Origin of the sequence: Candidatus Bathycorpusculum sp., assembly GCF_009778815.1 — an archaeon.
Taxonomy (GTDB): domain Archaea; phylum Thermoproteota; class Bathyarchaeia; order Bathyarchaeales; family Bathycorpusculaceae; genus Bathycorpusculum; species Bathycorpusculum hydrogenotrophicum.
Window position 1 is genome coordinate 1 of the sequence record NZ_WRFL01000006.1, and the last position, 57671, is coordinate 57671.

Here is a 57671-nt window from a genome sequence, read left to right on the forward strand (position 1 = left end):
AATGTTGGTTGATATTGCTAAAAACGCTAAATATTCTATTGTGTGTTTGGCGGCGGTTGAAAAGATCGATGATCAACAAGCGTTAGCTGATATTGCAAAAAATTCCAAATACACTGACGTACGTGAGGCGGCGAATAAAAAATTACAATGCGTATAATGAGCAGATGACTTTCATTTTCCTAACTATTTTTCTATCAATCTACCGATAAACCGTTAACTTGGTGATTTAGTTTTTCTCCGGATTTTTACCTTTAAATAATGGAATACGCTAAAGCTGAGTGACCTTAACTTGGTTGAATTTAATCACAAGCTCTGAATGGATATTTTATCATTTTTGCTTGTAAAAACTGGGTATTTCGGTTTATGTTTTTATGGTTTACTTATATGTCACTGTTGCGCAGAGTTCTTCTGCAGTGAGATTTAGTGTGAGTTCAGATAGGTTTCTAGCGTAATCCATGATGCGTTTAGCGTTGTCAAAGATTAGACGCAGAATCGCTGAAACATTGGGGTCCAGTTTTTTGCTTGAAATCAGCATCATCAGGTCCTTTTCTAGATTCACAAATGTTTCTCGTTTTGAGATAAGCTTCTCTGCATCTTTGTAATCCCGTTTAAACATCGCTTTTACTGCATCTTCATAGAGTTGTTGGGCTTGTGCATAGTAGTTTGTTAATGGTTCATGGATTTCTTCGTCTACGGGCTCTTTTATGAACAGGGTTTGGTTGTCAAGGAGTTTTTGGAAGGCGTTTATGTTGTTGATGATGTTGAGGGCGTTTTCTGCAATGTTTTCGATGTCATTGACGGCTATGCGGTAGAGTAAAAACTCTTTGGGGGTTTGGAGGCCGAGTTCTCGGTGGAGGTTATGTTCGATGCCGTGTTTGAGTTGGCGTATGATGTAGAGTCCGAGTCGGTTCACTTCGTTTCGGGTTTGGATTACGCTTTCTGATAGTGAGGGGTTGGGGTCTGTGAGGGTGGTTATGGCGTTGCGGTTGGCGGATAGTGCCACGATGGACATGCGGCGGACGGCTTTTTCTATGCCAAACTCTGTGTGTTTGATGAAGATCTGGAGGGTGATTTGGTTTGGGGTTTCGTCGATGATTTCTGCGCCTAGGAAGGTGTCGCGGACAAAATTTTTGGTTTCAGTTTTGTATTTTTGGGTGTTTTCTTGGTTTTTGAAGCGGATGTGGATGATGTCGGCACCTATGGTGTAGAGGGCTCGGGTCATACGAAGGGCAGATTTTATATCTTCTTTTTGATCGATGTTTATACTGTATTCTTTGGGTTTGATGGTGGTGTTTTGGGCTTGTTTTTCGGCGATTTTGCGCGGGGTCAATAGGAGAGTGTTGTCGGGTTGAATGTTGAAAGCTATTTCACTGCCCCGTTCCAAGTTTATGTCTTCAACCCAGCCTTTGGGGAGGCTGATGATGTAGGCACCTCTGCCAGTGCATTGGATGCGACGATATCCCAGGTCTTTTTCTGTCATCAACATCACGATATATGTTTCATTTATCTGCCTGATATGATCTTATGCCTTCATATAACTGCTTACCCAAATATATTCATCCTCGGCTACAGCTCTGGTGCCTTTTGTCTAATTTGACGGCAGGTTGTTCAACGGTAGCAACAATAATAGTTGATGCTGTTAGCTGTGGTTGTGGAGGTATAGTAGTCCAAAGTATGCGAGTGCGGCTATCATGGCGGGTTTTGTTGCAACGTTTAGTAGCATTTTGCCTTGGTAGTCGATTTCTGTGACACCGCGCAGGGCTTTGTCGACGCCAAGTTTACTGCATACTCGCAACATCGCATCTAATTTTTCATCGGAGAGTGAATCTAAAAAGTGCCTCAGCTGTAGCATTGTTTTGAAATCAAAACTAAACAACTCTGTACATCGCCTCTGATAGCTCATCAGCGTTTTTACAGAAACATCACCCCTAGTTAGGGCTTGGTTTGCTGTGTTTGCGGCTTCTTTGGCCGCGGTTAAACTAAAGATGACTCCGCCGCCTGTTGTAGGTTTTATTTGTGATGCGCAATCTCCAACTGCTAAAAAGCCGTTGCTGCAGGCCTGTGGTATTGGGCCTCCCAAACTAATTGCGTGATAGTTGGCGTTTAGGATTTTGGCTTTTGAGAGTTGTTTTGAGGCCACGGGGTGTTTGGTCATGAGGCGTTTGAGATAGTTGCGTGGGTCGCCTTGGTTTGTGGCTAGACCTACTTTGGCGGTGCCATCGGGCTTTGGAATAACCCAGCCATAGAATCCTGGTGCATACCCTTTGCCAAAATAAACCTCCACTGCGTGTTTCTCTATGTTTTCTATGTTGTCCATCTCGGTTTCTATGGCATAGACAAGGCCGCTGGGTTTTAGCGGTGTTAGACCGGTTTGGCGCAGAAGTCGTGATGAAATTCCCTCCGCATCTATAACAATGGGTGTACTTAGGTGTGTGTCGGTGTTGTTTGTTTTTACTTTGAGGCCGGTTACGGTGCCTTTTTGTATGAGCAGTGTTTGTACTCGAGAATTTAGTATAAACTCGGCGCCTGCTTTTTGGGCTTGTTTTGCTATGTATTGATCAAGGTATGTTCGGTTTAGGGCTGCGGTGACTGGGCAGTCGAGATGTAAAGTAAATTTGGTGCCGTGTGGCGAATAAAAGTTGGCTGCACAAAACGTATTCTCAACGATGCCCTCTAGGGGATAGAGTCCCAAGGTTTTGAGACTTCGAATGCTGATATGTCCGGCACAGTGAGCAGGTTGCCCGATTTGGGGATGTTCTTCAAAAACTACTGTTTTTATGCCGTGCTTTGCTAGTTGGAGTGCTGTATAGGAACCGGCAGGTCCAGCGCCAATAACTGCTACCTGCGGGGAGTTTTGTGTATTCATCACATTTACTTTGTCCGCTTCTTATATAACCGTAGACTGCTTGTCTGTTTTTTTGTGCCGGATCATTTGTGGTGAATTGTTGTTGTTATCTTGGTTATTTCTGACAGTGGTTGGTGTTTTGATTGTTGGTGTTGTTATTGGTGGGTTATTTTGGTTTGATTGTGTTTTGTTGGGTTGCGTGTGTGTTTGGTTGTTGGTTTCAAAAGAATTATTAGTTAGTATTGAGTCTTTATAGTCGGCAATTTGGACAGTGCGGCATCATAATTCACCATATCACCTGACGATTTATAATAATCCGCTCTGTCCAAATTTCCAATATCTGTATTAATTTGCTATGTGGGTTAATATATTTTTGCAAATAGGTGTACTTACTATAGTATATTGTACTAATTATGATGTATTATACTGACTTAGTATATTTGCGCTAATTCTTGTTATTCTGTGCTTGTTCTGTATTTTGTAGGGTCAGCGGTACCTGTTGCGGTGAAGGCTTTTCTGCGATTAACGCAAGCTTCACATTTGCCGCAATGTATGGCCCCATCAAGATAGCATGACCACGTAAACTCAAACGGAACACCTAACTTGCGGCCTTCCTCTATGACCTCAGATTTGAGTTTATTACTAAAAGGGGCCTCTATGCTAATTTTCCGCTCAGTTCCCAGTTGAGCGGCTTTCTCAAAAGCTTCATAGAACTCACGCCTGCAGTCAGCATAACAAGCCTCATCAGAACCCTGCGCACCATAGAAAACCTGATCTGCACCCACCGTTATAGCATATGCAACAGCCGCAGAGAGAAAAATCGCATTACGAAAAGGCACGATGATAGAATCGCTAAACTCTGAGGTAAGGGGAATATCACGGCTCACCAAAGACGACGCACCCCCATAGATATCTCTGAGCGCAGAGAGATCAATGACTTTGGTGGTGGTATTGAGCGCCTGCGCAATTTTTTGCGCGGCTAGAGTTTCTTTGAGTGCAATTTGACCATAATTAAAGGTCAACGGATAGATTTGATAACCCTGAGCTTTAGCCCAATACGCAACAACCGCCGAATCCAAACCCCCACTTAACACAACCACACACTTTTTACTATCACGCATATTTTTCGCCTCTGTTAAACCATTGTTCAAACACGCCAATTCGCTTAAGAACCATAAACACCGGCCATCCAAGAGCTACACTTGCTATGATGTTTCCCAGCATAACATATGCCATCGTGGCTAGCAATGGTGCGTTCCACACATAGTTGAGCATCCACCCAACTGTCACTCCCAAGACCACCGAATAGGCAATGCAGGTTCCAATGACTGTGTAATCATTTTTTGTGCGTTTATAGACATAGAAAACTATGAAAGACATAGCCAAAGATGGTATAGTGTTCAGCAGGTCGATAGGGCCAAGTTGTGAGTACAAATTGGCAACAAAAACGCCCATGGCCTGTCCAAAAACCCCTGCTATGCCCAAAAGCGGCACTGACGCAAGCATCACATTAGCCACGCGAACTTGAATGGCTCCATAAGATATAGGCTCAAAAAAAACGGCCAGCGCCACATAGAGGGCACCATATACTGCTATTACTGCTAAATCTTTAGTTTGTATCTTCAATTATATTTGCCTCCCTGATCCGGGTTTTATTTTTATTGGCGGAACGGATGGGAGACTTCACTCACCCGCCAATTGGCTGACTCAAAGATTGGGCATCTTAAAAACATTTAGGATAGCGCGATTCTAAAAAGGTGGTTAGTTGTTCTGATGGTGCAAAAAACCCAGATAGGGTCTCTGGTCTCAAAAGCTTTCTCTGTTTTTCTTTGGCGAAATATTAATTAGGTTCACAGAAAGATTACATGGTGCATCTTCCTTGAGTGGATGGCATTCCGCAAAACGGAGTTTTAGGGAGCACAAAACTATGTCACAAAATAATCCAGCTAATGAATTAGTCCTTAAGGGAACAACTACTATAGGCGTAGTCTGTACAGACGGGGTGATCTTGGCCTCTGATACCCGTGTAACTATGGGTTACTATATTGCTCATACGGCAGGCAAAAAAGTCTACAAAATCGACGATCATATCGGCATGACTATTGCTGGCACAGTTGCTGATGCCCAACGCGTAGTAGACATCCTAACTGCTAATGCGCATCTATACAAAATCAACATGAACCGCCCCATCCCTGTGGCTTCAGCTGCACGATTAGTAGCCAATCTACTCTTCTCCGCACGCTACATCCCCCTCTCAACTCAAGTTCTTGTTGGCGGCATTGACGATACCGGCTCCCATGTCTTCAACTTAGACCCCTATGGTAGCCTACATGAGGAAAAAATGATATCCACCGGTAGCGGCTCACCTGTTGCACTTGGTGTATTGGAAGACAAATTCAAAGAAAACAGCACCATAGCTGAAACTCTGCCAATTATCGCTCGAGCTGTTAACGCCGCTATGAAACGCGACGTAGCCTCAGGCAACAACTACAACATCATAGTTATCAACCAACACGGTTATACAGAGTTAACCACCGAAGAGAAAGCTAAACTGTTGCATGCAGGAAGTTAAAACTGTGGCACGAACCCAAGAAAAAGAAAAAGACAAAATCGAAATAAGCCAATACATCCTTCAAAAAGTTCCCCGCGAAGCAGAAGTTACCCGTATAGAATACGAAGGTCCTATGCTCGCGGTCTACACTAAACGCCCCGAAATTTTAGTCGACCAAAGCAGCATCGTAGCTGAAATCGTCGGCGTCATCCGCAAAAGAATCGTCATACGGCCAGACCCCTCTGTTCGCATACCCGAGGTAGAAGCCGAAAAAATAACCCGCGAACTCATCGCACCCGAAGCTGAAATAACCGACATAAACTTTGACCCCAGCCTCGGCGAAATCATAATCGAAACCAAAAAACCCGGCCTAGTTATCGGCCGAAACGGCGCCGTTCTCCAAGAAATCATAAAAAAAACCAAATGGCGCCCCCACATACTACGCAGTCCTCCCATTAAATCCAAAATCGTTACCCATATGCGTCACTACCTCCACTCGGAGAGTAAAGAACGCGAACGCATCCTGCGCACCGTGGGCGAACGCATTTTCCGACCCAAAACCTACGACGTAGGAGACATACGCCTCACAGTATTGGGCGGTGCCCAAGAAGTCGGACGATCATGCTTTCTGCTAAAAACCCGCGAAAGTAGCGTACTTCTAGACTGCGGCATTCACCCCGGCAGTAACCGTCCCTTTGAATCCTTCCCAAGATTTGACTCCCCCGAATTCCAAATGGACTCCCTTGACGCGGTAGTCATCAGCCACGCCCACCTCGACCACTGCGGTCTAGTTCCGTTTCTCTACAAATACGGCTATGACGGGCCCGTCTACTGTTCTGCCCCAACCTCCAATCTGATGACCATGCTCCAACTCGACTACCTCGATGTCGCCAACAAACAAGGCGTCGCCCAACTCTACGACCAAAAAGACGTCCGCGAATGCGTCCTACATACTATCCCCCTAAGATTTGGCGTCGTTACCGACATCGCACCTGATATCCGACTAACTCTTCATAACAGCGGCCACATTCTAGGCGGCGCCATGGTACACCTCCACATAGGCGAAGGTTTACACAACATCGTCTACACCGGAGACTACAAATTCGGACGCACCATGCTCCTAGAAGCTGCCGCAACAGAATTCCCACGCATCGAAACCGTCATAACCGAATCTACCTACAGCGGACCCGATGACATTGTACCTTCCAGAGTTGAAGCAGAAGAAGCTATAACCAAAGTCATTAATCAAACCCTTGAACGCAAAGGCAAAGTCCTCATACCAGTCCCTGCGGTCGGACGCGCACAAGAAATCATGCTAGTCATTGATGGCTATATGAAACGTGGTATGATGAAAGAAGCACCTGTATTTATCGAGGGTATGATAAGCGAAGCCACAGCCATCCACACAGCCTATCCCGAGTATTTGGGCCGAGAAGTTCGCCACAGCATCCTTCACGAAGAAGTCAATCCCTTCCAATCCGACTACTTTACCATTGTTGATCACCCCCGCCAACGCTCAAGCATAATGGACGGCGACCCATGCATCGTCTTGGCAACAAGCGGTATGCTCGAAGGTGGTCCAGTCATTGAGTACTTCAAGACCTGGGCCTCAGATGAGCGCAACTCGATCATCTTTGTCAGCTACCAGATCGAAGGAACCATGGGCCGACGCGTACAGAAAGGCATAGGTGAGGTTACCATGATGGACAACGAAGGCAAAATGGTTGCCCTAAGCGTCAAGATGGGCGTAAACACCATAGAGGGCTTCTCAGGTCACAGCGACCGCCGACAGCTAGTCAACTACCTCACACATCTCTCACCTAAACCTGAACGTATCTTTGTTGTTCACGGCGAAAAACAAAAAACCATAAACTTTGCCGGTTTTCTGGACAATAAAGCAGGCATAAACACAGTGGTTCCCGCACCGTTAGAAACCTTTAGACTTCTATAGTGTGGTTCATTGCTACTGCCAACTGGCGCAGGAGTTTTCTCCCGCCCCTTCTAATATTTTTAGACTACCCTTAGACATCTTAGGCTACTGTGGGCAGTGGTTCATTGCTACTGCCAACTGGCGCAGGAGTTTTCTCCCGCCAAATTCTAATATTTTTAGGGCAAACAACTACTCGTTCTTCCCCTAGGCGTGCAATGTCTCCGCCGCTGGTTTCTGCAAACTCAAAAAGATCATTTACGGCTTTTTTTACATCTTCTATATTTTTGCCGGCCAGAGGTGTAACACGTAAAATAATTATATTTCCTTCACTGACTTCTGCTTTGACTTTTTCGGTATCTGAGAGATCCTTTAGCGGCATAGCCTTTAGATAGGCCTTACTTGGTGCTTCTACTGGAGCTAGAACTTCTGGCTTCTCAGCAGTCGGTTCAACAATTGGAGCCTCCGCAACAGGGGGCTCTTGTGGTTGGTCTTCTTGGGCAGGCAGTGCCTCTTCGGGTTCTTGTGACTTTTGTGTGTCTTCTATGGGTGTATCAAAATTTTCTTCTTGCACAAATGGGGCGGGCTCTGTTTCTTGGGGTTCGCTGGGGTTATTGTTATCTACTATGACGTTTGTTATTTGAGCAGGTAGCTCGGGTTCTTCTGGTTCTTGAGGCGTTGAGAGGGTTTCTTGTCTGTTTGATTGTTCAAATGGTGCGTTTTCCTCTTCTTCTTCGTAGTTGGTGGTGGTTTGAGTGTTGGGCATCTCTGTGGTTTCTTGGGGTTGAGTGGTGTATTCTGGCGACTGGGTTTCATCTTGGGGAGCTGTGGAAAGCGGTTTGTCTTCGGATTTTTTTTTGCGGAATAGATTGAACGGCATACTTTTTCCTCTCAACCTCATTTATTGATAGTTCTACAGTTAAGCGTTTCTTTATTCAAGTTCGCTCTGTTAGTTATAGGTAGATTGTTGTACCCTCAATATTTGATTTGCGTATTAACACGCATGTCTTTGTGCTTTATTGTTGTCATTATTTGTTTGATCAGAAACTAAACTCTGTGTAGTTGTAATTTTTTTAGGCTGGCAGTTTTTCATGGTTATGTGGGTGGTTTGTTTGGGGGTGTTTGTTTTTTCTTAGGTTGTGTTTTGTTTTTTATTAGTTTGTTTTATGTGTCTGTTTAAAACTTGTTTTACTGTCGGTGTTTTTAAACTTGGTTTACCGCTAGCCATAATAGGGGGCAAGTAGCTTCAGTTGTTGAGGCTTTAAGACACCTGATGTCAATGCGTGATCCCGTTTGCGGTGCAGTTCTCGACGAGAATACTGCAAAGTTTAAGATATCTTATGAGGGCGATACCTATCATTTCTGCAGTTTGGTCTGTAAGAAACGTTTTAAGCGTCAGCCCACAAAATTCGTCAAATAACCATTTTTTACTTTAACTTTGTTGTGCTTTAGTACCCTATTTTAGATTTTATCCTGATTGTTGGATAAAGTTTTGTGGTGTGGTAATAACTTTTGTGAGGGGGTTGGTTGGTTTTGTGTGTTGTTTAGGAGTTAAAAAAAGAAGAGGGTGTTAGTTGTTTATTTTTTGAAGATTTTCCAGACGAGGGCTGCTAGGATGCCGCCGATGATGGGTGCTACCCAGAATACCCAGAGTTGGCTCAGTGCGGTGGTGCTGTCAAAGATGGCCGTTATGAGTGCTGGTCCTAAGCTTCTTGCAGGGTTTACTGATGTTCCGGTGAGGGGTATGCCGACTAGGTGGACAAGGGTCAGTGTTAAGCCGATGGCTATGCCTGCAAAGCCTTTGGGTGATTTTTCATGTGTTGCGCCGTGTACGGCTAAGACGAAGATGAATGTTAGTACGATTTCTGCAATTAGGGCTGGAACTAGGCCAAAGCCGTTGTTTGATGTGGAAAAGGAGTTTTGTCCTAGGCCATTGTATGCGATGTTGTAGCCTGGGTTGCCGGATGCGATTATATAGAGTATGCCTGCACCTATGGTTGCGCCTATGCTTTGGAATGCGATGTAGAATGCGGTGTCGCGTGCGTCGATTTTGCCTGCGACAAACATGGAGATGGTGATGGCTGGGTTGATGTGGCATCCGCTGATGCGGCCAAAGGCGTATGCCATTGCTATGACGGAGAGACCAAATGCGAATGCTACGCCTAGGTTGCCTATGGTGCTGCCTGCGATGACTGCGCTACCGCAGCCCATGATTACTAGAATCATGGTGCCGATGAGTTCTGCGGTGTATTTTGCGATTGGTGTATGTGGGGTTTCTTCGTGTGTCATTTGTTTTGCCTCATTTTTATTACTGTTAAGTTATGTATCTTAATAAATAGTTGGGGTGTGTTGCGATGTGTCATGTTTTCTCCTCAATTATAAAATACAATCGGACAAAATCCGTTTTATATAGATAGCGTCTCAAACAGCGCTGACTGAGTGGACAATATTACTATCTACAACAGATAATCTCACGATATACCTGAAGTATGCCGCATAATATGGCAAAAACACGATATTACAACTAAAAACAAATTAATTGAAGATGTGTACGCTTTGCGTGGTGGATTGTGAAAAATAATTCAGATCCTTGTTACTCTAAGTATTTAGGGCCAATACAACCTGCCACAAACCATGCCGCCCAAAACAATATGCAAATAAAAAAATATTGTACATCAATCACCTGCCCTATCATATTTTCGTATATGGCATTGGCATATAGATGCCAACATATATGCTAACTAAACTCGGATATACTGCTTACAGTTTTTCTCCAACAGAAATATCCATAAGCACCAACCCCGAGACAAGCTTAGGGTAGAAATCAGTACTTTTTTCAGGCAAAAGCTCATGCTGCACCGCAATCTCAGCCACAGTCTTCGCCGGAATTGGATTAACCAAAAAAGCCATTGATGCCTCCCCACTATCTACTCTTGCAAGCGCATCCTTAGTCCAGCGCTCATAGAGTATGGTATCATCAAGATCTAACTGACCCGTTTTTAAAACCTGCCTAAAAACGATATCCCGAAGAATAATAACATCAAAAACCTTGGTTTCCCTAGAAACATACGCCTCAATAAACTCATAAACGGTGCTATCATGCTTAAGCGTTAACCCACAGGCTTTCTTGCCATCATAAACACAAAACGCATGCTCCCCAACACGACTACCCAAAAACGCCTCAATAGCCTTTGCCGTAGGCTCGATTTCCTCTATCCCAAAGAAACAACTAAACCCCTCTAACACCTCAGGAGTCAGCTTATAATTCTTTAGTAGCCTATGCGTGGGCAAAACAATCACGCCCTCCTCCTGAACAGGCACCATATAGCACATATAAAAATTAAACGCATCTTCCTCAGTCCAGTTGCCCCTAGCACGCATTTCATCTCGATACGCTATAGCGCTCTCATAACGATGATGACCATCATTTATCACCATGCTTTTTTGCTCAAAGATAGCTTGAAGATGCTGAATTTTTTGTGGATCTGAAACCTTCCAAATCGTGTGCTCCACACCCAAAGCATCCGTAACCTCTACAATAGGCTCCGTTTTTGTTGCCTCATCCATAAAGTGAATAGTCTGGGCTTGTGGATCTTGATACATAAGAAAAACTGGCTCTAAGTCTTTCTGTACATTGCGCAACATATTTAACCGATCGGCCTTAGGTGCCTTGTAGGTAGCTTCATGAGGATAAACCATATTTTCACTATACGGATAGAGCCTCAAAGCCGCGATTATGCCAATCCGACTATACTGTTTGCCGTCTAGGTGGAATTTTTGTCGGCTAACAAAAATCGCTGGTTGCTCTTCTTTGCTCAGAACTTGCTCCTCTAACCATTGACTGACTCGCTGTTGAGCGATTTCGTATTTGTTTTCTTCTAAGGGTAAGATAAGCCGACAGAAATTGTAAGGTGAGAGTGCATAGTAGGCTCTCTGTTGAGCAGTGTCGATTTTATCGTAAGGTTGAGTTATAAGATCTGCGGGGTTGCCTGCTTTTGGTGTATAGGTTAGAGCTCTAAAGGGTCGAATGTCAACCAAGAGACGTCACTTTCTGAGGTTAGTTTTTCTAGCACATTTATAATGTTGTGGGTTATTTGTATGCTTGCCCGATGCTAAATCTCCTTTATCAGCGATTTTATCGCTGACAAGGATCTTGTAGCTCTATAATTCCCATATTTCATCGATTAGTGCCAAGACCTCTTCTATACCCTGCAGATTCCACTCGCCCATGTGGCCGATTCGGAAGGTTTTATCCGCTAATTTGCCATAGCCAGCACTTATAAGATAACCCCGCTCGCCTAGTTTCTGGTTTAGGGCTTTAACATCTCTGCCGTCGCTGTTTATGCAACTCACCGTTATGGATTCATATCCCGCTTCGGGGAACATACTGAAATGCTTCTTAGCCCATGTCTGGGTATAGTTTGCCATATCTTGATGACGAGCACAAACCCTATCATAGGTCTCCTCAAGAAGCAGATCTAGGCGTTTGTTTAGTGCATAGAGCAGTGATACATTGGGTGTGAAAGGTGTTTGGTGCTTCTTTTCAAACTCAAAAATATCCACTAAATCGGTGTAGGCCCCTCGGTTTGGCACCGCTTTAGCACGTTCTATGGCCCGATCACTAACCAAGCCAACTGCTAAACCCGGGGGTAGTGCAAAACATTTCTGGGTAGACCCAAATACGATGTCACAGTTGAAATCTTGTGGCAAAGTTTTGTCCCCTGCCATAGATGAAACTGCATCCACCGCAAAAATGACCTCTGGAAACTCTTCCCTAGCACGCTTACCAATCTCCGCAATGGGACTACGCACACCTGTACTGGTTTCATTGTGACATACCGTTAGCGTATCATATTTGTCTGCGGCAAGCTTTTCTAAAACATCCTCTGGTTTGATGGCTTGCCCCATCTCAACTTTGAAAACATCTGTTTGTTTACCACACGCCGCCAGCGTTTGTGCACAACGCTCTGAGAAGGCTCCGTTGACACATGCAAGAGCTTTCTCTTTAGCAACACTTCGGCCCAATATATCAAACCAAAGCGATCCTGACCCTGTGGTAACTGTCGGCTTATACTCAGCCGGCAGTTCAAAGAACTTGGAGAGTTTGTCGGTTATTCCGCCGTATAGGTCTGAGAACGCTTTTTCTCTATGACCAATTAAATATTGGGTTTGTTCTTGAAGTATTTCCTTACTAACTTCTGTAGGACCCGGAATCAAGAGTTTCTTATGCATAGCTTACCCTCAGCCAAAAAAACCGGCTCTGAAGATATAAGCCTTATGCGCTAGAAACCCCCTAAGCTGTCAAACTCTGCCCTTAACTCTCACGAGCGTAGTTTTTTTGTTGATGTCTTGGCAAAATAGCTGATGTTCTGCTTTGTTTATTCTCTTGCGGTATAGTGGCGGCACTTGTTCCTGCACTGTTTGTCCTCTCTTTTGCTGTTTGGTTTGTTCAACCATACCCAAATATGCGTACGCTTTTTTGGGTAATTACTCTTAAATAAGTAACATGAATGTTGAATCTTGAAACACCTTGGACACCAAAAAACTTACCCTAACCATAGTCTTTGCCGCCATAGCAATTACCCTAAACCCTGCCATAACCCATCTCTCAGTCCCAGCACCATTTGACCCCGGACTCTTCTACCAAATATGGGAAATCCCAATAGTCATAGCCCTTCTAATAATCAGCCCCATATCTGGCATAGCCGTATGCCTGCTAAACACAAGTGTCCTCTTTATTCTCTTTCCCGGAGCACTCCCAACCGGACCACTCTACAATATGCTCGCTTGCCTATCCATGCAAGCCGGCATATATGCAACAATAGTCATCGGCAAAAAAGTACACGCCCACAAAAACCCCCAAACCAGCCTCCTTGCCAGTATCAAATGGCTCACAGCCGCAACAACAATAGGCATCTTAACCCGTACAACATTTATGACAATAATACACTACTTCGCACTACCCCAACCACCTCCAATAGGCTTTGGATTAAACCCAGTCCTCACAAACGCCTTTCTACCCCTATCAGCTCTATTCAACGCAACACTAGCACTATACACCATACCCCTAAGCTGGATAATTGCACACCAAATCCAAAAGGCACTACACCTAACCCTGCCCAGAAATAGCAACATAACAAAATTAAAAAGTTACAAACCTGCCCTGAACTAAAACATGTACTCTATTTTACCCACCTCACGTACAATACTGATCAAAAATAAAAAAGAACAAGAACAAATTGGAAAAAGCAAAAAGAAAACAACAAAGCATCAAAACAATACCTTAGAAAATATACCTAACTACTCATTAATCATAAAATAAAATACGCTCGCTATGTTAACTACTATGTATTGATGTGAAGAACACAATTTCTTATTATTGGCGTGTTAGTCGTCCTCGGCGTCTTCTTTAGCTAATTCATCTGCGGTTTCATCAGTGTGGCTAATAGCGTTTCTGAGGGTTTGTTTTTTGCTGGGTGGTTCTTCTTGGCGTCCACGCATAAAGCCTTCTTCGGCTGCTGTTATTTCATCGTCATCAAGCATCTCGTTACGTTCATCTGCATTGTAGATATCATCGGTCTCATAGAGTCGGTCTTCTTTTTCGGGTGGCGGCCCATCGTAGAAATAGGGCGGCGCTTTTTTACCTACTACTTTTTTACTCATAGATCATCACTATAGAATTAGCCGGTTTATACCAACTTTTGGAGAGTGTGTTGTTATTTTTATGGATATGTGACTAACCCAAATAGTCACAATTCGAATTTACCCACTCAAAAGTTAGCTAAGCACCTAAGAAGCTTGCCAGTCTGGTTAATCCGATGATTTCTTCATAATTTAGGCCTAGCGCGTCTAGGACTTGGTCAAAGGTGGATTGGAGGTAGGCGATGTATTTCTCTGTGTCTACTTCGTTGCGGCTTGCTAGTTCGACGGGTTTTACGCCTGAATTATCTTCGCTTCCCTGGCGAACAGATGAGGACTTGATAACTTTAACAAAACTGATGAGATCGCCTGCTCGGAGGTCTTTGCCGCTTTTCTGCAAAATACGCGCGGCTTTTACATGCTGGGGGGTTGTTTTGGTGTAGTGTGATAGGTCGTCGCCTAAAACTACATGGAAGGCAAGTTCGCTGTTGTCTTTCCATTCTCTGCGTTTGAGGGTTTGATGGCGCTCTCGAACGATGGCGGCGATGTCTTTTCGTGCTTTCTCGAAATCCTCGGGGGTTTTGACTTGTGCGAGCCGTTCTTTCATTTGGTTAAAGGCGTCTTTTATAAACAACGGGATGTGTTTTTTCTTGCCTGTTAGGCCTTTGACATCCACCATGCCGTTTTCGAGTACCCCTAAATAGTTTTTTTTGCGAGAACTAAACACGGCATAGCGATATGTTTTGTCTACGTCGATGCCCATGCCTAATTCTTGTTCGGTGTAGCGCATGACTTCATCGATTTGTTCTTTTGTAGGGTTTTTGAGAAATAAGCTGTCGGTGTCGCCGTAGAGAACCTGGATCCCAACGGTGTGGCAGTGGTTGAGTATTTGGGTGATGCTGTAGCGTCCGATAGCTGCGGTTGCTTCGGCGACTGGGGGACAGTAGAGATCAAAGCTATCGGCTCCAAATACGCCATAGCTGGCGTTTAAGATGACTTTGAGTGCTCCTTGGGCGATGCCATACCAGCTGCGCAATTCCGGGGGCAGGGTTTTGTCTTTGGCTCGGTTTTTGTACCAGTTTACTCGTAGGTCACGTAAAGAGCCAATTAGGAGGCTTTCTAGGGCTCTTTTTTCGGTACATACCCAGTGTTGGGTGTCGGGGATGGTGCGTGTGCGGCAGTTGGGGTGGTTGCAGCAGATGGATTGGTAGCCTAGGTTCCAGACTTTGATGATTGAGGGGTATAGGCTGGGAAAGTCCATCACAGCAACATTGAAGTGAACCCCTGGGGTGGGTTCGACGACTATGGCGCCTTTGTATTTTTTGCCTTTGATGACTGCGGTGGTGCTGGTTTTGCCTTTTTTGGTGAGGATGTCTTCTGCGTTTGGGATGAGCATGCCGCGGTTGCGGTGTTCGCGTTGCAAAAAGTTGCGTATCCAGCGGCTAACTCCTTGGCGGCTGACGTCTTCGATGGGCATGCTTGCGATTCGGGCTAACACCAAGATCAGCTTCATTGCTGAGTCATTGTCGTGGCTTGTGAGTTTGTAGGTGATTTCACTGTCCCGTAAACAATACGCTGCAAGCTCACTATAGTTGAGATCGCCAAAATTTTTGTCGAGATGAATTTTTTGGGTGCCAATTAAGGCAGTGCCGACGTCGTCTAGGCTGACGTCTTTGTATTTACCGCCATAAGCATAAATCTGTACTGAGCGGTTGAAGAAAAACTTGTAGAGATCCACATGTATACCATAACGAATCATACACACGCGTTTGCTGATATCTATGGGGATCTCTTTTCTTTGTGATCCCAAGTTGTAGGCGCGATGAGCAAGATAGCGCAGATCAAAGTCATCGCCGTTAAAGGTTAGAATGAAGGGGTAATCGTTTAGAACTTCAAAGACCTTGCGTAGCAACTCTTCTTCGGTTTCACAGTACTCAACTGTTATGCCCCTAGTTAATTCGGGATCGCCTTGTTGGTGGTCTTCGCGTTTAAGTATGAGTACTCTTTTTTCGCCATCGCTGCTATAGATGGAGCAGGCAATAACCGGACAGGCCCCTTCGCGTGCATCTGGCACTCGATTAACAAGAGGAGAGTACACTTCAATGTCTATAGCGGCCCGGCGAAAACTAGGTGCTGAGGTCTCAAGCAGTTGAGCCCACATCATAGCATATTGCGCATATTCTTGCTCAGCTTGTGTGCGGCAGTCTTTGAAGAGCTCCCTGATTTTGTTTAAATTTTCTGTGGCTTGCTCATCAACAACTGGAACAAGGGTGCCATCTTGGATTTTATAGGGCATACCTGGCAAAAGGTGGTTGTCGTAGATGTAGGATTGATAATACTTAATCTTGGATTCCCAGATTTTGGTGTCGCTATCTCGAATATTGCCCCCTATAACTTTGGGGTAATCCTCGGGGATGATGTCGCGTATGGTTCCTGAGGCTCGGCCTCCAATGGCTAGGGGATCTTTAACAACAATTTTTGTAACTTGGATAGTTCTATCGTTTAGGGGATCCTCTCGGGTCTCAGTTTCAAAGCGCTCAAACCCCTCATGACTGGTGACGCGCTCAAACTTTTCTAGGTCTTCTTTTTGGAGGCTGGTTAAACAGTACGGTTTATGATCTGTGTTATCATACCAAAAGTAAAGTTGCCCCGACTTGGGATCATACAACTTTACAACAGCTTTTTTCTGTCTCCCATCATAGGATGCTGAAACAAAATAAGCAAGCTCCAAATTCTGCGGAGCCAAAGGCGGAAACTGGCGAGGTTTTCTCTCCTTAGGTATAGTTGCCTCAACAATCTCTTCTTTAGGTGCCTCGATTGGCGCTTGGGGCACTATGGGGGGCGCTTCTGTTTTAACGCTTTCTTTCTGCGGCGATTTAACTACCGGACCAAACCAATTGTCTAGTGGTGTCGCCATCCCGTTTTCCCTTGCCAAATATGTTACAAAGAGACTAAAATGTCTAGTGACAAATAAACCCCAAACAATCTGATAAAACTACAAAAAAATAAAATTAACCCCGACCTAAAACTATAGACCTGAATAGAAAAGAAACGGGATTTTACTGCACAACATGCTCATGACTGATCAGCACAAAGTTTAGTCCTCCACCGTATGCGAGTTTCAGCTTACTGCTTGTGGTTGCCAGCAGTTATCTTTCTTCTTCTTGTTCGAATTCTTTGCCTTCCCTTATGAGTTCACGGACACGGGGACCACCCTTAGCGCCGCCTCTTTTGCCTGCTTCTTGAACCGTCATTTTTCCTCTATTCAAGTCCGTTTCTTCTCGAATCCTTTTTGACAACTACATGTCACCTCCATCCAATTATGGAGCTCGTCCAAGAACACAACACAACACCACGGAAAATTCATAAACATATGTGGCTGATGACCTGAAGTAACAGATTCTGAGAATTCCCTTATTTAGGACGCCGTCTTTGCTTTGAGTGTGATGAAAATTTGCTACGGGAAGCTTGGACCATTGCAATCGAAACCCTAAGCTGGATGGAGATCCGCCGGCTAAATGAACGCTCCGCACTAATGCGTACCACAAAACAACTAGGCATAAAAGACGCTGGAGCCATCCGCCTAGCATATGGTCTTGTCGTTGAAACCACCCGCCGCAAAAACCTCATCGACAAATTCATAAACTCTATAATCTCACCCAAAAAAATCGGCGAATACAACCAGGGTCTGCAGGCATTTCTACGCCTCTACGTATATCAAACCCGAGTTGTTAAAAACTGGAACAAACTCCCCATAAAAGAAGCCGAATCCATCGCAAGCATGGGCCGCTCAATACTGGGCTGGCAAACCATACGCGAAGCCGAATCCATCTTGGGCTTTCTCCTAACCCGCCCACTTACCCCAATCATAGAAACCACCAACGAAACTGAGCGCATCGCCCTTGAAACCTACCATCCAACCTGGTTTGTAGATTACTGCATCAACCTCTTTGGCAAACAAGAAGCAGACACCTTTCTCAAAGGAAGTCTCACCCCACCGCCAACCTACATCCGCCTAAACACCCTAATTGCATCCGAAGCAGACATTCTAAAAAAACTCACAGCAGAGAACATCAAACTCGAAAAAGCCCAACCCCTAAACTACACCTACCAAGTCATAGACCAAAAAACCCCCCTAAACACCTCCCCAAGCCTCAAAGCCGGCCTACTCTATGTACAAGACAAAGCCAGCTGCTTTGCCGCTCAAGCCGCAAACCCCACCCCTAACAACACCGTATTTGACATCTGCGCAGCCCCCGGAGCCAAAACAACTTTTCTTGCCCAACTCATGCAAAACCAAGGTAGCATAATCTCCATAGACTTCTCAGCTAAACGTATGCATACCTGGCAAAAAGAAACAAACCGCATGAAAGCCAAAATCGCCCAACCCCTAGTCACAGACGCCCGCATATCAATTCCACTTACAGGCGAAGCCGATATAGTTATTCTCGACCCACCCTGCACCAGCTCCGGCGTATTTGCTAAACAACCCTCAGCAAAATGGCGTCTGAGCCCAAAATCCATAGCCAACATGAGCCAAATCCAACAACAAATGATCAACAACTCCGCCCAAAAAGTCAAAACCGGAGGCATCCTAACATACTCCACCTGCAGCATAACCCTAGAAGAAAACGAAGGCGTAATCGCACAATTCCTAAAAGAACACCCCAACTTTAAACTAATCCCAATAACCCCCGAATTCGGCTCACCCGGACTAGCAGGCCTAACAGAATGCCGACGCCTCTACCCCCACATCCATCAATGCAACGGCTTCTTCATAGCCAAACTCCAAAAAACCTCACCAACATAATAATCAAAGTTAAACCATCCAGACTTTGGGCAATCTATCATTCGCTAATTATCTGCTGGTAATTGAAATAATGAATAATTCGGAAATTTGATGAATTAATATTAAATTTGAGGAAGTACGGCCAATCAGTTAAAACTAACCATTTCTAGACGTTTTGTCTAAATTTAATTTGGGCATGGTTGAGTTTTTTGTTTTATGATAGTATGCTTTTTTTCTTCCTTTAGTTAAGCACTTTCTAGCGTTAGTTTTGCATGTTGTTTGTACATAAGCCACAATGAACCAATGTTCTATTTATGCCAATATTTTGATTCCTTAGAAATCAAGATAGCAACAGCGAAAAAATTAATTGCACAGAACCCAAACGCCTATACCTGCTGAGCAGTAACAAAACTCGGCATAGCATCTTTCCACTAATCAAAGTTTATTCTCTCTTCCTCTTTTTCCCTCTGTTTCTCATATTGTTCTAGTTCACCCAAATACGTGTTAACCAAAGCGTTGCTTTCTGCCGGTACAGCATCTAATTCTTGTAAAATCGACAAATATTTCCACATATTTTTTCTCAATCTTTCTGCGACAACTTCGCTGAACCAATCCGAATCCAGAAAAGCCTTGGCCCTTTGTACTACATGTTCCACACTCCATGCACCAAAAATAACCCCAAACCAGAAAAAACTGAACATTTCAAAGCAATCGTTCACATTACGCATATGCACTTCAAGTTGTTCTTTTTGTAGCGTAGTAAGCTTTATTCCTTGGAGGTGAGGAATATTGTCTCGTCTAACAGGAAACCTGCCGGCAATGCGCATATTACTAAGTCGCACATCAAATAAGCTCAAAAGATCTTGTAGCAATTTCTCTGTCAAAATATCCTCGTCTGCATATTCATCACTAAACGCATCCAACGCATCGAAAGCATGCATCACTATTTGCTTATCCTCGTTAGCGCATAAAGAAGCTAACCTCTTTTTTAACTCATAAATTTGTTCAGGATCGGAAACTGTCCCTTGCCAATCCCCACCAAGCCAAACAGCCATTTCAAGCACTTGCAACGCATCCAAAATATTATTTGAATCTATATTCTCTATAAAATAGTCAAAAACAGAAAACTCTTTTTGTTTACGTAGTTCAATCAACTTAAGCAAAGGTGCATATATTTTAATTGACCTTTCCTTATCGCTGAGCGGTAATGAATTCTGTAATTCTTGACCATACTTGGAACCATAAACAACCTCAATACCATCCACCGAACTTTTGTACAAAGGGTCATCAAAACACGCTCTGTAAATAGACTTGCGCAGATCAGGCGTTAATGGCGCTTCATCAGCAATTATTTGCATAAGCAAATTGACTACATAGGAAATTCTAACCTCTCTATTATGGTGACGTTGCTCACGGATACTTGTTAACAAATCAAGTAGTGCTTTTGCGATATCTTCGGCTTCCCACCTATTCGCTAGAACTGCTGTCAAAAGGATAGTTTCTCTCAGGCCCTCAACATCAAATAAGCCTTTAAGATGTTTGTCTACAACATCATCAGTTCTAGTAGCGTTAGGATAAGCTTTCGTTACTATAGCATAGGCGGCCAAATATTCTTGAAAGGTAAGATGAGAAAACTCGTATTCTGCCTCAAGCCTGCCGCTGTGACCATCAACTGCACATAATCCTCGTTTTGTCAATATGGCACTACGCTCTTCAACTCTTTCGATAAACTGATAAACTGTTTCAGAGTTAGGAGAAAAAAAATGCGGTAAGTTTTTACGAGAACACAACAAAATTTGCTCTAATTCTGCTCTTCCGATGGTTTGCCGCATTTTGCCAACAAACATCATATTGTATGCCAAATAAGATAGTTGTGGCAATGCCTCCATATGATTAAGTGGCGGGAATCCTTCCACATTCCATGTACGTAGCAGAACATCTATGGTACTTCCATACAACTCTACTCTCTTTGTAGGTAGTGCTCCAATCCACAGATGTACCAATAACAAAGTCATCAATAACACCGGAGTTTGCGCTAAATTATATATTTTCTCGTTTTCCAAAATAGTGCAGACAAGTTTTTGTGCAGCTTCATCCGTCTCTTCCACATCCCCAAATACGATTTTATACCAACCGGTACATAGGCGCGCAATATCGACTGAATTAAATGGTTGAATTTTATAGGGGTAAAAATCATTGGATAAACGACGGACAATTAACCCATAACCTACTATACGCGATGACATTATAATGTTGACATTTTTATTCATCGCTGCAAAGACGTTCAAGTTATCTATAAAAGTCTTGCGACTTGAGTCGTTTCCGATTTCATCCAAACCATCAACCAATAGCAAAGCGGTCCCATTTTGGATGTGTTCGCTCACCAATTCGTAAAATGCATTTTTTAAGTTCAATTCAGCTGCAAACCCAGCCCGCTCCGGAATTTCGCGAATAATTTCACTTATGGATAAATCTGTGTTTTCCCTGAATTGCCTACATTTGATCCATATGGGTAAAAAGGGTCGGTCAGGAAGATTGTCACCGATGCTCTCGCAGTTTCCAAGTCCATAAAACGACGCCAACCTTTTCATCAAGGTAGTTTTACCGCCACCGGGTCCGGAAAAAATCACAAATCGAACACGCCCTTTGGCGGGGATAATCGGCTTATCGATTTCATCCCAGCTCCAGCGAAACTGCTCAAAACGATCATCCCATAACATTTTTTCAACATGAGATTTATATGAAGATTTTAGTTTCAAGTTATCCTGATGTAGCGGACATGGTTTAGAAAAGCGCATGGGAACAAACAATTTTTCCAGTTCAAATGCTTTGCTCCCTGATTCATTATCCACAGGAGGAAGACCATCCAACCTAATTTTACACTCATAGCCAAGATATTCTACATATTTATTATAAGCTGCCTTAACAAAATTTTCGCTACATGTCGGACGTTTTGGAAAATAATATCTGCCATCGATAGCACAATCTTGAGGAAAAGAAAATTCACCGTTTGGAAGCCACGCTTCACATGTTTTGCTCCACTTAAAACCCTCTACATAACCACTTTTTATGTCTGTATCAAGTTCTCCTATAAAAAAGCCTTTTACTGCAGGCTCTGTATTGGGTGGATTATCCATGTTTGACCCACAAACATATTCCCACAAATCGACATCTGTTCTATTTACTTTGATATTTTTACAACGCATAAAATGTTTATGACCGCAAAGATAGAGGATCGCATTGTTCCTTTTTAACAACATTTCAAGTTGTCCTTGCTCATGGTCTTCTAGGCAATCGAAAGGGTGATGAGCAATAACAATCGCAGGTTTATGCTTATCAATGCCTTCCAAAGACTGCGCCAATGTATGCATGCCAATAACTAAACTCCCATCTCTTCTATCTCCGCCACACAATATGGCTGTATTGATATGTATGACATTTACATCGTTTTTGCTGATATAAAAATGGTGCTTTATTTCTTTTTTGCCACAAATTTGTTTATATACTTTCAGATATTCTTGTCTTCCAATCTCCAATTCTTGCAAGTGTTTCTTCGAAATTGTGTTATTTCCAGAATATTGCGCCATAATTGCGTTGATAGTTCCTTTTAGTCCATCACCACTTAGAACATCATGATTTCCAGGAACCATAAAAGTGTCGTCAGGAGAAATTCCTAGAGCTTGTTGTACATCTTGCAAAAATTTAACGGTACCATCTGGATATTTTTCAGGATAATTTTTCCCAAAGCGCAAATCACCGGTGATAAAGAGATAATCGATCCCCTGTAATTTGCGACAACAATCAAGAAAACAAGCTCGCATAGTTTTTACACTATGTGAATCCGGAGACCCAAAATGAACATCTGCCAACTGCACCCATTTTATAGTGCCCATAATCTCCACTTCCCTCACGGTATATGTTTATGTTTTAGCACGGGGACTTGATTGCTAAAAAATAAACAAATTACTCTCTTTTGTGTCCTCATTACCTTTACTTTCGCCATTAGGTCAACCGCTTTCTTTCCAAAGTCTTAAATTATTATTCATTTGCAATATAATAAGATTGCTATATCAATAGTTCCATATCTTTTTCCGAAAATATTTCCGTTTCTCGTACATTCTTAAACCATGTCCCCTTAAAATTAATAATCTCATATGTACTGGTAAATTGTCAAATAAGTTTAACAGAAGACGTACATAATATCTCCTTAAAGTTATCCATCAGTATATTGCCTGTTTTGTTTTAAGTCCAAGTGGCAACAAACACAACCTCAACCTACGCAACCCTGTTTATCCTGATAGTGTAGTGTTACGCCATTTCCAATATGCTTTCAAAAATTAATAATCACTGGTAGTTGTCATGCCTGTTTTATTACACAACAATTATGCCTGTTGCTCCAAGCGGGCCCACTATTAATCCTATTATTCCTAAAGCGCCTAGATATTTGAGTTTTGGGTTCCAGTGTCTAAATTCTTTGAAGAGCAAAAACAGGCAAAATAAAAATAGAAACCACGGATTATGGTATCCAAAAGCGGCGAAGCCTAAAAAACCGCTAAACCCAAAAAAGCCCGGAAAACTAACAAAGAATCTGATTGATCGATTCTGTTTTCCATGGGCTGTAACAAGGTTTAGTTGAGGCGTATTTGTTTGTTTGTGGTTTGTTTGCATGCTCAGCCCCATCAACTATTCCTATCTTTGATTTCTTATAAAATTACCCACTATCAACTCTGAGCCTATTTTATGTGGTTCCAAAATCACTTAGGGTCCTCTGAGGGGACTCCTTAGTATAGAGCATATATGTCACTCTTATGCCCTCCACCTGCGCAAGCTCGTTAATTTTATGCGTAACGGTGTTTTCTTTGCTTATGATATGTAACACCTGCACATGCCGCGCTGTTAATACATCACTGACCAGTATCCGGTGACAATTATAGGGCAAAGCCTCTGTGCACATCAATGACAAACGGTTCTCTCGTGCCAGCGCCAATATTTTTAGGAGTTGATCAGTGAATTCTTTGGTCTGCATGTAGTCGGCATAACCGCGGAGTTGACCCTCCAATGCAAGGTTACTACTGTTGGGTTTAGGATGGCGCAGACCCCCAAGCTCGGGGATATGAAGATACTTTATGCCACTACGTTTGAGACTATCTGGAAGCGCTTCTTTGTTAAATTGCGGATTATAGCGGCTTTGAGGAACCGCACGAATATCTGCCAATAATGTGATGCCATAGATTTGGAGTAACTCTGTGAATTCTTCTAGTGATCGCGTGGAATACCCAATCGTGAACACCGCCAACTCTGATTTTTGGTTCAAACACATATCCCATTACCGGAGATTTCACGCTTTTATTAACTCAAAGATATACAATCCAGCGCATTAAATATTTTTGATAGGCACTTAATTTTAGTTTTATGCTCAAGCTCTTGACTTAAGTAGGTCAAAGTACAGCTTAACCAGCCGCAAAAATTATTAATTATTTCTACTGCATATGGCTGAGGCGAATATGTCCTGTCCATAGCGGCCAAACTTAGGAGTCTTAGCCGTAACCAGTTGGTAGCCCTGGTTTTCTATGTCTCTACAGGGGTACTTTTGTTTATTTCCTTGCCGCTTACCCGCTTCCCGCCACATGTAGGTTTTCTGGGTATATTTAGTCTCATAACTGCCTATAGTCTTCTATTCAAACGTGCTTGGGCACCTTGGTTAGGGTTTATCTTGCTAGTTACAATTACAGTGTTTTCGCTATATACACTCTATTTTGTGGGATTTAGCAACACACTTGTTGCCCTAAGCATGCTACTATATCCAGTGTCTACTTGGATAGTGACTGCGTTGCTACTGATTAAGAAAAAGACTTAACTTTTGCCTGCTGAACCGCGAAATAGTCTAACCGCAACTTCTTGATCTGCCTCTATGTGTTGTTCGTTTTCTGGGATCTCTACAAACCCTTCTGCATTTACTAGAGCCGATACAGCACCTGTGGTTTGAAGTGGATCTGCGATTAACCGACAGTTTTCATCAAACTTGAGTTCAACTAACCCATAACTACGACTGCCTTTCGCACTAAACATCTTTGAACCCGCATATGCCATCACGGTTTTTAAGCCCGCAACGGGTCTGCCGCCTAAACGTTGCACCAACGACCGCGCAAACAACTGAAACACTAACAACGCTGCAGACGGATTGCTGGGTAGTATGAAAACAGGTTTTTCGCCGATGAAACTAACTGCGGTTTGTCTGCCTGGCTTTATCGCAACGCCGTTAACAACAATTCCGGGTTTATCTACTGTATCTGCAATCTCTGTAATATCCACACTTGAACAAACCACAACCATATCTGCCACAGCGGTTGCTGTTTTAAGCATCTGTGTAATTGCTAATTTATCCTCTGCAACCACACCTAAGCAAACCGGTTTGGCTCCACATTCCATAATGGCCGTATACACACTGTAGGCCGCCGCATCAAAGACTTTTCCCGCTGGCAACGGCTTGCCCAGCTCACCTATCTCAGCACCGACTGAGAAAACAGCAACCATAGGCATTCTTAGCACCGTAACCTCCATGAACCCCAAAGCCGCCAAAACGCCAATTTCTGCAGAACCCAAAACCTGTCCCCTTCGAAGCACAACAGCACCTTTTTGGATATCTGAACCCGCTTGATGCATATTTTCCCCTGAGAAAACCTCACCATAAACCTGCAGGGTATCATCTTCCCGCTCACCATCTTGGGCGGCTATAACTGTATCTGCACCTTGCGGCAGAACCGCGCCCACAGAAACTTCTATCGCTTCCCCACCTAAGAGACTAACTTGGGATGTCTCCCCAACGGCTATGGTTCCACAGACCTTCAATGCGACTGGGTTATCCTCACTTGCCGTTGCAGTGTCTTTGGCGTTTAGGGCATAACCTTGAACCGTTGCAGTGTTAGAACCCGGCATATCTTGCGGTGCCACAACATCAATACCCAATACCCGATTGTAGGCCTCCAACAACACCGTCACTTCGGTATCTGGTAGCTGAGGCTTAAAGCTGATCTCAACAGCACGTTTAGCCTCCTCAAACGTCAAAAGCTTTCCAGTCAAGATAGTTCACAACAAGCAATCAGCTTCTAAACGTAAAAACCTACCGAATCAACAAATTTTTCTCCAACCCTCTTAACACTACAACTCACACAGCAATACAAGATACTCCTCATGATTTACCAATATGTTGTGTTGTCCAAAATACTGTATTAAAACTAAAACAGTAACTGACAATTATACTCAAAGGCACTAAATTATACTGCGCGTCCTCAAAACGGTGGTAACGCATCAAAAATAACGCTGACTTTATTTGTCATAGACTTTTTACGAAGTTCCATTGTATGAACTATAACACTACCTTCTAAAATTGATAAACAACGCGATATTTACCCACCCGTAGAGACCGTAACCCGTTTAAACAATCAGTCAATGGTTTACCCACCATAGGATCGATCGATAGAAATTGTATTTCGCGGGTAAGTCTGAGCTTTATCGACTTATCTAACCGGTTTAACTGTTTGAGAACCTTTTTGGTTAGAACCAGTTTAGAGGTCTTTTTCATCAATATTCAATTCTTTTAAGGCTTTTTCCCAGCTATACACACGACCTTCTTCAACATCTTTTTGTGCCGCTCGGATATTTCGCATTGCTTCTTTATCGCTTAAAATCTCCAAGGTTTCCTCTAAACTCTCCATATGTGATACTAATTTAGGAAAGCCTTCAAGTATCTCTCTGATTTTGGGTATCTCTTCGGTTAACGTTTCAAGATTTGCTTTATCTTTTGCTGTAAAAACCGCTTCAGTCACTTTGAGCCGCCACAACTAACTATACAGCAGTGGATATTAATTTATTATAACACTATGGAAGCATGCAATTACTTTGTTGTTGTCTGAAAACATCCATTTCAATATGCGCCTTCATATATTACTGATTTCTCGTTTTTTCTCTGCAGTATGCTCCGCTCTGCTTTACTCTTGATTTGTTCGCTGTAGCGGTTAAGTCTCAAAATTAGATTCAGGTAAAAATTTGGCTAATTTTTTGAGGAATACTTGCAAGTTTTTCTACAATCTGATCGGGCGTCTGATTGCTTTGGACTAAATCAGCTATACTGTTGAACTGCGAGGGCTTAAATACGGTTCTCAATCCTGCCTCTTTGGCCCCTTTGATATCTTCTAGGGGGCTGTCTCCGATAAACACCGCTTCATGCGCTTGAATACCCAGACGATTTAGGGTATCGTGGAAAATTTTTGGGCTGGGTTTTCGCAACTCTACCTCCTCAGAGATAACAATCGCATTGAAATAGCTGTGTATGCCGGTTTTTTGAAGACATTTGTAGATAACAGGTGCGTAGGTAAAGTTGCTAATTAAACCCACTCGATACTGCTGAGCAATCTGGGTTAGCAGTTGCTTAGCGCCCTCGCAGAGCTCAACCGTGTTTAGGAAGTCTTGGAAAAATATGTTAAGCGCCTCCTTTACCCCGCTGTGCTCAGGAGTTGTTCTAAATCCCAAGTTACACAGTGCATCAGAAACCCACACTGCATTAGTTACCTCCCTAAACTGCTCGTATCTGATTTTGCGGTACTTTTGATGTGCTTCTTTGTAGGCCTCCAAAAACTGTTCTTTTTCCAGCTCAAACCCCTGCGATACCAACGCAGAGTAAAGCTTGATCTCAGAGTCAACCATACTGTAGTTCTTACAATAAACCAAAGTACCAATAAAATCAAAAATAACTGCTCGACAAACCATCAAAATCACATTTTGTTGCCCAAGAGAACCTTTGCTAGGTTGGCTATGGGTTCTCCAAGAGCGGTATCTAAGAGTTTTGCTGGGTCGCCAATGGCTTTCTCGATGTTTGGATCAAACGCAACCGCACTAAGATATCTTAGTCCCAACTGTTTAGTTTGCTCCTCAATGACCCGGCTGTTGTTGTCTTGTTTCATGTTCTCAACTACCCCAATTATAGGCATCCCCAATTCCTCAAGTAATGCCGCCTGCTTTTTCACAACCTCAAACGCCAAAAGTGAAGGTGTAGTAATGATTAAGAACTCAATTTTTTTAACTAAGCGCACCAAATCCAGCACCGCATCCCCAATACCGGGCGGCATATCTACTATGAGAAAATCCAACTTACCCCACTGGGTGACTGCTAGTAGCTCGATAAGTGCATTTGAAACATCCACACCCCGCAGAGGTGCTGGTCTATTTCCGATAAAATAAACCAGTGACATATAGCATAAACCCTCTACCTTCGCTGGAACCAATCCCCGATCCTCTTTGGGTTGTACATCTTGCGAAACCCCCAGAATTATGTGTGTTGAGGGACCTGTAAAATCCACATCAAACAATCCAACCCTAAACCCCTGTCTAGCAAGCCCAAGTGCTAGCGCTGTTGCAACCATGCTTTTACCCACGCCGCCTTTACCGCTGGAAACTGCAACAACTCGCCCTGTTTTTGCTAGGCGTTCTCCGATTATGCTCGCACGGGGATCAATCACTGCGTTTAACTCCTTTTATATCCTCAAGCCACACCCCGCGGCCGTTTACGATCTCAAAGTCAGGACTGCCGCATTTGGGGCACTTGATATAACTATGGGCAACCTCCGGTACAAAATGAATAGCCTCAGCTGTAGCTTTGTCAAGCTTTTTGGCACTGTATAGCCAAGTAGCGCCACAGACTCGGCATTTCAGAGTAGTTTTTGCTTTTAGAATCCGAAATTTAGCGCCCAATAGCAGGCCTTGGCGCATCTGTTTTAGAGCAAAGCGCAGAATCGGAGGTTCCACTTGCTGTAGTTCCCCGACCCGAATGGTAACTTCTGAAACTGACACTAAGTGTTCCTGTTCTGCGATTTGCTGTGCAGAAACAAGTATAGATTCAGCTAAAGCCCATTCATGCATAACTGTAGGTGCACCACAGCGCAATAAAAAAATATTGTAAACCTTCAAGATTCTGGTTCATCAGTACCTTTAAATCAATAGTTCACCTAATTTTTATGGTGTTTTTTTGACAGATAAAATCAAGGTTCTAGCTTTTGCAGGGAGTCTACGTGCGGGTTCCTACAACAAGGCCCTAGTTCGCGCCGCCGTCGAAGTAGCACCCCCAACGATGACCATAGAAACATATGATTTAGAGGGCATTCCCCTATACAACTCCGACCTAGATGACAATTTGCCCCTAAAAGTTGTAGAGTTCAAGCAAAAACTACGCGCTGCCAACGCCCTGCTTATTGCTACCCCCGAATACAACTATTCCCTCTCTGGTGTACTCAAAAACGCCATAGACTGGGCCAGTCGACCCCCCCAAGGCAACCCCTTAGAGGGCAAACCCGTTGCCATCATGAGCGCCTCGATCGGAAAATTCGGCGGCGCCAGAGCCCAATATCATCTACGGCAAATTTTTGTTTTTCTTGATATGTATCCGATTAACCGTCCCGAAGTTATGCTCTCAGACGCCCAAAACAACGTAGATGAAAAAGGTAACCTAACTAACCCCCAAACCCGCCAACTCATCAGCCAACTCTTAGAATCCTTGGCGGCCTGGACACTCAGGCTCCAAACCAAATCCCCACAACAATAACCAACTCTCTCTTTCGATTCTGCCCTTTTTTTACCTGCAAACCTTCATTGATATGTCGTATAGATCCCAATCGATCAACAAACAGCTCAGAGCATACCGTTCTAGTGGTGAAATTAGATGTTCTAATACTTAGAACTAAAGCTAACTTGTGAAAGATATACAGGCGGGATCTAATGTGGAAGATGTCATAAACAAAAACATAAGTCGTATTCTTAGAGGAGCCAAATAGTTATGAACGCAAAAGTGTTTGCGGCTATAATTCTGTTCGCTATAACAATCGCGGGTTGTGTGGTTTGTCTATCTATTATTAGTCGTAACAATGAACTTAATTCTGATCCAGGTCCAATCCCTGCTTCAGAAGCTGTAATTTTGGAAGTAAAAGCAGACTCTATTTCCAATACTAAACTTACCCTAATAATAAAAAATATTGCTCCAGATGAATACATGTTTGGTTCAGAATATACTATTGAAAAGCAAGTCAACGGCGAGTGGTATCAACTCCCCTGTGTTACCGAAAATATTGGCTGGACTTCAATAGGCTATATCTTAGAGGGCAACAGCACAAGAGAAATAGAAATAGATTGGACTTGGTACTATGGAGAGCTGAGTTCGGGGTATTATCGTATCACCAAAGGGTTTAGTTACATACGCTCCCCGGGAGATTATGACGATTACGACATATCTGCTGATTTTACCCTTGTTTGACCTGTTTTTGGTCAAACGCAAGGTTATCAGCCTACTTCGTAATGTGCTATAACTGAATAGATGTCGGTCATATTTTCTGAGTTGTTTAAGAACTGGTTTTGGGAAAAGACTGTAGTAGGTGTATCGGGCAAACTTAATTTATCACAATCAACCTATAACCCCAGCTTTAAACAAGCTTTAAGCAGTTATAGGGGATGTTGGCAATTCGAGTAATGGCTGATCTTCATATTCACGGTCGATACAGTCGTGCGACCAGCGAACAGATGAGTTTGGGTGAAATAGCCAAGTATGCAAAAATTAAGGGGCTTAACTTGGTGGGTACAGGCGACTTTACTCATCCACTGTGGCTAAAAGAGATCCGTGAAAACCTTGCCCCCGAAGCAGACACAGGCTTATTCAAACTTGCTAATGTCGATTCACCTGTGTATTTTATGCTTCAAACTGAGGTTTGTACAATCTTTGACTACAAAGGGGCATCCAAAAAGATACATCATGTCATATTAACCCCCAATCTCGAGTCAGCTGACCAAATTAACGAGCGGCTTGCACGCTTTGGTGATTTAGCCTCTGATGGCCGTCCCATTCTTGATTGTACTGCACCGCAGCTAGTCGAAGAAGTCATGGCTGTTAATGCAGATAATATGGTTTTTCCCGCGCATGTTTGGACCCCTTGGTTTAGCCTTTTTGGTGCTTCTAGCGGATTTGACACAGTTGAGGACTGCTACCAAGACATGACCAAACACATTCACGCCCTCGAAACAGGCTTATCCTCAGATCCAGCAATGAACTGGCGCCTAAGCGGATTAGATAAATACGCCCTAATCTCAAACAGTGACTGCCACAGCTTTTGGCCCTGGCGCATTGGCCGAGAAGCCAACGCATTTGACCTCCCCCGCTGTACTTATGACCATGTGATTTCTGCCATATCTGACAATGACCCTGAGCGCTTCAAATTCACCATCGAAACCGATCCCGCCTATGGCAAATACCACTGGACAGGACACCGCAACTGCAAAGTCAGTCTCTCACCCCCCGAAGCTATAAAATTTGGCAACACCTGCCCGGTCTGCCGCAGAAAACTCGTCAAAGGCGTTGAACAACGCGTAGAAGAACTCTCCGACCGCCCCTCAGACTACAAACGCCCCAACGCTCCCGGTTTTAAATGTCTCCTCCCCCTAAGCGAAGTCATCGCCGCCGTCATTGGAACCGACTCCCCTGCTATCCAAGCCGTCTGGAAAATCTACAACGCCCTTATAGCAAAATTCGGTGACGAATACACCGTGCTTATGGATGCACCATTTGAAGAAATAGCATCCGTGGTGGATGTTCCCTTTGCACAAGCAATCATAAAAGTACGCAACGGCTCAGCAAAAGTCATACCAGGATACGATGGCGTATATGGACAACTTACCCTCGATGTCTCAGTATCAGTAATCAAAGCCAAACCTCTGGCAACTCCACGGGTACAACAACGAAGCATGAGCGATTTCTGCTAACCAAGTTACCAATTAAAACGCCGCATGGTTTAATTCCCACTCAAACCTACTCTCTATAGGTCAAATACTTTGAAGGATATTTTGCAGAAAATCACTACCACAGCAGCCACCAAATTCGGCGCAAACTATGCCGAAGCACGCGCACAACAACTAACCAAAACCATGTTTACCCTCAAAGAAGAACGCGTAGAAGCCGCCAAACAAGGCATAGAATCAGGCGTGGCTATCCGCGTTTTAGTCAACGGCGCATGGGGGTTTGCTTCTGCGGGTTCACTAGACAGCACAATTCTAGAAGAAGCCATCTCTGATGCTTGTCGCATGGCAAAACTAGTAAGCCAACGTCTCAAAACCCCAATAAAACTGGCTTCTGCACCCATTGTGGAGGATCATGTGAGCGCTAAACCCAAAAAGAACCCCAAAGACATCGCCATGGAGGACAAAATAAAAAATGCCCTCGATATCACCAAAGCCAGTTTGAGCTTTGATCCGCGCATAAAGAGCTGTGGATTGGATTACATGGATTTGATGGGTACAAGCTTTTTTGTCAACAGCGAAGGTACAAACATTGAGCAAGACAAACTCTATGTTTGGGCCCGCATCACCGCCTCTGCACAAACTGAGGGCACCTTCACCTTTAGTCGAGAAGAAATTGGCTCCACCTCAGGCTATGAACTATTTGACACTCAGCCCTCCGAGGAGCTGGGACAAAAAGTAGCTCAGCGCGCTATTGAGCAAATAAGCGCTAAACCCCCCAAAGGCGGCAAAGCTCCGGTGGTACTTGGACCAAATGTGGTTGGCGTGTTTGTACACGAAGCCTTTGGCCATCTCGCAGAGGCTGACCTTGCACTATCAAGCGGATTACTTGATAGCAACATGGGCAAAAAAATCGGTTCTGATCTTGTTACATTTTACGACGACGGCACCATCGAGGGTGCATTTGGCGCATTCAAATATGACGACGAAGGCGTCGCCAGTCACAAAACCCTGCTCATAAAAGACGGTGTCGTCTCAGGCTTGATGCACAATCGAGAAACCGCCCAAAAATTCAACACCCACCCCACCGGCAACGCACGCGCTGAGGACTTTCGCGTAGAGCCCATTATCCGCATGCGATGCACCTACATGGAACCCAAAGACCAAACCCTAGACGAACTCCTCGAAGGCATCAAAGAAGGTTACTACTTCAAGAGTTTTCGCGGCGGACAAGCCAGTCTTGATGGAACTTTTCAGGTGGGCATACAAGAAGGATATGAAATTAAAAACGGCGAAATCCAAACCCCGGTACGCACCGCATCCATAAGCGGCAACACCCTTGAAACACTCCACAAAGTCGATGGCGTCGGCAAAGATTTTGCTCTAGATCCCGGTCGCTGTGGAAAAGGCCAAACAGCCTTTATCTGCGACGGCGGACCACATATACGAGTCAGCGAGGTAATTGTCGGTGGCAGTGCTTGAAAAAAACTTTTTAATCAGCCTAGCAGAGAACGCCGTTAAATCAGCCCTAAAACTAGGCGCCTCTGAGGCAGAAGCCTACGTCTACGATGGACAAACAACCAATATCGGTATCGAATTGGGCCAAATAAGCAAAACCAACCGCATCATCGACCGCGGCATAGGCATACGCATCACCCTAAACAAAGCCATAGGCTTTGCCTACACAAACATTATCGGTGACCCCCAAGCCATTGAGGCCACCGCTGCACAAGCACTAAGCGCAGCTAAAGCCAGCAAACCCGACCCTGACTGGCACGGCCTCCCCCAAAACAAACCCTACAACACAACCCAGGGCACCTTTGACCAAAAAATAGTTGACCTAAGCCCCGAAGACCTCGTTAAAATAACTGTCACTATGCTAGACGCCGCATCTGAGGTGAACCAACAAGTACTGCCCATCGAAGGAGGCGTCGGTAGCGGATACGCCGCCAACGCCATAGCCAACTCTAACGGCATAGCCGCCTTCGACCGAGGAACCATAACAGAGTGCAGCTTGGCAACACTGGCAAAAGACGCCAACACTACCACTCCAGTCTGTTTCGAATTTGACGCATCAAGAAACCACCACCTCAACCCCGCCTGGGTAGGAAAAGAAGCCGCCAAACTCGCCCTCTCAGCCCTCAAACCAAAACCCGTCCCAACCCAAACCTCCAAAGTCATCCTCACCCCCTTAGCCCTCCAAGACCTCTTTGCATATACACTCATGTCTGCAATCAAAGCCGACAGCGTCCAGCGTAACCAATCCCCATTCAAAGACAAACTCGGCACACAAGTAGCATCCGAAAACCTCACAATTTACGACGACGGCCTATACCCCGGAGGCCTACGAACAGCAGTCTTTGACGGTGAAGGCGTCCCCCAACAAAAAACTCCAATAATCGAAAAAGGCATTCTACAAAACTTCCTCTATGATACCTACTCTGCCAAAAAAACCAACAAAGAAAGCACCGGCAACGCCGCACGAGCCGCATACCTCTCCACCCCAAACATTACCCCCTCAAACTTCCACATCCTCCCCGGAAACAAAACACCCCAACAACTACTAAGCGAAACCGAAGAGGGCTTTATCATATCCTACCTCCAAGGTGCACACAGTAGCAACCCTGTCAGCGGCGAATTTAGCGTAGTAGCCAACCCCTGCTGGAAAATCAAAAACGGCGAAATAACCCATCCCTGCAACGCCATCATGCTAGCCGGCAACATCTTTGAACTCCTAAAAAACATCACCATAATCGGCGCTAATGAACGACAAATGGGCTCCATAATCGCACCCTGGGTTTTAGCTGAGGGTATGAAAATCATAGGCAAATAAAACACTCTGTATGGTACTGACGGTGCCTACTACACCCCCTATTTAGCGGGAACCACTCTGCGCTTGATGTTTCCTTCTTGGTTAGGCCCAGAAACTTTTTGAATACTCGCCCAAGACTTCTTCGTAGATACGTTTAGTATCTTGAGCAATTTTTTCCCAATCATATTTCTCCTTTATTTGGCGGTATGCATTGTTGCGAAGCGACTGGGCATAGGTTGTGTTTAGAAGGACTTTGGTTATACCCCATGCCAGCGAGTCAGGATTGTTGGGGTAAACTTTGACGCCGGTGAGGTCATGTTCAACAATTTCTGCCAATCCGCCCGTGTCTGAGACGACAACAGGGCTTCCTGCGGCCATAGCCTCCAATGCCACAATGCCAAAGGGTTCAAACAGTGAAGGCACAACCGCGACATCAGCACATTTCTGTAGTTTCGCCAAGTTATCGTTATCGAGGAAACCCTCAAAGAGTACTTTGTGCTCCAAACCCATACTGCGCACAATGTTTAGGAGTTGTTCTTTCATATAGCCGCTTCCTACGATGATGAATTTCGCGTTAACTTTGCTAAGTATTTTGGGTACCGCATTTATGAGAATATGAATACCTTTCTCATAGACCAGTCTCCCAACAAAGAGCACAATTTTCTCCTCAGGCAAAGCAAATTTACTGCGAAAAGTTTGGCAGTCTTTGTCTGCGATATAACCGTGGCTGTTAACGCCGTTTGGAACCATCACCAATTTGTCGTTTGGTAAACCAAACACGTATTTGACGTGATTTATCATATAGTCGCTGCAACAGATAACTTTCCAGGCTTCATAGGTAAGCCACGCTTCAGTTTCATGAATCATCTTCTCTCCAGTGGCATGCAGTCCGTCGCGTCTACCCATCTCGGTTGAATGCATCGTTACTAAGAGGGGTTTACGAAAGATATGCTTCAATCCAATACCGGCGTTAGCAACCAGCCAGTCATGTGCGTGAATAACATCAATTTTGCCACCGATTTTTTTTATGAGCGTAGCGGTTTCTTTTTGCATGTTCATATTCATCAGATAAACCCACGAGGCAAAATCTGGTGAAGGACTTTTGTAGGAGTCCACTCGATACACCTCTACGTCATCAATAACTTCATGGGCTGGAGCACCTGGAAAATCACAGGTAACCACGTAGGCTTTGATGTCTTGTTTGGCTAAGTATTTGGAGAGAAAATAGATATGAGGCGATATCCCGCCGATAACTCGAGGCGGATACTCCCAGCTAAGCATCAAAACAGATAACTTATCCATCTACTTAGTAGCCTCCACAACAGCTGAGCTGTATAGCTCCAAGATATCTCCTATCCAAGTGTCTGGATCGGCTGAAACAATCGCTATCTTCTCTGAAGGCACCTTGTATATACGCATAACTTCCTCTTTCATCCACTGAGACTTCACATTCACCCTAGCCGCCTCATAGAAACCCAGCCACTCGATGCTCTTAATCGCCATATTATAGGAGGACTGCGCCGTTGGAGAGCGATGGTCCTCTAAACTCTCTACTGAGTAGATAAAGGGTATATCCAACCCGTTTTTGAGCGTAACTGCTGCAGGGATAAAGTGCCAATCATAAACATCGATTAAATCAATTTTTTTGTCGGCGTCATAATAGATGTTGGTTGCGGCCCGTTCAACTTCTTGATTTAGAGTAAGCACCCACGTTAAGACTCCGATGTGGGTTTTCACAGGGTTACTGACACGCATGGTTTTTACCCCACTGGGCTCTTGGGTCAAACCAGTTGCGCTGTCATCGTAGGTGACAATATCCACATCCACTTTGTTGGTCGCCAACTGGGTTGTTAGAGCTTTAACGTATTCAGAGAGCTGGCCTACAACCCGTGGAGGATATTCCCAAGAAAAAATGATGGCCCGCATGTTTCCACTATACTATGTAAACAACGAACAGACCTTGATTATTCCTCGACCGTTGAGATAGTAGCGTTTCTTACCTTCGCTATCTGTGAAACTCTCCGCAAACCCCTCCGATTTATAGTGATCCAAAATACTTTCAATTTCGAAGGAATCCTTCTGCAACAACCGAGCCACTTCTTCGCCACGTCTGGCTAAATCCGCGGCGGTAGCACAGAGGTTGTGGAGGGTCTGCAAAACTTTATCTGGAAACGGAAGCTCTTCACGCATTCTAATGCACCGTATCATCCAATAGTTAGTTTAACGTCTTATAAACGCTATGAGTTGTTTTACTGCATGTGTTTAGTTTTTTGACTATTGCCTATATATTTTGCCCTTTTGTGGGGTTTGGCTGGTGTTGTGTGGTGAGCCCTGTTTGATCGTTTATGGGTTGTCTTGGAGGATTATGACGTGGGTCTATAAGATGCAGGCGGATTTTTTACCTGATTTGGCGTATTTCTGATTGTATGACTGTAAGAGTGTATACCTGTTTCTAAGAGTTGTTTCGTAAACCCCTCGCTTAGCTTAAATTTTTCTAAAAACAGTGGTGATTAATTGTAGCAAAATATTGCATAAATGGTAAAGATGAAAAAATAGTTGGGAATTGAGTTATGTTGTTAGAAATCATTAAATCTGTATCTGAGTTTAGGTGGAAAAATTCCTTTTTATTTAAAATTATTGAAAAGGTGTAAAAAATGACACAACAATCAGCAAAATCGGTGAAAGTAAAGGGTGTGCCGGCGCATTTTAACAATATATCTGAAAGAGGCTTTCATGAAAAATTTACCCATTTAAACTATTATCCAAATATCGGTGTTCACCATGTTCAAGGTTATGCGCAATATCAAGACGGCGATAATAAAATGTATTATGTGTTTACCCATAGTATGGGTGCCCTTAGAGAAACTGGGCGAATACAAGTAGCGTATAATACAAATGCAAAGAATACGAAGGAAAAGATTGGTCATGTGGAAATTAAGCCCACTTGGAAGCACCCGGGTGGTTGTCAATGTGTCGGGAAGTTTTTATTTGTTCCTTTTGAAAAAGATAATAAATCGATCGTTAATGTATACGATGTGACAAAAATAGATTCGGATGTTTTGGAATCCCACTCTTTTAATCATAAGGCAGGTTGCCTTGGTATAGTGGATTTTAAGTATGGCGGTAAGGATTCTTATTTATTAATCATCGGTGATCAGGATAAATATTACGCATATGTTTCAAACATACTTTCTGATGAAGAGATATCCAAGGTAAGACAAGCATATTCTGAGGCATTGACAAAACGGATGTTTGAGAAATTTACCCCTGCCAAACCACACACCCCATTGCCCCCATTACCATCAAATGCGGTTCTGCGTTTTTCTAACATAGGTTCCTTTTCTTTGAATAAAGGTACTTATGGATCTGTTGTCGATGTTGAAAAACTTGATTGTCAGGGAATTGGACTTGTGGCAGATGTGGATGGTAGCGTTTATATGATTGCGCTTCACAGTCGCGGTTCAGGAACTACATATGCTGATTGGGGATATCTAACTAAACTTTACATAGATAGCACGGGCAATATTAAGGCAGAAACAAATAACATCAAATCTAGACATTTCCAAAATGAAGGCGGAATAAGTGGAGTCGATGGAACACATTTCCGTTGGGGTGCAGGCGTCCGAGTTGCACCAGATGGAAACATATGTTTGTTAGCGACAAGTAGAAACATCATTTCAGCGGGTAACCATAAGCTAGATACCACTTATTGGTTTGGCTGAGCTACCTCCTAATACCTGGGGAGCTTCAAAATTATGCCTCTCTCCAGTACCTCTTGGTACCTTTTTTGTTTTTTAGTGTTTATCAAACTTTTTGGGTCTCTTTCAATGGTTTGAGAGGATAACACTACAAATAACGATATTCAACAGCCTCTTTATGTCCATCTTGTTTGCAAGTCAATAGTTCCGGGACTTAATTAAAACGAAAACAAAGTCGATAACTCCATGTACCCGCATTGGTTAACGGGGATCCGTTCAAGGAGTTACTAACAACTAGACCTACATCACTTGTTGGTTCTGTGTCGTGAAATGTTCTTTGGTGGTGGCGATAAGGGATTTGCGTAGCGTTTCGCCTTTTTGTACTTTTAGCGCTTTAATGTTCTCGGCTAGTTTGTTGTCTCGCAGTGAAAAACGTGCCCACCTCTCAAAATCATCCTTATCGGCATGAAACTCAATTGCTCTAACCGGCACCTCACCTAGGGCACTTATAAAACCCAATAGACTCCACGCCTTTCTGCCGGTATAGTATTTTTCGCCGTTGTCTGTGTAGAACAAAAACGGTTCATTTGCCGCCAAAATCATCTGCCTTAGTCGCGCTTCAAAATCGTTAATAAGTGTCTGGGCTGCGACAAAAGCGTCCATGGGTGATTCGTAGGGGCTAAAATAACTATGTACCTCACCAGGGCCGCCACCTGAGGTAAACATGTAGTAGAGGTGGTCGCTTGTTTGAAAATTGCGCCACAACCGCAAAACCACCTCATCTCTCGCTTCTAAAACCAGGGGTTCTAATCGATGCAACACCGTATAGTATGCCCACTGCATCACATTACCCAACCACCCCGACTGATCACGTTGCACATCGGCCCACGAGACACTGCCTTTAGCTTCTGGTACATCGATTTCTCCTGATGAAGCATGTTTTTCAACAACCTCTGTGGGTGTTACCATCTTTAGATGATCCTGCTTTAGAATTTCATCGGGAAGATGCTGAAGAAACCCATGAATGCCCGTCTCAGGCCAGTGATGTTCCCCAAAGGTTTCATAGTCAGGAAAGATATTGATAACTTCACCTTTGGTTGTTGCCAACCAATGTGCATATTTATCTGCCGTAAGCGGCCACTCAGACCACCATCTTGCCGAAAAACGAAAACCGATATCATCAGTCAACTTGTAGTTGCGAAGCAACACACGAATCTTCTTGTTACCCTTGGGCGTGTAGAGATAGTTGGGCGATTTTCCACCTAAAATCCTCTCCACCCCCTCAGTGTAGATACCCCGATACCCCATATCCTCAACAGTTTTAGCTATGGCGTTGTTATATAGTAATTCAGTGTTCTCAAAAATCACAGGAGTATATCCAAGAAGATCTTTTATGGTCTGTTTATGCATCTGCGCTTGAGCCACGAATTCCTCTTTGTTTGGATAGAGGCTGGCAATCGAGTGATAGTGCGTTTGGTTTAAAAACTCCACACGCCCCGACTTGGCAAGCTGACGAAACGTTTCCAGTAGATCTTTATCAAACATTTCACACTGCTCAAGAAAAACCCCTGAAACACTAAACGAGAATTTCGCTTGTTTACGGCTACGCTTATGCTCATCAATAACCTTTAGAATTATTTGATTTGAGGGCAAATAACACTTCTTTGCCGCACGCTTAAAAATCTCCCGATCAACCTCAGTGTCAAAATAATAGTTAAAAAGCTCCTCTTTGGGTTGCCTCCGAAACAGTTTCCCCTCCCAAAACAAACTCCGCCGAAGCCTATGGGGCTGATGAACTTCAAAAACAAACGCAACATCCGTCATAACCGTACCTCAAACAGAATTAAATAAAGTGATACAGTTATTTAACCAATAGTATCACGTTATACCGTAGGCTGAATGTACTTATTATTTTTTAGTTTAAAAAACCTGCCTCATGATATATTCCTGTGAACAAGGTAGATTGTGGTTTAATCATTTTGATTTATTGCTAACAAGCTTTAGATGACTATTTTGATGTATACTCTGGTAAAAATGCGGTTTATCTGTTACTTGTTTGCTGAAAACAGACAATCTATCTCCAACGGTTGTTGATTGTTCTTGCAATAAATTTATTGGTTTGGAAAACTCACATACCACAGGTGGTTGTATGTCTTCGGATAATGAAGATTTTCCTGAATGGTTCAAAAAACGCCAGCGTCCAGCCAAAGACCCTTTCTTTGGTGATATAGATGATATGTTCAAAGAGATGGAGCGGATGATGGATGAGCAGTTCAAGGATTTCACCAAAAAAGTGCCCAAAGAATATGTGAAGGAGCGTCAGCTTCCTGATGGTAGTACAGTCAAAGAGCTTGGGCCCTTTGTGTATGGTTATAGTGTGAAAATTGGTTCTGATGGTAAACCTGAAATCCAGCAGTTTGGTAATGTCAAAAAGGGCCTCAAAGGACCTTTGCAGGTAAAAGAAGAACGTGAACCGCTTGTGGATATCATGGAAACACAAAGTGAAGTTCGTGTGGTCGTAGAACTGCCTGGAGTGGAAAAAACTGATATTAAACTCCACGGCACCGAAGACTCCCTCGATATCTCTGTGGATACTTCTCAGTACAAGTACTACAAAGAAGTTCAACTGCCCGCAAAAGTCCATGTGAAAGAGGCCAAGTCTACCTACAAAAACGGTGTGCTAGAAGTTGTGTTGCCTAGAGCTGAGCCATTCAAATCAAAAGGTGAACCCATCAACATAGGCTAAAAACCTAAATTTTAGGTTCTATTCTAGTAAGCTGTGTAGCAATGAGTAATCCCGAAATTGATACTCTAAACGATGTTTGCAAAGATGCCAAAGCAACAGGGAAACTATCAGGTGATAGTCTAAATGTTCTCTATGAATTGTTTGGGCAACGTTTCAGTAAAGCACTTGAGGCGCTACGCGAAGGCAGAGTCAAAAAATACATTTTCAAACCTTCTGGGCGAGTGGTTTGGATTGTGGTGGGCAGAGAACGCGACTACCTTATCATGCCCGAAGCCGCGTTTTGCACCTGTGACGACTTCTACTTTCGAGTGCTAGATAGACAAGTGCATATGTGCTATCATCTCTTGACACAGAAGCTTGCGCAGAATCTGGGCTGGTTTACAACGTTTGAGGAAACTGATGACTGCTATAGCATGTTGATGAACGAGTGGAAAAAAGCTATTCCTTAAATATGTAAACTAACAAGATTAGAGGTAAACATACAGAGGAATCTCGATGGATATCGGTACATATTTCATAACCCTCCAATACATCCTAATGGGCTCAATCTTTATCACACTAGCCCTGATTTTCCTATACGCCTACTATGGCAACGAAGAAGAGACAACCGACTAGTCTCTTCCCAACAACTCTGCCATCTGTTTAAAACCAAAACAGCCTTCCGGTTACTGGCGAGTTTATTTACCACTTAGTCAGTTACGACTTATCAGAAACACTATAAACTCAGACATGCCTCTCCACATCATACTGAACCTAAACAGGCGTTGACAACCAATACGGTATAGTTCTGCAAAGCCCATTCTGCCTCCATAGCAAAACTATAACCGGTGTAACAACACAAAAATTAAAAGCGGCAAACTCTTTATCGTGTCGGCGTAAAATGACCACTCAAGACCTCCTTGATGAGATTCAAGCTAAAAACTCACAGGTAAATCAGAGTCAACTCTTAGAGCAGCTTGAAGTTGAGCGAACCAAAACTGCTGGTCTATTGAGTGATGAAACCCTGTTACGGCTGATTGCAGCCAAACTGGGGATACAGATCTCACAGGCTGCGTTTGAGCCAAGTAACATTATCTCCTCAGGGCGTCTGTTTGCAGGATTATATGATGTGAATGTGGCTGGGAGGTTAATCGCAGTTTTTCCCGTTAAAACTTTTAGCGGCGAAGAAAAATCAGGTAAATTAGCCACCCTTATGCTAGGGGACAACGACGGTTTGTTACGTGTGGTTCTCTGGAATGAAAAAGCCGAGCTGGTAGAAAAAGGAGAGCTTAGAGTCGGCCAAGCTGTTAGGCTGTTACATGGCTATACCCGAGACGACCGCTATGGCAAAACCGAGCTACATATGGGGAACAAAAGTCTAATCGAACCTATATCCTCAGAAGAAACCATTGCGTGTCCACCCATTGAACAGTTTACAACAAAAATCAGTAGCTTAAACCCCAATTTGGGTAATGTACATCTCACTGGGGTGGTGAAGGCGGTTTTTGGTAAAACCGGATTTACCCGAAACAACGACAGTGATGGAGTAGTTATGCGATTTGCACTAAGAGACGACTCCGGTGAAACAACAGTGGTTGTCTGGAACGAAAAAGTGGAAGAACTTGAAAAGCTCTTCCGTGAAAGTGCGCGTCTTTTGCTGGTTAATGCGCGTGTGAAGGAAGCAAAGGGCGGGGCAGTTGAGGTACATGTAGATTCAAGTACCTATATTTCTGTTCAGTAACCTGTTGTTGGTTTTTAATTTGGGTAAGCTTAAAAATTAACGTTAAACACTCCATCATCTGTATGTCACAGAGTAAGCGGCGCAGAATTAGTGGTGACTTAGATGACTCTATACTGTTGATTATCTACAACGATGGTCCTCAATCCATAGAGCAACTTGAAGAAAAGACAGCGTTACACACCATTAATTTAAACAGTCGTATTAGTAAAAGGCGCCGACTAAGAGGTGGCAAGCAGTTGAGTGCTGTTGCGGCTTGTGAGGCTTTAGTTTGCCGAGACTGGATACGGCTGGCCCAGGAAAAGTATGAGTTAACTGATATAGGCCAAGTGGAAGCAGAACAGCTCACTACCACACTTAAACAGGGGGCCCATAGAATTGAGACCCAAATCCTTAGACCCTCTGCGGCTGCAAGAAACTCTACTGTGAGTTATGTTGTGGTATCTGTTCTCAAGCTGATTGTAGGTTTGTTTAGTGGCAGTGTCGGGTTAATTGCAGATGGTGCAGACACCGCAGTTGACACGGCGGCTTCAGCAATTGTTTGGGCCGGTATAAAACTCAAAAAAGAAGTCATAGGCACCTTAGTTATTATCGGATTGATGTTTCTTACCGTCGGCATCTTGTTTTACACTTCGCTTTCTTCTATTCGCGATACTTTAGCTGGTACTTTTCTGCCTATAACCATGCCCTATGTCGTTATCGCTGTTGAAATCATTGTTATGATCTCTATGTTTCTGCTTTCATTCTATCAACGGTTTGTGGGCAAAAGAAGCCAAAATTTCGCATTAATCTCCCAGTCTATTGACTCTAAGAACTCGATTTATTCCGCTGCCGCAGTTATAGCTGGGGCGGTTTTCTCTATCTTTGGTATATACTGGGTTGATGCAGTCATTGGGGTCATTATCGCAGTTCGCATAAGCATTGATGGTGTTGGTTTGATTCGCGAAACTGCAAAAACACTGCAAGGCGCAAAGCCTGAGTTCTCCAAGTTCAAGCTTCCCTTTGAGAAACGGTTTAACCAGCGGCGTACCAATATTTTTCAGCATTGGATAATGCATGTTGTACATAACGAAAAGTTGCGCACTAAGGGTGAGATTGTGATTTCACTTGAGAAAACTTTTCGACCCAACTATATGCCTGCGGTATATACCGAGTTCATGGCTGGTATGGATGTAAATTTTGATGTGAACTTTGCTGAACTGATCTCTCCTCTGCTTGGGGCTGGTTATTTGACAGAGAAATCCGGTCGCTACAAAATCACCCGCAGAGGCAAACAATACATCAAAAACACAATTGACCCCTTACCCTGCAAACAGACCGAAGAATTGTAGCGATAAAAAAATAAAGAAAAGGCTATTGCTTAAATTTTTGCAATGATAGCATCAGTTATTTCGGTGCCCTTGGCTTCTCCGCCTAAATCGTGGGTTCTGACTTTACCCTCTTTGAGCACCTCTATGATGGCGTCCTCGATTTTTTTAGCTGCTACCTTTTCACCTAGCCAATCTAGCATCATTGCTCCGGCCATGATGGTGGCTATGGGGTTTACCCGGTTCATACCTGTGTATTTGGGTGCTGAGCCATGAACTGGTTCGAACATGCCATAGGTTGCGCCAATGTTTGCACCTGCTGCTAATCCTAAACTGCCGGTGACTTGTGCGGCCTCATCCGATAGGATGTCGCCAAAGAGGTTAGTGGTTACCATGACATCATATTTTTCAGGTTGCTTGATTAGTTGCATGGTGGCTGCATCGATGTGGAGGTCATCAACTTCGACTTCAGGATAGTTTTTTTGTGCTTCTTTAACTGCATCTTTAAATATGCCATCGGTTATGCGCAAAATGTTGCCTTTGTGTATGTAGGTTAGATGCTTGCGGCGTTGCATAGCCAGTTTGAAGGCAAAATCTGCTACTTTAAACGATGCTTCTCTTGTGATAATTCGAAGCGCTATACCTACTCCAGGTGCCAAAAGTGATTCTACGCCAGAGTAGAGTCCCTCAGTGTTTTCTCTGACGACAACAAGGTCGATGTTGGGTTTGAGTGATTCTACGTTGGGGAAACTGCGACATGGACGCACGTTCGCATACAGTCCAAACATTCGTCGAAGTGTAACTGCAACGCTAACTGGTGCACCGGCTTCTTCTGGGGTAGTCATGGGCCCTTTTAGGCATGCGTTGCTCTGCTTGATGAGTTCTATGGTTTCTTTAGGCAAATTTGTGCTATGTTCAGCGATGCAGTGAGCTCCTGCTTCGCCATAGAGTATGTTTAGTTTAAAGCTGGATTTTTTCTCAGTTGCTTCTAATACCCTAACGGTGGCTTCGGTGACTTCGGGTCCGATGCCATCGCCTTTGAGCGCAACTATGCTGTAGGATTTAGTCATGATTTATCTTCCTCTAGTTTTTAGAACAATGTTTCTGCTTATGTGTGTTTTCCTGTCCCGTTTTCTATTTTTACACTGTTTACCCATCGAACTGCATTTCTATAGTGCTTACTGCAAAAAATAATAACCCGCAATAAACCTGTTTGATTGTGGGTATGTCACCTTTTTCTATTGGCAACCAGTCGTTGTGGCATTGAACTGTTTAGATAGCTTACTTTTGTTGAACTATAGTTTGTAGCTTAGAAGTCTTTGTCGTTTACGGGTTTGTGTGTTTTCATCTTTTTCTTTATAGGCTTGTCTTAATGTGATTGCGTTGGTTTTCACTCGTTCCCATCGTTTTTCTGTGTTTTTTTTCTCTTGCAGTTTAACAACGTCTGAGAGGTTGCTGAATTTTTCAACTGTTCCATCTTTGCGAGTGCGTTCGATCTTTATGCAATCATCAACCATACAGATGGTGACACAAGCACCACAGTACACACAGAGATCTTCAATTATGCCGATTTCACCTGTACCCCAGTAGAGTGCATTGGTTGGGCAGACTTTGATGCAGAGTTTGCATTGTGTCCCCTCACAGGTAAATTTGTTGATGCTGATTTTGCCATCTTTGAAGAGTTCCTTGACGCCTGTAGGTTCTATGAGTTCCTTGCGGCGTTTTTGGCGTTCTTCTTCCTCACTTGTTACTTTCTCATCTTCCATCATCAAGTCGAATATAGAAGGAACTTTCGTGGGCGTTGACATCTATGTTCACGATTAACGAATTGGTTAAATTAGGTTTTCTAAACTATAATTACTTATCTGGCTATATCCCTCAAATTGCATGACATATTCTCAGGTTTATTCACAACTTATAGTAGCTACTAAACCCTAATACGACAGCACTCTATGCTATACTTGGGCTGACAAGTGTGTCTAAACTCAAATACGGCGTCTTTATACCCTTTTATGCACTCCCAACATCAACTTCAACCCAAACCTTTAGCCAACTAAAAAACATAGTTTTAGAATGCGAACATCTAGGCTATGATTCCGTATGGCTCGATGACCACCTCATGTATAATAACACGCCGATTCTTGAATGCTGGACCACCCTATCCGCACTTGTTGCTATAACCAGCAAAATCCGCCTCGGCATCATGGTGAGTTGCAATGCACACCGAAACCCTGCATTACTAGCCAAGACCGCCTCTACCTTTGATGTCATATCAGATGGTCGCTTAGAATTTGGCATCGGCGCAGGCATACAAAAAACTGAACATGAAGCCTATGGTTTTAGTTTCCCATCACCCCCAGTTAGAATAGCACAACTCGAAGAAGCCATAGAAGTTACCCAGCGACTCTGGACATGCCCAAAAGCCAACTACCAAGGCAAATACTACACCCTAAAAGACGCCCAATGCGAACCTAAACCCAAACAAAAACCCTACCCCCCCATCACCGTAGGTGGTAGCGGAGAAAAACACACCTTAAAAGTTACCGCCAAATATGCCAATCGCTTCGACTGGGGCTTTATATCTTCTCTGGAACTGTATAAACATAAATTATCTATTCTAAAACAAAATTGCGAACTTGTCGGCAGAAACTTTCAAGAAATAGAGCGTTCTTGCTGGCCCAGCGGCCAGATATTGCTTGCCGCAAACCAACAAAAATTACAGGAAAAAATAGCCAAACACAAACCTGCCAATACTTCACTTGAAGAATTCAAACAATACACCCTAATAGGTACAGCAGAAGACGGTCTGCAGAGTTTTCAGGCATATCTAGATTTAGGCGTAACCTACTTCATGTTGTACTTTGCCGATTTACCCAACCTCGACGGACTAAAAATATTCAAAGACGCAAGTGCCGATCTCTCTATTTAGAGATTTTTTCTTATTAACCATGCAAGCTTAGAGTTAACTGTTCTGAAAAGCAGAGAGCACAATGGGTTTATTTTGAGTGTTGGGGGCTATTTTGCGTTTGTTCTGATGTTCTGATGGGAAAATTTTATATTAAGAGCCGTTGTCTAACACAGATATGGCTCCCAAAAAACAAAAACCTAAGAAACGTTTAACGCCGGCACAGCAGAAACAAAACTCTAAACGCATGACTTGGATTGCAATAGGTGCAATAATAGCCGTTGTTGTGATTTTTGGAGTTATAGCTGCGTCAGGTATACTGGGTAACAACTCACCCGAAGTTCCACCAGACCCAATAGATCCAACCAAAGTTCTACTAGAAACAACTGCAGGCAACATAACTATCGACCTTAGAATCGATAAACCCATCACATCTACCAACTTTATCGAACTCGTCAGAGCAGGCGAATACGACAATACCTCATTCTACCGAACAATAGAGGACTTTATGATTCAAGGCGGCAAAGGTGCAAGTGGCGGTGGTATTCCAAACATAAAAGATGAAATCGGAACCAACAACCGCAACGACAAATACACCATAGCCATGGCAAACACTGGGGTAGCGAACTCGGGCTCAAGTGAATTCTTCATAAACGTAGCAGACAACGGACAACTAATCAGCGGCTTTAACTCAGCCTATACCGTGTTTGGTACCATTATCGACGGCAAAGATGTTGTTGATGCAATAGCTTCTGCACCTGTAACCGAAAATCCCGCTCGACCTGATGAAATGAGTGTTCCAGTTAACCCTGTAATAATCCTGCGTGCTACCATTTTGCCGTAGCAACAGGTAAATGCCTCCTCTTTATTTGACCTCAAAATATTTTTTGGTACATAGTTCTACAATATGCATAATAGCTATTGTTTCATTGATTTGTTCTGGGATATTATGACAGATCAAAAAATAAATTCGACTACAGCCGATGAATATGTAAACGGCATAAAAATCCTTCTCCACACCAACATGGGTGACATAACAATTCAGCTCCGAAACGATATGCCAATAACCACCGCTAACTTTAGCGGTCTCGTGACCAACGGAACCTTTAACGGCACTATATTCCACCGAATTATCGACGGCTTTATGATTCAAGGCGGTGACCCCACAGGAACCGGATATGGCGACCCCTCCATTCCCGATATCAAAGACGAATTCACCCGTAAAAACCGCAATGCCCGCGGCACTATAGCCATGGCAAACGCTGGTCCAGACACAGGAAGCAGCCAATTCTTCATAAACCTAGTAAACAACAACTACTTAGATGACAAACATCCCCAATTCGGCAAAGTCATAGCCGGTATGGATGTTGTGGACAAAATCTCAAAAGCAAAAACCGATCGAAATGACAAACCACTCAAAGAAATCATTATAGAAAACGCGACAATTGTACCCTAAACAAAAAAGTAAGGAAACTTACTTTTTCTGTTCTTCTTTTGGTTTAGACCCAATTTCAACAACTTGAATACTTATCTGATATTTTTTACCGCCAGCTACCATTTTGCCTGTTCCATAGTATCCTCGGCTGCCGGTTTTGAAATCTTTTTTATCTATGATAAAATTCTGTTTATCACCGTTTAGCTGAATTGTTGCCATGTTTGCTTGTTCACTCATTCTATATCGCCTTATATCTTAAGCATCCTCACTGTGACTTTTCACCTTTTCGCTCCAAACCCGCCATTGCTGTTGCTTTTGCTTATAGACATCTGGTTGGGGTGCAAAAAATTTAACAGCCGCCCAAACAAATAGTTCTCATTACATCTTGAAGGTTGCTATGTTGAGAAGCGATGAAATCAAAAAGGGAAACCAAAAAGCGCCCCACCGTGCCCTACTCAAATCGCTGGGTTTAATTGATGAGGATATGGCAAAACCATTCATCGGAGTGGCTAACAGCTACACAAATATCGTTCCTGGTCACATCCACCTCCGTAGCTTGGCTGAAGCCGTAAAGGAGGGCATCCTCTCAGCTGGCGGGCAACCCTTCGAATTTAACACCATAGCAGTCTGTGACGGTATAGCCATGGGTCACGAAGGTATGCGTTACTCGCTTCCTTCACGTGAGATCATTGCGGATTCACTAGAAATTATGCTCCAAGCCCATCGCCTAGACGGGCTTGTTATGGTCTCTAATTGTGACAAAGTTACTCCTGGTATGCTCATGGCTGCTGCACGGGTCGACATTCCCGCCATTATGGTCACAGGTGGACCTATGGCCGCAGGCAGATTAAACGGTCGAAAAGTCAGCTACAGCTCTGTACCCGAGGCATTGGGCCAAGTGGCCGCAGGCAAAATGACTGAACAAGAACTCACCCAACTAGAAAACTCTGCCTGCCCCGGCTGTGGTAGCTGTAGCGGTATGTTTACCGCAAACACCATGGCCTGCATGACCGAAGTCCTAGGGATGTCGTTACCCTACTGCGGCACCTCTCTGGCAACAAGCGCCTTTAAACTCCGTTTAGCCAAACAAACCGGACACCAAATAGTCCAACTCGCCAAAGATAATATCAAACCCTCCATGATCTTAACTAAAGCCGCTTTTGAAAACGCCATCTCGGTAGATATGGCTCTGGGTGGATCAACCAATACCACTCTACACTTGCCCGCTATAGCTAAAGAAGCCGGTTTAACCCTGCCGCTCTCCGCATTTGATGAAATCGGCAGAAAAGTGCCTCATCTTTGCAGTATGATCCCAAGCGGCATTTATGCCCTAGAAGATTTAGACGTTGCCGGCGGTGTTCCTGCAGTAATGAACGAACTCCAAGGTCTGCTCAACTTGGAACTACCCACAGTCAGCGGCAAAACAGTTGGCGAAAACATCAAAGACGCAAAGGTGCTCAACCCCACAGTCATTCGACCACTCTCAGACCCAGTGCACAAAGAAGGCGGCATTGCCATCTTAACCGGCAACCTCGCACCCAAAGGTGCAGTCATAAAAACAGCCGGAGTCTCAGCCCAAATGCAAAAACACACCGGACCCGCCAAAGTTTACGAATCCGAAAAAGAAGCCATAACAGCCATCCGCGCCAACCAAGTGGTACCCGGAGACGTTGTTATTATCCGATATGAAGGCCCAAGAGGCGGCCCCGGCATGCCCGAAATGCTCATCCCAACCGCAACCATCGCAGGCATGGGCCTCTCAGAATCAGTCGCACTCATCACAGACGGACGCTTCAGCGGCGCAACCCGCGGCGGAAGCATCGGCCACGTCACACCTGAAGCCTTCGAAGGCGGACCCATAGCAGTCATCCAAAACGGCGACACCATAACCATCGACATACCCAACCGCACTCTAAAAGTCGAACTCTCAGACCAAGAACTCCAAACCCGCCTAGCCGCCTGGAAACCCCGACCCCCAAAAATCACCAAAGGCATCCTCTCAAGATACAAACCAACACCCACTGAATAAACACAACTCCTGTGTTAACAGGCCACACCTCTTTTTGGTGTAACAAAAATATGCAGATACACTCTATATTTCCTTCTAATTGGTAAAATCAGTCATTGGGATAACTTGAAAAAGTGAAATATTTTAGTAAAAGACACCGAAAGTGCGTTCGCATACCCGTTTATAGTAGTCTCAGAATCAGCTTTTGATATATTTATCATAGCACTCAGCACATAAGCACCCTCCCACCAATTCAACATTCACAGCACCGCAGTTTAAACAATCGCCCTGCTTGCGGTGCATTAAAAATACTAGTTTACTGTGAATGTTTACCATAGCACATACTTGATTTATGAAAAAATAAACTTTATGGTCGATAGGATTTGAAATATTGCCATTAAACACTCAGAAATATATTTTCAAGATAAACTTAATGACCTGTGGCACCTAAAGCGAAATCACCGAAAAAACCAATCATAACAACCTTCTACCCTACTTAAAAGGAACCGCGGGTTCAAAATATCATTTTGATACCGCCAAAATAGCCTGTTACATGTCCGTTAGGTCGTTGGCTGGTTCGGGTTGGGTTTCGTGTTCTTGTTTTATGTGTTCTTGTGGTGTTGGTTCGGGTTGGGTTTTGTGTTCTTGTGGTTTTTTCTTTAGCATGGGTAACACGAATTCTAAGGCTATAAGGACGAGGATAATTACAATAAGTACTGGTAGACACCAGGGGTTGCTTCGTAGAAATAGCGTAATGTGTCCAAACCAGGGTATTCGCATAATCACTTTGCCAATGACTTGATCTTCAGATACACCCTCGCCTGTGTGCCATATGCAGTTTGAGTCATAATCATGCTCTGCTACTGGGTTTGGCCATTTCAGGCTTGGGTTGCCGTCTCCTTTGGTTTGGAAGTAGAGTTTGCCATCAATCTCATAGCTGGTGACCACTCGGTGGACGATGGGTGTAGCTGAGGGATTAGTTGGATTTTGATAGACGATGATGTCGCTGTTTGGATAGTTGATGTTTAGGTCTTTGGCATCCACACCTTGGATGATAATTATATCCCCAACATGAAGGGTAGGCTCAAAGATGTGGCTTCCGCCATCACAGGAACCGTTATAGGTTACACACATGCTACCGCTTTCTACCACCCGTATTGGGACATCAACGTTTAGTGCCAAGGGCAAACCAAAAAAGAAACCGCCGATTATAAGCACCCCTACAGCAACGACTAATATAGACTTCATGTACTCATTGTGAGCGATTCTTTGGGTACTCTTCATCTGTCCTCAACTGTGCCGCATAGAGCAACACAGCCAATCTTAATAAACACAATCATTTCCTCCACATCATCCGTCAAGAAATTTTTATCTTCTTTTGATGACTGAACTCTTCGCTATCTGAACTGTTTCTTTAAAACCGTAATCAAGGACGGTAAAACCATACATAGTGCCACCAAAATTAACACACCAAAATGAAGCATCTCCAATAGATTACGATCCATTGCCTCAGAAAACACAAATAACCCATAATAAGTGACGCTATCCACACCAAAAGGCACAAACCCCCACCTGTAATTTAAAAACAACGTACTCTCAATTAGAGAAGCAAACAACAAACCCAACCCAACAACACCAAGACCCATTGCAATTAAGCGATCTTTTTTCTGATTAATAGACTCAATTAATACCCCGCTTTTATCTATCAGCGATGCCGCAAGCAAACAAAAGAAAGGCACAACAGAATAATTATACTTAAACGCACTAACATAGGGAATCATTAAGTGCAAACCCAGTACCAAAAACAGATTCAGCCCAACAATTACCCCTATGGTTCCAAGGCAAACAACATCCATCTTTAAAAACGCTCTCAGCCGTTTTCTGTAGATAACTCCAAGGGCTAAAGAGAAAAACCCTCCAAGAAAAACAAACCACCCCGCACTATTAACAAATATAATCGGCAAAAACGCAAGCACCGGGTCAGCCACCCACTCAGGATGTGTAAAATCAGTGTTAAAGTAGACACCCATAAAGTGCTGATTTGCAAAGATACCAAACCAAACAACATGCAAAACCAACGAGGGCAAAACAAACAGTATCACCTTCTTAAAATCAAGTTTGAAGCAAGTTTCTTTTCTATGCAGATATATAACCAGCAACATAGGTATGAGCATAAAAACTGCATAAAGCTTAGTTAGAAGGGCAACTGCAAAAACCACCCCTGTACCCAACACCAACTTTTGAGAATTACGTCTAACCGCCAGAATACCCAAAATTAAAAAAAGTAAACCCCAAAAAAGATACTGATTATCTATCAGAAAAACCCGAGACATATACACATGCCACGGCATCATACCAAAGAGCGCGGCTGCAGCAAGCCCCGTTTTTCTACCATACATCAAATTACCCAGCACATATAGAAGAAAGACGCTACCCAATCCAAACGCTGTAGTTAGCAACACCCCATTAAGATAGGATAAACCCCCAACTCCAAAAAACAGGGCGGAAACATAGAAACCCAGAGGCGGTTGATTAATCATAAACCCTGTTGAGATGTAGGGAAAGCCCTGCGTAAGTATACTTGAGGTTGCTTCGTATTCTATTTGGGCATCCCAATTCGTGTAAGTAGCCAAATATGCTGTAATCAGCAAGCTGCCCAGCAAAATCCCAATTATAGGATAGTGTGTTGTCAAGACAGCTTTGAGTTTTACCATTTCGCCGATCCACTATAGCAATTTCATGTAAACATTTTAAAATTATCCCCCAATCCCTCCAATAACTACCTATTAACCAAATTTGTTCCATGTATGCCCTGTGGTGTGCATAGCCCGATAAGGAACAGTAAAATAGTTATATTGACTTTTAGTTTTAGGAGTGTTTTATTTGTCAGCGACTTTAAATCAAGAGGACGAGTGGAACTTCCGAATAATCGCAAAAAGATTAATCGTTGTTAAAATCAAAAGTGAGAGTCCCAGCAAACTCGTCGTTTTAGATGTTATAACTGGACTAGTTTTTCCCCTCGAAGTGCCCCAGTCTATTAACTTGGATAAACTTGAGATTAACCACGAATACATCTTTAACGTCCAAGTCTATAGCTCAAAAAACCTCAAAGGTATCGCGGCAGATTTTATGAGTTTTTTTGAAACCCTCGATGTCGAACAGACCCTAGAGGACTTTATCAAAGCATACTGGGTGTACCCAAGTAAACTCAGATTCGTACTTACCGAAATAGAAGAAGCCTGATCTTCTCTTTTTATTGTGTGCTAACCAAGAACCATCTTGACAAATTTGTCAGGGTTAAACAGTTCTAAGTCTTTGTAGGTTTGCCCTACACCTATGAAGAGAATTGGTCTTTGTGTTACATAGGTCACACTCAAAGCTGAACCACCTTTCACATCGGCATCTACCTTTGTAAGGATGGTTGCATCTATGCCGACTGCTTTGTTGAATTCTTCTGCCTGTAACACCGCGTCGTTACCGATAAGTGAATCCACTGTAAATACTGTGAGGTCTGGCTGCACGACACGTTTGACCTTAATGAGTTCGTTCATAAGATTTTGATTTGTCTGCATTCTGCCCGCCGTGTCGATTAAGACCACATTGATTCCATGTGCTCGGGCATGATTAACTGTGTCATAGGCAATTGCTGCAGGATCGCCGCCGTAGGTGCTCTTAATCACGCGGACGCCCAGCCGCCGTCCATGCTCTTCGAGTTGCTCAATTGAACCTGCACGGTAAGTGTCGGCTCCCGCCAAAACTACAGTATATTTTTTATCTTGGAAGAACCGAGCAACTTTGGCGATAGTGGTAGTTTTACCTGTGCCATTGATGCCTACAAACATAAGTGTTAGCGGTTCTTTCTTTTGGCGTTTTTCCTCTGCTTTTTGTAGCAAATCTATTCTTTGGTTGGTTAGCATAACTTCTAGAAGAACTTGACGGAGATTTTCGTCAACGATTTTTTTACGGTCCTCCATTCGCTTAACCTGAACACCATCAAGCCTTGCAACTAGATCATCACAGATTTTGTCTGCGACTGGAAAAGCCACATCATTCTCTGCAAGGTTCATTTTAAAATCAGATATAATAGGGGTTAAACTTTCAGTTTTAAGCTCCGTCGTGGTTACCTTAGTTACTAAGCCTTTAAACCCCGACTTGAGCTTCTCAAACATAGTTTCCCGCTCTTGTCTGTCTATTTGTTGTTTGCAAGCATCGATTCAAGCCTGCTTCTGCCGGTGTTTATACGCTCGGCAACTTGGCTGAATTGTTGCTGGGCTACATTCATGGTTTTCTCGAGTTCGTCGAGACGTTCTTTTAGAACCACTTTTGCTTCCGGCAACGCTTTCTCGATGGAAACGCCTGAACCTAAACCTATGATGACTTTGTTGGCGTCTGCGAGTTTAACTTTTACATAAGAGCTACTGCCGATGGGAACAAGCATTTCAGCGTTTTCCTGTTCTTTTTCCATGTTATCTAGGGTTTCGTTAGCATAGGTTAGATCCGCAATAGCTGTGTTAACCATAGTTATGCGGTGCTGGAGCGCTTCTGCGGTTTGCTCTAAGTATCGCAATTCCATGCTGAGTTTACGCAGTTCCTCTTCAGCGGGGGCTCTTTGAGTCAAGTTCTTATTCTCCAGTGACTAATTTCTTCAAGATTGGATTCTCGATCGCTTCTGCAGAGATTTCTTCTGCACTAATGATTTTTATATGCATGCGTTTTACACGGTGGCGACTGCCGATTTCAGCGTAAACTTTCTCTACAGCATGTTCGCTTTTGTCAGCTAAGAGTTCTCTAACGAAGGGGGTCGAGAGCCTAGGCTTGTTGATTTGGCCAGTTACTTTGAAGACCTTCATGTTCTTTTCGTCCTGCACAATTCCAATGCAATCCCAATTATAAACATATTTACCTATATTCACCCAAAAAATGCTGTCTAGCCGAACATCTTCTTGAAATTTGCAATGCTTAAACCCAAAATGGCTGATCACGCCATTGATTGGTTGTAGACTTTCTATTGTTATGTTGAACCCTTTTTGTAACCCGCTTCTACAGGAAATATTTGACGATACCCCTCCAATGCCCGATGCTTTAAGTAGTGATGAATGCTCAAATAACTGATGATCTGTATCCTTTAGAGACGCCAGTAATGAACACAAAAATGACTCCAAAATCTCCTGCGCTAATTGCTGTAACAGCCATTTTCACTGCAGTTATATTTATAATTATTTCACAAATCCCCCCTATACCCATTCCCGCTACATCGGGATACTTTAACTTGGGTGAAACGGCTATCTATGTTGCGGCTCTGCTCTTCGGTCCCTTTGTTGGTGCATTTGCCGGAGGCATAGGTGCCGCGCTATCTGATGTTTATTTGGGGTTTGCACACTTTGCTCCGGGAACATTGATAATAAAAGGTCTCGAAGGTGCAGTTGTTGGATTATTAAATATCAAACTGAAAAAACGCATCCAAAACACATCTCTACGAGCAATTATCTCAGTGATAATAGGTGGGTCAGTGATGGTTTTGGGTTATTTCCTCTATGAAAACCTGCTTGCAGTATTCATTCCTGGCTTAGAAATTTATGCGCTAATTGAAGTACCGTTTAACATAGCTCAGATGCTGGTTGGTTTGGTGATTGCAGTTCCAATTGTACATGCTGTTCAACGGGTTTTCCCACAAGTTAAAAGCTACCTTTAACAGAGATATACTTATGAAACTTCAGCCTGGAAAAATCCCCCCCGAGATCCTAAAAAATGTGGTTTTCAAAAATCTAGGTGCAAAAAGGAGCGAAGTAGCCCTTGGCCCAGCTATAGGTGTTGATGGAGCAGTGTTGAACCTGGGAACCAAAGACGTTATTGTATCGGCGGATCCTATTACGGGTGCAGTAGAGCGTATCGGTTGGGAAGCCATAAACATTAACGCTAACGATATCGCAACTTTTGGTGTTGAACCTGCGTTTTTCTTTAGCTGTATTTTGCTCCCCCCAAGTGCTGATAGCAAAATCATTGAAACCATCAGCACTCAGATGCATCAGGCCGCAGAAGAGTTAGGCATAGCCATCGTTGGTGGTCATTGTGAGGTTACCCCTGGACTAACAAACCCCCTTGTTGTAGGCTACGTCATGGGTTTAACTGAGAAAGGTCAATACGTGACAGCGGCAGGAGCAAAAGCAGGCGATAAACTGATTATGACCAAAAGTGCAGGCATTGAGGGAACAGCTATTCTTGCTACCGATCACGAACAACAGCTCCAAAAAGTTCTCAGCCAATCGCTAATTAATGATGCCAAGCGTTTCTACAATCAAATTAGCATCGTTAAAGATGCCCTAATTGCTTACCACACAGGCGGGGTTCATGCTATGCATGATCCAACAGAGGGCGGTATTCTAAATGGTATACATGAGATAGCTGACGCTGCTGGTTTAGGGGTGAAAATTTTTGAAGAAAAAATCGCCATAGAACCAGAAACTGCAAAAATTTGCCGCTACTATGAAATCGATCCTCTCCAGCTCATAAGCTCGGGTGCTTTGCTAATCTCTGCTGATCCTCAAACAGCAACAAAAATCATCCAAAACCTCACAGATCAACATATCTACGCAGACATAATTGGCGAATTTCTGCCAAATTCCAACAAACGCCTTCTCATAAAGAATGACGATTCAGCAGAAGACCTGCCTCGACCCACCTCAGACCACCTCTGGACCGCATTATCATGCAAAAAAGACTAACCAAAATTAGCTTAGCTGATGTGCGCTAACAATTCTATTGACTATGTATGTTAGCGGTTATGTTAGTCTGTTTGGTTGCTTATCATTTGTGAGATCTGTTTTTGATTCTCAGGCTACTGTATATCCTTCGTCTGTAATTGTTTCTTTAATTTCAGTGAGTGATATTAAATCGGAATTAAACTCAACGATGATAGTTTTTGATGCTAAATCAACTTTGACGTTACCTATACCCTTCAATTTCGATAGGGCTGATGTGACCGCGCGAACACAGTGTTCACACGACATCCCCTCAACAGTTAGTTTGATTGTTTCCATCATATTTTTGCTCCTTTTAATCTAAGTGCATTCATTACTACCGACACAGACGACAAACTCATAGCTCCCGCCGCAAAAATCGGAGTTAACAGTGGACCACCAAACATATACAACACTCCTGCGGCAATGGGTATCCCTACAACGTTATATCCAAATGCCCAAAATAAATTTTGCTTGATATTGCGTATAGTGGCACGGCTTAGATTGATCGCCATAGGTACCACCATTAAATCTCCTTTCATTAGAACAATAGATGCACTCTCCATAGCAATATCGGTGCCGCTTCCAATGGCAATACCAATATCAGCTTGCGCAAGCGCAGGGGCATCATTAACACCATCACCAACCATAGCTACTCTGCGGTTCTCTTTTTGCAGTTTCTTGACTTGCTCTGCCTTATCCTGCGGCATAACTTCTGCAAAAACCCGATCAATACCCACCTGTTTTGCAACGGCCTCCGCAGTTTCTCTATTATCCCCTGTAATCA

General features: G+C 43.6%; 56 protein-coding genes (1 of these 56 running past the window's edge). 23 read left to right on the forward strand and 33 right to left on the reverse strand.

Annotated elements, in window-relative coordinates; all coding sequences use genetic code 11:
• Positions 1-376 precede the first annotated feature (376 nt).
• From FWF39_RS02265 to FWF39_RS02280, 4 genes are all read right to left on the reverse strand, one after another.
• Positions 377-1480: a phosphate uptake regulator PhoU gene (locus FWF39_RS02265; protein WP_343381812.1), complete on the reverse strand. Its 1104-nt coding sequence runs from the start codon at positions 1478-1480 to the stop codon at positions 377-379.
• A 159-nt stretch (positions 1481-1639) separates the two neighbouring features.
• Positions 1640-2866 (reverse strand): NAD(P)/FAD-dependent oxidoreductase, encoded by a 1227-nt coding sequence (locus FWF39_RS02270; RefSeq protein WP_343381813.1) that lies wholly within the window; start codon positions 2864-2866, stop codon positions 1640-1642.
• A gap of 434 nt (positions 2867-3300) precedes the next feature.
• Positions 3301-3966, reverse strand: a complete 666-nt coding sequence (gene queC, locus FWF39_RS02275) for a 7-cyano-7-deazaguanine synthase QueC (RefSeq protein ID WP_343381814.1) — start codon at positions 3964-3966, stop codon at positions 3301-3303.
• Positions 3959-4471: a QueT transporter family protein gene (locus FWF39_RS02280; protein WP_343381815.1), complete on the reverse strand. Its 513-nt coding sequence runs from the start codon at positions 4469-4471 to the stop codon at positions 3959-3961. The genes queC and FWF39_RS02280 overlap by 8 nt, the downstream gene beginning before the upstream one ends.
• A gap of 301 nt (positions 4472-4772) precedes the next feature.
• Here FWF39_RS02280 and psmB point away from each other — a divergent pair, with 301 nt between their 5' ends.
• Together psmB and FWF39_RS02290 are read left to right on the forward strand one after the other, a co-directional pair.
• On the forward strand, positions 4773-5417 hold the full coding sequence (psmB, locus tag FWF39_RS02285; RefSeq protein ID WP_343381816.1) for an archaeal proteasome endopeptidase complex subunit beta: 645 nt from the start codon (positions 4773-4775) through the stop codon (positions 5415-5417).
• Positions 5404-7347: a beta-CASP ribonuclease aCPSF1 gene (locus FWF39_RS02290; RefSeq protein ID WP_343381817.1), complete on the forward strand. Its 1944-nt coding sequence runs from the start codon at positions 5404-5406 to the stop codon at positions 7345-7347. The genes psmB and FWF39_RS02290 overlap by 14 nt, the downstream gene beginning before the upstream one ends.
• A 79-nt stretch (positions 7348-7426) precedes the next feature.
• Here FWF39_RS02290 and sepF read toward each other — a convergent pair whose 3' ends face one another.
• The gene (gene sepF, locus FWF39_RS02295) at positions 7427-8203 is read right to left on the reverse strand and encodes a cell division protein SepF (protein ID WP_343381818.1); all 777 of its coding nucleotides are present in this window, start codon (positions 8201-8203) and stop codon (positions 7427-7429) included.
• A gap of 399 nt (positions 8204-8602) precedes the next feature.
• On the opposite strand from sepF, the gene FWF39_RS02300 reads away from it, so the two are divergent.
• Entirely contained in the window at positions 8603-8743 is a 141-nt protein-coding gene (locus tag FWF39_RS02300; RefSeq protein ID WP_343381819.1) for a YHS domain-containing protein, read from the forward strand.
• A gap of 158 nt (positions 8744-8901) precedes the next feature.
• Here the strand turns inward: FWF39_RS02300 and aqpZ are convergent, their stop codons facing one another.
• From aqpZ to FWF39_RS02315, 3 genes are all read right to left on the reverse strand, one after another.
• On the reverse strand, positions 8902-9612 hold the full coding sequence (aqpZ, locus tag FWF39_RS02305) for an aquaporin Z (protein ID WP_343381820.1): 711 nt from the start codon (positions 9610-9612) through the stop codon (positions 8902-8904).
• 471 nt (positions 9613-10083) lie between these two features.
• Positions 10084-11361 carry a DUF1015 domain-containing protein gene (locus tag FWF39_RS02310; RefSeq protein ID WP_343381821.1) on the reverse strand — a complete coding sequence of 426 codons (1278 nt, stop codon included), beginning with the start codon at positions 11359-11361 and terminating at the stop codon, positions 10084-10086.
• 123 nt (positions 11362-11484) lie between these two features.
• A complete protein-coding gene (locus FWF39_RS02315) occupies positions 11485-12555 on the reverse strand; it encodes an aminotransferase class V-fold PLP-dependent enzyme (RefSeq protein ID WP_343381822.1) in 1071 nt (356 codons plus the stop codon).
• 298 nt (positions 12556-12853) lie between these two features.
• Between FWF39_RS02315 and FWF39_RS02320 the strand changes: the two genes are divergently transcribed.
• The gene (locus FWF39_RS02320) at positions 12854-13495 is read left to right on the forward strand and encodes a hypothetical protein (protein WP_343381823.1); all 642 of its coding nucleotides are present in this window, start codon (positions 12854-12856) and stop codon (positions 13493-13495) included.
• 215 nt (positions 13496-13710) lie between these two features.
• Here FWF39_RS02320 and FWF39_RS02325 read toward each other — a convergent pair whose 3' ends face one another.
• From FWF39_RS02325 to FWF39_RS02335, 3 genes are all read right to left on the reverse strand, one after another.
• Positions 13711-13986, reverse strand: coding sequence for a hypothetical protein (locus tag FWF39_RS02325; protein WP_343381824.1), 276 nt, complete (start codon positions 13984-13986; stop codon positions 13711-13713).
• Positions 13987-14104: 118 nt separating this feature from the next.
• Complete coding sequence (locus tag FWF39_RS02330) at positions 14105-16879, reverse strand: DNA-directed DNA polymerase I (RefSeq protein ID WP_343381825.1); 2775 nt, start codon at positions 16877-16879, stop codon at positions 14105-14107.
• 232 nt (positions 16880-17111) lie between these two features.
• Positions 17112-17261: a hypothetical protein gene (locus FWF39_RS02335; protein WP_343381826.1), complete on the reverse strand. Its 150-nt coding sequence runs from the start codon at positions 17259-17261 to the stop codon at positions 17112-17114.
• Positions 17262-17416: 155 nt separating this feature from the next.
• Between FWF39_RS02335 and FWF39_RS02340 the strand changes: the two genes are divergently transcribed.
• Positions 17417-18772: an RsmB/NOP family class I SAM-dependent RNA methyltransferase gene (locus FWF39_RS02340; protein ID WP_343381827.1), complete on the forward strand. Its 1356-nt coding sequence runs from the start codon at positions 17417-17419 to the stop codon at positions 18770-18772.
• Between the two features lie 410 nt (positions 18773-19182).
• Here FWF39_RS02340 and FWF39_RS02345 read toward each other — a convergent pair whose 3' ends face one another.
• From FWF39_RS02345 to FWF39_RS02355, 3 genes are all read right to left on the reverse strand, one after another.
• Positions 19183-22644, reverse strand: a complete 3462-nt coding sequence (locus FWF39_RS02345) for a metallophosphoesterase (protein ID WP_343381828.1) — start codon at positions 22642-22644, stop codon at positions 19183-19185.
• Between the two features lie 478 nt (positions 22645-23122).
• Positions 23123-23431: a hypothetical protein gene (locus FWF39_RS02350; RefSeq protein WP_343381829.1), complete on the reverse strand. Its 309-nt coding sequence runs from the start codon at positions 23429-23431 to the stop codon at positions 23123-23125.
• A 58-nt stretch (positions 23432-23489) separates the two neighbouring features.
• Positions 23490-24065, reverse strand: coding sequence for a DUF488 domain-containing protein (locus tag FWF39_RS02355; protein WP_343381830.1), 576 nt, complete (start codon positions 24063-24065; stop codon positions 23490-23492).
• A gap of 276 nt (positions 24066-24341) precedes the next feature.
• Here FWF39_RS02355 and FWF39_RS02360 point away from each other — a divergent pair, with 276 nt between their 5' ends.
• Positions 24342-24608 (forward strand): hypothetical protein, encoded by a 267-nt coding sequence (locus FWF39_RS02360; protein WP_343381831.1) that lies wholly within the window; start codon positions 24342-24344, stop codon positions 24606-24608.
• Here FWF39_RS02360 and glp read toward each other — a convergent pair.
• The 5 genes from glp to hypA all read right to left on the reverse strand — a co-directional run bounded on the left by glp (position 24605) and on the right by hypA (position 28666).
• Positions 24605-25831 carry a gephyrin-like molybdotransferase Glp gene (gene glp, locus FWF39_RS02365; protein ID WP_343381832.1) on the reverse strand — a complete coding sequence of 409 codons (1227 nt, stop codon included), beginning with the start codon at positions 25829-25831 and terminating at the stop codon, positions 24605-24607. The genes FWF39_RS02360 and glp overlap by 4 nt on opposite strands.
• 485 nt (positions 25832-26316) lie before the next feature.
• Entirely contained in the window at positions 26317-26577 is a 261-nt protein-coding gene (locus tag FWF39_RS02370; protein WP_343381833.1) for a type II toxin-antitoxin system Phd/YefM family antitoxin, read from the reverse strand.
• Positions 26578-26785: 208 nt separating this feature from the next.
• Positions 26786-27517, reverse strand: a complete 732-nt coding sequence (locus FWF39_RS02375) for an HAD family hydrolase (protein ID WP_343381867.1) — start codon at positions 27515-27517, stop codon at positions 26786-26788.
• Between the two features lie 5 nt (positions 27518-27522).
• Positions 27523-28266, reverse strand: coding sequence for a P-loop NTPase (locus FWF39_RS02380; RefSeq protein WP_343381834.1), 744 nt, complete (start codon positions 28264-28266; stop codon positions 27523-27525).
• Positions 28259-28666: a hydrogenase nickel incorporation protein HypA gene (gene hypA / locus FWF39_RS02385; protein ID WP_343381835.1), complete on the reverse strand. Its 408-nt coding sequence runs from the start codon at positions 28664-28666 to the stop codon at positions 28259-28261. Before hypA ends, FWF39_RS02380 begins: the two co-directional genes overlap by 8 nt.
• A gap of 106 nt (positions 28667-28772) precedes the next feature.
• Here hypA and FWF39_RS02390 point away from each other — a divergent pair, with 106 nt between their 5' ends.
• The 5 genes from FWF39_RS02390 (at position 28773) to FWF39_RS02410 (ending at position 34352) form a co-directional block, all read left to right on the forward strand.
• Complete coding sequence (locus tag FWF39_RS02390; RefSeq protein ID WP_343381836.1) at positions 28773-29345, forward strand: NAD(P)H-dependent oxidoreductase; 573 nt, start codon at positions 28773-28775, stop codon at positions 29343-29345.
• A gap of 231 nt (positions 29346-29576) precedes the next feature.
• Positions 29577-30050, forward strand: coding sequence for an immunoglobulin-like domain-containing protein (locus tag FWF39_RS02395; RefSeq protein WP_343381837.1), 474 nt, complete (start codon positions 29577-29579; stop codon positions 30048-30050).
• 212 nt (positions 30051-30262) lie between these two features.
• Complete coding sequence (locus FWF39_RS02400) at positions 30263-31546, forward strand: endonuclease Q family protein (RefSeq protein WP_343381838.1); 1284 nt, start codon at positions 30263-30265, stop codon at positions 31544-31546.
• A gap of 81 nt (positions 31547-31627) precedes the next feature.
• A complete protein-coding gene (locus FWF39_RS02405) occupies positions 31628-33001 on the forward strand; it encodes a TldD/PmbA family protein (RefSeq protein ID WP_343381839.1) in 1374 nt (457 codons plus the stop codon).
• Positions 32988-34352: a TldD/PmbA family protein gene (locus FWF39_RS02410; protein WP_343381840.1), complete on the forward strand. Its 1365-nt coding sequence runs from the start codon at positions 32988-32990 to the stop codon at positions 34350-34352. Before FWF39_RS02405 ends, FWF39_RS02410 begins: the two co-directional genes overlap by 14 nt.
• A gap of 81 nt (positions 34353-34433) precedes the next feature.
• On the opposite strand, the gene FWF39_RS02415 is transcribed toward FWF39_RS02410, so the two are convergent.
• The 3 genes from FWF39_RS02415 to FWF39_RS02425 are packed head-to-tail and all read right to left on the reverse strand — an operon-like array spanning position 34434 to position 36521.
• Positions 34434-35633, reverse strand: a complete 1200-nt coding sequence (locus FWF39_RS02415) for a glycosyltransferase family 4 protein (RefSeq protein ID WP_343381841.1) — start codon at positions 35631-35633, stop codon at positions 34434-34436.
• A complete protein-coding gene (locus tag FWF39_RS02420; RefSeq protein WP_343381842.1) occupies positions 35634-36257 on the reverse strand; it encodes a glycosyltransferase in 624 nt (207 codons plus the stop codon).
• A 12-nt stretch (positions 36258-36269) separates the two neighbouring features.
• On the reverse strand, positions 36270-36521 hold the full coding sequence (locus tag FWF39_RS02425; protein ID WP_343381843.1) for a hypothetical protein: 252 nt from the start codon (positions 36519-36521) through the stop codon (positions 36270-36272).
• Between the two features lie 464 nt (positions 36522-36985).
• Here FWF39_RS02425 and FWF39_RS02430 point away from each other — a divergent pair, with 464 nt between their 5' ends.
• The gene (locus FWF39_RS02430) at positions 36986-38053 is read left to right on the forward strand and encodes a hypothetical protein (RefSeq protein WP_343381844.1); all 1068 of its coding nucleotides are present in this window, start codon (positions 36986-36988) and stop codon (positions 38051-38053) included.
• Positions 38054-38329: 276 nt separating this feature from the next.
• Here FWF39_RS02430 and FWF39_RS02435 read toward each other — a convergent pair whose 3' ends face one another.
• Complete coding sequence (locus FWF39_RS02435; RefSeq protein ID WP_343381845.1) at positions 38330-39853, reverse strand: polysaccharide deacetylase family protein; 1524 nt, start codon at positions 39851-39853, stop codon at positions 38330-38332.
• Positions 39854-40178: 325 nt separating this feature from the next.
• Here FWF39_RS02435 and hsp20 point away from each other — a divergent pair, with 325 nt between their 5' ends.
• The 4 genes from hsp20 (at position 40179) to FWF39_RS02455 (ending at position 43823) form a co-directional block, all read left to right on the forward strand.
• Entirely contained in the window at positions 40179-40775 is a 597-nt protein-coding gene (gene hsp20, locus FWF39_RS02440) for an archaeal heat shock protein Hsp20 (RefSeq protein ID WP_343381846.1), read from the forward strand.
• A 41-nt stretch (positions 40776-40816) separates the two neighbouring features.
• Positions 40817-41224 (forward strand): hypothetical protein, encoded by a 408-nt coding sequence (locus FWF39_RS02445; RefSeq protein ID WP_343381847.1) that lies wholly within the window; start codon positions 40817-40819, stop codon positions 41222-41224.
• Positions 41225-41655: 431 nt separating this feature from the next.
• Positions 41656-42495, forward strand: coding sequence for an OB-fold nucleic acid binding domain-containing protein (locus FWF39_RS02450; protein WP_343381848.1), 840 nt, complete (start codon positions 41656-41658; stop codon positions 42493-42495).
• 62 nt (positions 42496-42557) lie between these two features.
• Positions 42558-43823 carry a cation transporter gene (locus FWF39_RS02455; protein WP_343381849.1) on the forward strand — a complete coding sequence of 422 codons (1266 nt, stop codon included), beginning with the start codon at positions 42558-42560 and terminating at the stop codon, positions 43821-43823.
• Positions 43824-43852: 29 nt separating this feature from the next.
• On the opposite strand, the gene FWF39_RS02460 is transcribed toward FWF39_RS02455, so the two are convergent.
• Complete coding sequence (locus FWF39_RS02460) at positions 43853-44869, reverse strand: isocitrate/isopropylmalate dehydrogenase family protein (protein WP_343381850.1); 1017 nt, start codon at positions 44867-44869, stop codon at positions 43853-43855.
• A 225-nt stretch (positions 44870-45094) separates the two neighbouring features.
• On the reverse strand, positions 45095-45607 hold the full coding sequence (locus FWF39_RS02465) for a hypothetical protein (RefSeq protein ID WP_343381851.1): 513 nt from the start codon (positions 45605-45607) through the stop codon (positions 45095-45097).
• A 167-nt stretch (positions 45608-45774) separates the two neighbouring features.
• Between FWF39_RS02465 and FWF39_RS02470 the strand changes: the two genes are divergently transcribed.
• From FWF39_RS02470 to FWF39_RS02480, 3 genes are all read left to right on the forward strand, one after another.
• Positions 45775-46728, forward strand: a complete 954-nt coding sequence (locus tag FWF39_RS02470; RefSeq protein ID WP_343381852.1) for an LLM class flavin-dependent oxidoreductase — start codon at positions 45775-45777, stop codon at positions 46726-46728.
• Between the two features lie 154 nt (positions 46729-46882).
• A complete protein-coding gene (locus tag FWF39_RS02475) occupies positions 46883-47548 on the forward strand; it encodes a peptidylprolyl isomerase (protein WP_343381853.1) in 666 nt (221 codons plus the stop codon).
• Positions 47549-47653: 105 nt separating this feature from the next.
• Positions 47654-48160 (forward strand): peptidylprolyl isomerase, encoded by a 507-nt coding sequence (locus FWF39_RS02480; protein ID WP_343381854.1) that lies wholly within the window; start codon positions 47654-47656, stop codon positions 48158-48160.
• A gap of 18 nt (positions 48161-48178) precedes the next feature.
• Here FWF39_RS02480 and FWF39_RS02485 read toward each other — a convergent pair whose 3' ends face one another.
• Positions 48179-48376: a hypothetical protein gene (locus FWF39_RS02485; RefSeq protein ID WP_343381855.1), complete on the reverse strand. Its 198-nt coding sequence runs from the start codon at positions 48374-48376 to the stop codon at positions 48179-48181.
• Positions 48377-48539: 163 nt separating this feature from the next.
• On the opposite strand from FWF39_RS02485, the gene ilvD reads away from it, so the two are divergent.
• On the forward strand, positions 48540-50168 hold the full coding sequence (gene ilvD, locus FWF39_RS02490) for a dihydroxy-acid dehydratase (RefSeq protein WP_343381868.1): 1629 nt from the start codon (positions 48540-48542) through the stop codon (positions 50166-50168).
• Positions 50169-50696: 528 nt separating this feature from the next.
• On the opposite strand, the gene FWF39_RS02495 is transcribed toward ilvD, so the two are convergent.
• Together FWF39_RS02495 and FWF39_RS02500 are read right to left on the reverse strand one after the other, a co-directional pair.
• Positions 50697-51431 (reverse strand): signal peptidase I, encoded by a 735-nt coding sequence (locus FWF39_RS02495; protein ID WP_343381856.1) that lies wholly within the window; start codon positions 51429-51431, stop codon positions 50697-50699.
• 113 nt (positions 51432-51544) lie between these two features.
• Complete coding sequence (locus tag FWF39_RS02500; protein WP_343381857.1) at positions 51545-52861, reverse strand: glycosyltransferase family 39 protein; 1317 nt, start codon at positions 52859-52861, stop codon at positions 51545-51547.
• A gap of 169 nt (positions 52862-53030) precedes the next feature.
• Between FWF39_RS02500 and FWF39_RS02505 the strand changes: the two genes are divergently transcribed.
• The gene (locus FWF39_RS02505) at positions 53031-53390 is read left to right on the forward strand and encodes a hypothetical protein (RefSeq protein ID WP_343381858.1); all 360 of its coding nucleotides are present in this window, start codon (positions 53031-53033) and stop codon (positions 53388-53390) included.
• A gap of 20 nt (positions 53391-53410) precedes the next feature.
• On the opposite strand, the gene ftsY is transcribed toward FWF39_RS02505, so the two are convergent.
• The 3 genes from ftsY to rpl18a are packed head-to-tail and all read right to left on the reverse strand — an operon-like array spanning position 53411 to position 55309.
• Positions 53411-54316, reverse strand: a complete 906-nt coding sequence (gene ftsY / locus FWF39_RS02510) for a signal recognition particle-docking protein FtsY (RefSeq protein WP_343381859.1) — start codon at positions 54314-54316, stop codon at positions 53411-53413.
• A gap of 20 nt (positions 54317-54336) precedes the next feature.
• On the reverse strand, positions 54337-54765 hold the full coding sequence (gene pfdA / locus FWF39_RS02515) for a prefoldin subunit alpha (protein WP_343381860.1): 429 nt from the start codon (positions 54763-54765) through the stop codon (positions 54337-54339).
• A 4-nt stretch (positions 54766-54769) separates the two neighbouring features.
• A complete protein-coding gene (gene rpl18a / locus FWF39_RS02520; RefSeq protein ID WP_343381861.1) occupies positions 54770-55309 on the reverse strand; it encodes a 50S ribosomal protein L18Ae in 540 nt (179 codons plus the stop codon).
• On the opposite strand from rpl18a, the gene FWF39_RS02525 reads away from it, so the two are divergent.
• Positions 55300-55839: an ECF transporter S component gene (locus FWF39_RS02525; RefSeq protein ID WP_343381862.1), complete on the forward strand. Its 540-nt coding sequence runs from the start codon at positions 55300-55302 to the stop codon at positions 55837-55839. The genes rpl18a and FWF39_RS02525 overlap by 10 nt on opposite strands.
• 13 nt (positions 55840-55852) lie before the next feature.
• Positions 55853-56869 carry an AIR synthase family protein gene (locus FWF39_RS02530; protein WP_343381863.1) on the forward strand — a complete coding sequence of 339 codons (1017 nt, stop codon included), beginning with the start codon at positions 55853-55855 and terminating at the stop codon, positions 56867-56869.
• A 108-nt stretch (positions 56870-56977) separates the two neighbouring features.
• Here FWF39_RS02530 and FWF39_RS02535 read toward each other — a convergent pair whose 3' ends face one another.
• Positions 56978-57187, reverse strand: a complete 210-nt coding sequence (locus FWF39_RS02535) for a copper ion binding protein (RefSeq protein ID WP_343381864.1) — start codon at positions 57185-57187, stop codon at positions 56978-56980.
• Positions 57184-57671: the end of a heavy metal translocating P-type ATPase gene (locus tag FWF39_RS02540; protein ID WP_343381865.1), read on the reverse strand. 1654 nt of this gene lie beyond the right edge of the window; only the last 488 of its 2142 coding nucleotides appear in the window; its start codon lies beyond the right edge, outside the window; the stop codon is at positions 57184-57186. Before FWF39_RS02540 ends, FWF39_RS02535 begins: the two co-directional genes overlap by 4 nt.

What these genes read in the sequence shown, in the direction of transcription:
- FWF39_RS02485 (WP_343381855.1), bottom strand. Translation starts at nt 48,376, where the DNA reads ATGAGTGAACAAGCAAACATGGCAACAATTCAGCTAAACGGTGATAAA.
- FWF39_RS02475 (WP_343381853.1), top strand. Translation starts at nt 46,883, where the DNA reads ATGGCTCCCAAAAAACAAAAACCTAAGAAACGTTTAACGCCGGCACAG.
- FWF39_RS02460 (WP_343381850.1), bottom strand. Translation starts at nt 44,869, where the DNA reads ATGACTAAATCCTACAGCATAGTTGCGCTCAAAGGCGATGGCATCGGA.
- FWF39_RS02480 (WP_343381854.1), top strand. Translation starts at nt 47,654, where the DNA reads ATGACAGATCAAAAAATAAATTCGACTACAGCCGATGAATATGTAAAC.
- FWF39_RS02535 (WP_343381864.1), bottom strand. Translation starts at nt 57,187, where the DNA reads ATGATGGAAACAATCAAACTAACTGTTGAGGGGATGTCGTGTGAACAC.
- hypA (WP_343381835.1), bottom strand. Translation starts at nt 28,666, where the DNA reads ATGCATGAATGGGCTTTAGCTGAATCTATACTTGTTTCTGCACAGCAA.
- FWF39_RS02425 (WP_343381843.1), bottom strand. Translation starts at nt 36,521, where the DNA reads ATGCGTGAAGAGCTTCCGTTTCCAGATAAAGTTTTGCAGACCCTCCAC.
- queC (WP_343381814.1), bottom strand. Translation starts at nt 3,966, where the DNA reads ATGCGTGATAGTAAAAAGTGTGTGGTTGTGTTAAGTGGGGGTTTGGAT.
- FWF39_RS02465 (WP_343381851.1), bottom strand. Translation starts at nt 45,607, where the DNA reads ATGTCAACGCCCACGAAAGTTCCTTCTATATTCGACTTGATGATGGAA.
- FWF39_RS02430 (WP_343381844.1), top strand. Translation starts at nt 36,986, where the DNA reads ATGACACAACAATCAGCAAAATCGGTGAAAGTAAAGGGTGTGCCGGCG.
- FWF39_RS02325 (WP_343381824.1), bottom strand. Translation starts at nt 13,986, where the DNA reads ATGAGTAAAAAAGTAGTAGGTAAAAAAGCGCCGCCCTATTTCTACGAT.
- psmB (WP_343381816.1), top strand. Translation starts at nt 4,773, where the DNA reads ATGTCACAAAATAATCCAGCTAATGAATTAGTCCTTAAGGGAACAACT.
- FWF39_RS02350 (WP_343381829.1), bottom strand. Translation starts at nt 23,431, where the DNA reads ATGGGGCTGAGCATGCAAACAAACCACAAACAAACAAATACGCCTCAA.
- FWF39_RS02435 (WP_343381845.1), bottom strand. Translation starts at nt 39,853, where the DNA reads ATGACGGATGTTGCGTTTGTTTTTGAAGTTCATCAGCCCCATAGGCTT.
- FWF39_RS02525 (WP_343381862.1), top strand. Translation starts at nt 55,300, where the DNA reads ATGACTCCAAAATCTCCTGCGCTAATTGCTGTAACAGCCATTTTCACT.
- hsp20 (WP_343381846.1), top strand. Translation starts at nt 40,179, where the DNA reads ATGTCTTCGGATAATGAAGATTTTCCTGAATGGTTCAAAAAACGCCAG.
- FWF39_RS02265 (WP_343381812.1), bottom strand. Translation starts at nt 1,480, where the DNA reads ATGACAGAAAAAGACCTGGGATATCGTCGCATCCAATGCACTGGCAGA.
- sepF (WP_343381818.1), bottom strand. Translation starts at nt 8,203, where the DNA reads ATGCCGTTCAATCTATTCCGCAAAAAAAAATCCGAAGACAAACCGCTT.
- FWF39_RS02345 (WP_343381828.1), bottom strand. Translation starts at nt 22,644, where the DNA reads ATGGGCACTATAAAATGGGTGCAGTTGGCAGATGTTCATTTTGGGTCT.
- FWF39_RS02500 (WP_343381857.1), bottom strand. Translation starts at nt 52,861, where the DNA reads ATGGTAAAACTCAAAGCTGTCTTGACAACACACTATCCTATAATTGGG.
- FWF39_RS02330 (WP_343381825.1), bottom strand. Translation starts at nt 16,879, where the DNA reads ATGGCGACACCACTAGACAATTGGTTTGGTCCGGTAGTTAAATCGCCG.
- FWF39_RS02420 (WP_343381842.1), bottom strand. Translation starts at nt 36,257, where the DNA reads ATGCGGGCCATCATTTTTTCTTGGGAATATCCTCCACGGGTTGTAGGC.
- FWF39_RS02445 (WP_343381847.1), top strand. Translation starts at nt 40,817, where the DNA reads ATGAGTAATCCCGAAATTGATACTCTAAACGATGTTTGCAAAGATGCC.
- FWF39_RS02530 (WP_343381863.1), top strand. Translation starts at nt 55,853, where the DNA reads ATGAAACTTCAGCCTGGAAAAATCCCCCCCGAGATCCTAAAAAATGTG.
- ftsY (WP_343381859.1), bottom strand. Translation starts at nt 54,316, where the DNA reads ATGTTTGAGAAGCTCAAGTCGGGGTTTAAAGGCTTAGTAACTAAGGTA.
- FWF39_RS02270 (WP_343381813.1), bottom strand. Translation starts at nt 2,866, where the DNA reads ATGAATACACAAAACTCCCCGCAGGTAGCAGTTATTGGCGCTGGACCT.
- aqpZ (WP_343381820.1), bottom strand. Translation starts at nt 9,612, where the DNA reads ATGACACACGAAGAAACCCCACATACACCAATCGCAAAATACACCGCA.
- FWF39_RS02290 (WP_343381817.1), top strand. Translation starts at nt 5,404, where the DNA reads ATGCAGGAAGTTAAAACTGTGGCACGAACCCAAGAAAAAGAAAAAGAC.
- FWF39_RS02315 (WP_343381822.1), bottom strand. Translation starts at nt 12,555, where the DNA reads ATGCATAAGAAACTCTTGATTCCGGGTCCTACAGAAGTTAGTAAGGAA.
- FWF39_RS02495 (WP_343381856.1), bottom strand. Translation starts at nt 51,431, where the DNA reads ATGAAGAGTACCCAAAGAATCGCTCACAATGAGTACATGAAGTCTATA.
- FWF39_RS02375 (WP_343381867.1), bottom strand. Translation starts at nt 27,517, where the DNA reads ATGGTTTGTCGAGCAGTTATTTTTGATTTTATTGGTACTTTGGTTTAT.
- FWF39_RS02415 (WP_343381841.1), bottom strand. Translation starts at nt 35,633, where the DNA reads ATGGATAAGTTATCTGTTTTGATGCTTAGCTGGGAGTATCCGCCTCGA.
- FWF39_RS02395 (WP_343381837.1), top strand. Translation starts at nt 29,577, where the DNA reads ATGAACGCAAAAGTGTTTGCGGCTATAATTCTGTTCGCTATAACAATC.
- FWF39_RS02400 (WP_343381838.1), top strand. Translation starts at nt 30,263, where the DNA reads ATGGCTGATCTTCATATTCACGGTCGATACAGTCGTGCGACCAGCGAA.
- FWF39_RS02300 (WP_343381819.1), top strand. Translation starts at nt 8,603, where the DNA reads ATGCGTGATCCCGTTTGCGGTGCAGTTCTCGACGAGAATACTGCAAAG.
- FWF39_RS02455 (WP_343381849.1), top strand. Translation starts at nt 42,558, where the DNA reads ATGTCACAGAGTAAGCGGCGCAGAATTAGTGGTGACTTAGATGACTCT.
- FWF39_RS02450 (WP_343381848.1), top strand. Translation starts at nt 41,656, where the DNA reads ATGACCACTCAAGACCTCCTTGATGAGATTCAAGCTAAAAACTCACAG.